Annotated in this window: 57 protein-coding genes and 3 tRNA genes (2 of these 60 running past the window's edge); 38 read left to right on the plus strand and 22 right to left on the minus strand. The window is 64.0% G+C overall.

Annotated elements, in window-relative coordinates:
* The 11 genes from nuoH to Q7J44_RS02530 all read left to right on the plus strand — a co-directional run.
* On the plus strand, positions 1-627 hold the 3' portion of the coding sequence (gene nuoH, locus Q7J44_RS02480) for an NADH-quinone oxidoreductase subunit NuoH (RefSeq protein ID WP_304876665.1). It extends 411 nt beyond the left edge of the window; only the last 627 of its 1038 coding nucleotides appear in the window; its start codon lies beyond the left edge, outside the window; the stop codon is at positions 625-627.
* A 2-nt stretch (positions 628-629) separates the two neighbouring features.
* Positions 630-1124, plus strand: a complete 495-nt coding sequence (gene nuoI, locus Q7J44_RS02485) for an NADH-quinone oxidoreductase subunit NuoI (protein WP_118151180.1) — start codon at positions 630-632, stop codon at positions 1122-1124.
* Positions 1125-1129: 5 nt separating this feature from the next.
* Positions 1130-1540, plus strand: a complete 411-nt coding sequence (locus Q7J44_RS02490; protein ID WP_304876668.1) for a carboxymuconolactone decarboxylase family protein — start codon at positions 1130-1132, stop codon at positions 1538-1540.
* Complete coding sequence (locus tag Q7J44_RS02495) at positions 1537-2151, plus strand: NADH-quinone oxidoreductase subunit J (RefSeq protein ID WP_304876670.1); 615 nt, start codon at positions 1537-1539, stop codon at positions 2149-2151. Before Q7J44_RS02490 ends, Q7J44_RS02495 begins: the two co-directional genes overlap by 4 nt.
* 83 nt (positions 2152-2234) lie before the next feature.
* Positions 2235-2540 (plus strand): NADH-quinone oxidoreductase subunit NuoK, encoded by a 306-nt coding sequence (gene nuoK, locus Q7J44_RS02500; protein WP_103333769.1) that lies wholly within the window; start codon positions 2235-2237, stop codon positions 2538-2540.
* A 4-nt stretch (positions 2541-2544) separates the two neighbouring features.
* Complete coding sequence (gene nuoL / locus Q7J44_RS02505; RefSeq protein ID WP_304876673.1) at positions 2545-4743, plus strand: NADH-quinone oxidoreductase subunit L; 2199 nt, start codon at positions 2545-2547, stop codon at positions 4741-4743.
* A gap of 18 nt (positions 4744-4761) precedes the next feature.
* Positions 4762-6300, plus strand: a complete 1539-nt coding sequence (locus tag Q7J44_RS02510; RefSeq protein WP_304876675.1) for an NADH-quinone oxidoreductase subunit M — start codon at positions 4762-4764, stop codon at positions 6298-6300.
* A gap of 13 nt (positions 6301-6313) precedes the next feature.
* Positions 6314-7750 carry an NADH-quinone oxidoreductase subunit NuoN gene (nuoN, locus tag Q7J44_RS02515; protein ID WP_304876677.1) on the plus strand — a complete coding sequence of 479 codons (1437 nt, stop codon included), beginning with the start codon at positions 6314-6316 and terminating at the stop codon, positions 7748-7750.
* A gap of 1 nt (position 7751) precedes the next feature.
* On the plus strand, positions 7752-8510 hold the full coding sequence (locus Q7J44_RS02520; RefSeq protein WP_304876679.1) for a biotin--[acetyl-CoA-carboxylase] ligase: 759 nt from the start codon (positions 7752-7754) through the stop codon (positions 8508-8510).
* Positions 8511-8613: 103 nt separating this feature from the next.
* Positions 8614-9393 carry a type III pantothenate kinase gene (locus Q7J44_RS02525; RefSeq protein WP_304876680.1) on the plus strand — a complete coding sequence of 260 codons (780 nt, stop codon included), beginning with the start codon at positions 8614-8616 and terminating at the stop codon, positions 9391-9393.
* The gene (locus tag Q7J44_RS02530) at positions 9384-11060 is read left to right on the plus strand and encodes a ribonuclease J (protein ID WP_304876682.1); all 1677 of its coding nucleotides are present in this window, start codon (positions 9384-9386) and stop codon (positions 11058-11060) included. The genes Q7J44_RS02525 and Q7J44_RS02530 overlap by 10 nt, the downstream gene beginning before the upstream one ends.
* 101 nt (positions 11061-11161) lie before the next feature.
* Here the strand turns inward: Q7J44_RS02530 and Q7J44_RS02535 are convergent, their stop codons facing one another.
* Positions 11162-12802, minus strand: coding sequence for a DEAD/DEAH box helicase (locus tag Q7J44_RS02535; RefSeq protein ID WP_304876684.1), 1641 nt, complete (start codon positions 12800-12802; stop codon positions 11162-11164).
* Positions 12803-13064: 262 nt separating this feature from the next.
* On the opposite strand from Q7J44_RS02535, the gene Q7J44_RS02540 reads away from it, so the two are divergent.
* Positions 13065-13901: a transglutaminase family protein gene (locus tag Q7J44_RS02540; protein WP_304876686.1), complete on the plus strand. Its 837-nt coding sequence runs from the start codon at positions 13065-13067 to the stop codon at positions 13899-13901.
* Positions 13902-13934: 33 nt separating this feature from the next.
* Here Q7J44_RS02540 and Q7J44_RS02545 read toward each other — a convergent pair whose 3' ends face one another.
* Together Q7J44_RS02545 and Q7J44_RS02550 are read right to left on the minus strand one after the other, a co-directional pair.
* Positions 13935-15533 (minus strand): peptide chain release factor 3, encoded by a 1599-nt coding sequence (locus tag Q7J44_RS02545; protein ID WP_304876688.1) that lies wholly within the window; start codon positions 15531-15533, stop codon positions 13935-13937.
* A 59-nt stretch (positions 15534-15592) separates the two neighbouring features.
* Positions 15593-16612, minus strand: coding sequence for a Hint domain-containing protein (locus Q7J44_RS02550; protein ID WP_304876690.1), 1020 nt, complete (start codon positions 16610-16612; stop codon positions 15593-15595).
* 131 nt (positions 16613-16743) lie between these two features.
* On the opposite strand from Q7J44_RS02550, the gene Q7J44_RS02555 reads away from it, so the two are divergent.
* Both Q7J44_RS02555 and Q7J44_RS02560 read left to right on the plus strand, forming a co-directional pair.
* Positions 16744-17523 (plus strand): SDR family oxidoreductase, encoded by a 780-nt coding sequence (locus Q7J44_RS02555; RefSeq protein WP_304876692.1) that lies wholly within the window; start codon positions 16744-16746, stop codon positions 17521-17523.
* Positions 17524-17714: 191 nt separating this feature from the next.
* Complete coding sequence (locus Q7J44_RS02560) at positions 17715-18812, plus strand: ABC transporter ATP-binding protein (protein ID WP_304876694.1); 1098 nt, start codon at positions 17715-17717, stop codon at positions 18810-18812.
* A gap of 6 nt (positions 18813-18818) precedes the next feature.
* Here the strand turns inward: Q7J44_RS02560 and Q7J44_RS02565 are convergent, their stop codons facing one another.
* Positions 18819-19493: a YafY family protein gene (locus Q7J44_RS02565; RefSeq protein WP_304876696.1), complete on the minus strand. Its 675-nt coding sequence runs from the start codon at positions 19491-19493 to the stop codon at positions 18819-18821.
* Between the two features lie 189 nt (positions 19494-19682).
* On the opposite strand from Q7J44_RS02565, the gene tatA reads away from it, so the two are divergent.
* Genes tatA through Q7J44_RS02585 form a run of 4 tightly spaced genes read left to right on the plus strand, consistent with a single transcriptional unit; the run spans position 19683 to position 22316 of the window.
* The gene (gene tatA / locus Q7J44_RS02570; RefSeq protein WP_304876698.1) at positions 19683-19898 is read left to right on the plus strand and encodes a twin-arginine translocase TatA/TatE family subunit; all 216 of its coding nucleotides are present in this window, start codon (positions 19683-19685) and stop codon (positions 19896-19898) included.
* 53 nt (positions 19899-19951) lie between these two features.
* Positions 19952-20566, plus strand: a complete 615-nt coding sequence (gene tatB, locus Q7J44_RS02575; RefSeq protein ID WP_304876700.1) for a Sec-independent protein translocase protein TatB — start codon at positions 19952-19954, stop codon at positions 20564-20566.
* On the plus strand, positions 20563-21480 hold the full coding sequence (locus tag Q7J44_RS02580) for a twin-arginine translocase subunit TatC (protein ID WP_304876702.1): 918 nt from the start codon (positions 20563-20565) through the stop codon (positions 21478-21480). The genes tatB and Q7J44_RS02580 overlap by 4 nt, the downstream gene beginning before the upstream one ends.
* Positions 21477-22316, plus strand: coding sequence for an ATP-binding protein (locus Q7J44_RS02585; protein ID WP_304876704.1), 840 nt, complete (start codon positions 21477-21479; stop codon positions 22314-22316). The genes Q7J44_RS02580 and Q7J44_RS02585 overlap by 4 nt, the downstream gene beginning before the upstream one ends.
* Positions 22317-22523: 207 nt before the next feature.
* On the opposite strand, the gene Q7J44_RS02590 is transcribed toward Q7J44_RS02585, so the two are convergent.
* The 3 genes from Q7J44_RS02590 to surE are packed head-to-tail and all read right to left on the minus strand — an operon-like array spanning position 22524 to position 25211.
* The gene (locus Q7J44_RS02590) at positions 22524-23714 is read right to left on the minus strand and encodes a peptidoglycan DD-metalloendopeptidase family protein (RefSeq protein ID WP_370692941.1); all 1191 of its coding nucleotides are present in this window, start codon (positions 23712-23714) and stop codon (positions 22524-22526) included.
* A 52-nt stretch (positions 23715-23766) separates the two neighbouring features.
* Entirely contained in the window at positions 23767-24426 is a 660-nt protein-coding gene (locus Q7J44_RS02595; RefSeq protein ID WP_304876891.1) for a protein-L-isoaspartate(D-aspartate) O-methyltransferase, read from the minus strand.
* Positions 24426-25211, minus strand: coding sequence for a 5'/3'-nucleotidase SurE (surE, locus tag Q7J44_RS02600; RefSeq protein WP_304876706.1), 786 nt, complete (start codon positions 25209-25211; stop codon positions 24426-24428). Before surE ends, Q7J44_RS02595 begins: the two co-directional genes overlap by 1 nt.
* A 121-nt stretch (positions 25212-25332) precedes the next feature.
* Here surE and Q7J44_RS02605 point away from each other — a divergent pair, with 121 nt between their 5' ends.
* The 5 genes from Q7J44_RS02605 to Q7J44_RS02625 all read left to right on the plus strand — a co-directional run bounded on the left by Q7J44_RS02605 (position 25333) and on the right by Q7J44_RS02625 (position 28887).
* On the plus strand, positions 25333-26484 hold the full coding sequence (locus tag Q7J44_RS02605; protein WP_304876708.1) for an amidohydrolase: 1152 nt from the start codon (positions 25333-25335) through the stop codon (positions 26482-26484).
* 87 nt (positions 26485-26571) lie between these two features.
* Positions 26572-27510 (plus strand): pirin family protein, encoded by a 939-nt coding sequence (locus Q7J44_RS02610; RefSeq protein ID WP_304876710.1) that lies wholly within the window; start codon positions 26572-26574, stop codon positions 27508-27510.
* Positions 27511-27619: 109 nt separating this feature from the next.
* Positions 27620-27696, plus strand: a tRNA-Asp gene (locus Q7J44_RS02615).
* Positions 27697-27904: 208 nt separating this feature from the next.
* Positions 27905-27981: transfer RNA gene (locus Q7J44_RS02620), tRNA-Asp, on the plus strand.
* Positions 27982-28095: 114 nt separating this feature from the next.
* Entirely contained in the window at positions 28096-28887 is a 792-nt protein-coding gene (locus Q7J44_RS02625; RefSeq protein ID WP_304876712.1) for a DUF3445 domain-containing protein, read from the plus strand.
* Between the two features lie 88 nt (positions 28888-28975).
* On the opposite strand, the gene glnA is transcribed toward Q7J44_RS02625, so the two are convergent.
* Together glnA and Q7J44_RS02635 are read right to left on the minus strand one after the other, a co-directional pair.
* Positions 28976-30385, minus strand: a complete 1410-nt coding sequence (gene glnA, locus Q7J44_RS02630) for a type I glutamate--ammonia ligase (protein ID WP_304876714.1) — start codon at positions 30383-30385, stop codon at positions 28976-28978.
* 67 nt (positions 30386-30452) lie between these two features.
* Positions 30453-30791, minus strand: a complete 339-nt coding sequence (locus tag Q7J44_RS02635) for a P-II family nitrogen regulator (RefSeq protein WP_304876893.1) — start codon at positions 30789-30791, stop codon at positions 30453-30455.
* A 182-nt stretch (positions 30792-30973) separates the two neighbouring features.
* Here Q7J44_RS02635 and Q7J44_RS02640 point away from each other — a divergent pair, with 182 nt between their 5' ends.
* Positions 30974-32650, plus strand: a complete 1677-nt coding sequence (locus Q7J44_RS02640) for an NAD(P)H-hydrate epimerase (RefSeq protein WP_304876716.1) — start codon at positions 30974-30976, stop codon at positions 32648-32650.
* Between the two features lie 50 nt (positions 32651-32700).
* Here the strand turns inward: Q7J44_RS02640 and Q7J44_RS02645 are convergent, their stop codons facing one another.
* Positions 32701-33186 carry a Hint domain-containing protein gene (locus Q7J44_RS02645; protein WP_304876717.1) on the minus strand — a complete coding sequence of 162 codons (486 nt, stop codon included), beginning with the start codon at positions 33184-33186 and terminating at the stop codon, positions 32701-32703.
* A 232-nt stretch (positions 33187-33418) separates the two neighbouring features.
* Here Q7J44_RS02645 and Q7J44_RS02650 point away from each other — a divergent pair.
* The 3 genes from Q7J44_RS02650 to Q7J44_RS02660 all read left to right on the plus strand — a co-directional run bounded on the left by Q7J44_RS02650 (position 33419) and on the right by Q7J44_RS02660 (position 35822).
* Positions 33419-33503 (plus strand) — tRNA-Leu (locus Q7J44_RS02650).
* A 166-nt stretch (positions 33504-33669) separates the two neighbouring features.
* Positions 33670-35004, plus strand: coding sequence for a trigger factor (gene tig, locus Q7J44_RS02655; RefSeq protein WP_304876719.1), 1335 nt, complete (start codon positions 33670-33672; stop codon positions 35002-35004).
* Positions 35005-35075: 71 nt separating this feature from the next.
* Positions 35076-35822: a hypothetical protein gene (locus tag Q7J44_RS02660; protein WP_304876721.1), complete on the plus strand. Its 747-nt coding sequence runs from the start codon at positions 35076-35078 to the stop codon at positions 35820-35822.
* A gap of 9 nt (positions 35823-35831) precedes the next feature.
* Here Q7J44_RS02660 and Q7J44_RS02665 read toward each other — a convergent pair whose 3' ends face one another.
* The 6 genes from Q7J44_RS02665 to rpsF all read right to left on the minus strand — a co-directional run bounded on the left by Q7J44_RS02665 (position 35832) and on the right by rpsF (position 39305).
* The gene (locus Q7J44_RS02665; protein WP_304876723.1) at positions 35832-36419 is read right to left on the minus strand and encodes a CHAP domain-containing protein; all 588 of its coding nucleotides are present in this window, start codon (positions 36417-36419) and stop codon (positions 35832-35834) included.
* 113 nt (positions 36420-36532) lie between these two features.
* Positions 36533-37480 carry a DMT family transporter gene (locus tag Q7J44_RS02670; RefSeq protein WP_304876725.1) on the minus strand — a complete coding sequence of 316 codons (948 nt, stop codon included), beginning with the start codon at positions 37478-37480 and terminating at the stop codon, positions 36533-36535.
* An 83-nt stretch (positions 37481-37563) separates the two neighbouring features.
* Positions 37564-37845, minus strand: coding sequence for a hypothetical protein (locus Q7J44_RS02675; RefSeq protein WP_304876727.1), 282 nt, complete (start codon positions 37843-37845; stop codon positions 37564-37566).
* A gap of 144 nt (positions 37846-37989) precedes the next feature.
* Positions 37990-38559 carry a 50S ribosomal protein L9 gene (gene rplI, locus Q7J44_RS02680; RefSeq protein WP_304876729.1) on the minus strand — a complete coding sequence of 190 codons (570 nt, stop codon included), beginning with the start codon at positions 38557-38559 and terminating at the stop codon, positions 37990-37992.
* Positions 38560-38571: 12 nt separating this feature from the next.
* Positions 38572-38799, minus strand: a complete 228-nt coding sequence (rpsR, locus tag Q7J44_RS02685; protein ID WP_100198517.1) for a 30S ribosomal protein S18 — start codon at positions 38797-38799, stop codon at positions 38572-38574.
* A 29-nt stretch (positions 38800-38828) separates the two neighbouring features.
* On the minus strand, positions 38829-39305 hold the full coding sequence (rpsF, locus tag Q7J44_RS02690; RefSeq protein ID WP_304876731.1) for a 30S ribosomal protein S6: 477 nt from the start codon (positions 39303-39305) through the stop codon (positions 38829-38831).
* A 297-nt stretch (positions 39306-39602) separates the two neighbouring features.
* Here rpsF and Q7J44_RS02695 point away from each other — a divergent pair, with 297 nt between their 5' ends.
* Positions 39603-40178 carry a YceI family protein gene (locus Q7J44_RS02695; RefSeq protein ID WP_304876733.1) on the plus strand — a complete coding sequence of 192 codons (576 nt, stop codon included), beginning with the start codon at positions 39603-39605 and terminating at the stop codon, positions 40176-40178.
* Positions 40179-40245: 67 nt separating this feature from the next.
* Here the strand turns inward: Q7J44_RS02695 and Q7J44_RS02700 are convergent, their stop codons facing one another.
* Positions 40246-41439, minus strand: coding sequence for a cytochrome b/b6 domain-containing protein (locus Q7J44_RS02700; protein WP_304876735.1), 1194 nt, complete (start codon positions 41437-41439; stop codon positions 40246-40248).
* A gap of 155 nt (positions 41440-41594) precedes the next feature.
* Between Q7J44_RS02700 and fabD the strand changes: the two genes are divergently transcribed.
* From fabD to Q7J44_RS02715, 3 genes are all read left to right on the plus strand, one after another.
* Positions 41595-42524 carry an ACP S-malonyltransferase gene (gene fabD / locus Q7J44_RS02705; protein WP_304876737.1) on the plus strand — a complete coding sequence of 310 codons (930 nt, stop codon included), beginning with the start codon at positions 41595-41597 and terminating at the stop codon, positions 42522-42524.
* Between the two features lie 84 nt (positions 42525-42608).
* Positions 42609-43346 (plus strand): 3-oxoacyl-[acyl-carrier-protein] reductase, encoded by a 738-nt coding sequence (gene fabG / locus Q7J44_RS02710; protein ID WP_370692942.1) that lies wholly within the window; start codon positions 42609-42611, stop codon positions 43344-43346.
* A gap of 185 nt (positions 43347-43531) precedes the next feature.
* On the plus strand, positions 43532-43765 hold the full coding sequence (locus Q7J44_RS02715; protein WP_013067402.1) for an acyl carrier protein: 234 nt from the start codon (positions 43532-43534) through the stop codon (positions 43763-43765).
* A gap of 174 nt (positions 43766-43939) precedes the next feature.
* Here the strand turns inward: Q7J44_RS02715 and ssb are convergent, their stop codons facing one another.
* Positions 43940-44479, minus strand: coding sequence for a single-stranded DNA-binding protein (ssb, locus tag Q7J44_RS02720; RefSeq protein ID WP_304876739.1), 540 nt, complete (start codon positions 44477-44479; stop codon positions 43940-43942).
* A gap of 256 nt (positions 44480-44735) precedes the next feature.
* Here ssb and Q7J44_RS02725 point away from each other — a divergent pair, with 256 nt between their 5' ends.
* Entirely contained in the window at positions 44736-45347 is a 612-nt protein-coding gene (locus Q7J44_RS02725; protein WP_304876740.1) for a lytic transglycosylase domain-containing protein, read from the plus strand.
* Between the two features lie 54 nt (positions 45348-45401).
* On the opposite strand, the gene Q7J44_RS02730 is transcribed toward Q7J44_RS02725, so the two are convergent.
* Positions 45402-46388, minus strand: coding sequence for an aldo/keto reductase (locus tag Q7J44_RS02730; protein ID WP_304876741.1), 987 nt, complete (start codon positions 46386-46388; stop codon positions 45402-45404).
* 114 nt (positions 46389-46502) lie between these two features.
* Between Q7J44_RS02730 and ccmA the strand changes: the two genes are divergently transcribed.
* Genes ccmA through Q7J44_RS02755 form a run of 5 tightly spaced genes read left to right on the plus strand, consistent with a single transcriptional unit; the run spans position 46503 to position 49274 of the window.
* Positions 46503-47126, plus strand: a complete 624-nt coding sequence (gene ccmA / locus Q7J44_RS02735) for a heme ABC exporter ATP-binding protein CcmA (RefSeq protein WP_304876742.1) — start codon at positions 46503-46505, stop codon at positions 47124-47126.
* Positions 47123-47779, plus strand: a complete 657-nt coding sequence (gene ccmB / locus Q7J44_RS02740; protein WP_304876743.1) for a heme exporter protein CcmB — start codon at positions 47123-47125, stop codon at positions 47777-47779. Before ccmA ends, ccmB begins: the two co-directional genes overlap by 4 nt.
* A gap of 55 nt (positions 47780-47834) precedes the next feature.
* Positions 47835-48566, plus strand: a complete 732-nt coding sequence (locus Q7J44_RS02745; RefSeq protein ID WP_304876745.1) for a heme ABC transporter permease — start codon at positions 47835-47837, stop codon at positions 48564-48566.
* A complete protein-coding gene (gene ccmD / locus Q7J44_RS02750; protein WP_304876747.1) occupies positions 48563-48736 on the plus strand; it encodes a heme exporter protein CcmD in 174 nt (57 codons plus the stop codon). The genes Q7J44_RS02745 and ccmD overlap by 4 nt, the downstream gene beginning before the upstream one ends.
* Positions 48729-49274 carry a DsbE family thiol:disulfide interchange protein gene (locus tag Q7J44_RS02755; RefSeq protein ID WP_304876749.1) on the plus strand — a complete coding sequence of 182 codons (546 nt, stop codon included), beginning with the start codon at positions 48729-48731 and terminating at the stop codon, positions 49272-49274. The genes ccmD and Q7J44_RS02755 overlap by 8 nt, the downstream gene beginning before the upstream one ends.
* Positions 49275-49587: 313 nt before the next feature.
* On the opposite strand, the gene acnA is transcribed toward Q7J44_RS02755, so the two are convergent.
* Positions 49588-52362, minus strand: a complete 2775-nt coding sequence (acnA, locus tag Q7J44_RS02760; RefSeq protein ID WP_304876751.1) for an aconitate hydratase AcnA — start codon at positions 52360-52362, stop codon at positions 49588-49590.
* A 241-nt stretch (positions 52363-52603) separates the two neighbouring features.
* Between acnA and Q7J44_RS02765 the strand changes: the two genes are divergently transcribed.
* Positions 52604-53308 carry a DUF1223 domain-containing protein gene (locus tag Q7J44_RS02765; RefSeq protein WP_370692943.1) on the plus strand — a complete coding sequence of 235 codons (705 nt, stop codon included), beginning with the start codon at positions 52604-52606 and terminating at the stop codon, positions 53306-53308.
* Between the two features lie 3 nt (positions 53309-53311).
* Here the strand turns inward: Q7J44_RS02765 and Q7J44_RS02770 are convergent, their stop codons facing one another.
* Positions 53312-54193 carry a lysophospholipid acyltransferase family protein gene (locus tag Q7J44_RS02770; protein WP_304876755.1) on the minus strand — a complete coding sequence of 294 codons (882 nt, stop codon included), beginning with the start codon at positions 54191-54193 and terminating at the stop codon, positions 53312-53314.
* A 10-nt stretch (positions 54194-54203) separates the two neighbouring features.
* Positions 54204-54798 carry the 3' portion of a DMT family transporter gene (locus Q7J44_RS02775; RefSeq protein ID WP_304876757.1) on the minus strand. 305 nt of this gene lie beyond the right edge of the window, so only the last 595 of its 900 coding nucleotides appear in the window; the start codon falls outside the window, past its right edge — the gene reads right to left on this strand; it ends in the stop codon at positions 54204-54206.

Here is a 54798-nt window from a genome sequence, read left to right on the forward strand (position 1 = left end):
TCAAACTCCAAATACCCGTTCCTGGGGTCGTTGCGGTCTGCCGCGCAGATGATTTCCTATGAGGTGTCGCTGGGTCTGATCATCATCGGGATCATCATTTCCACCGGCTCGATGAACTTTTCGGCGATTGTCGCGGCGCAGGACGGGGCTTATGGCCTGTTCTCGTGGTACTGGCTGCCGCATCTGCCGATGGTGGTTCTGTTCTTCATCAGCGCACTGGCCGAAACCAACCGCCCGCCGTTCGATCTGCCCGAGGCGGAATCGGAACTGGTGGCCGGGTTCATGGTGGAATATTCCTCGACCCCCTACTTGTTGTTCATGGCCGGGGAATACATCGCCATCTTCCTGATGTGCGCGCTGATGAGCCTGCTGTTCTTCGGTGGCTGGCTGTCGCCCATTCCGGGGCTGCCTGACGGCTTCTTCTGGATGTTCATCAAGATGGCGTTCTTCTTCTTCCTGTTCGCCATGGTGAAAGCCATCGTGCCACGCTATCGCTACGACCAGCTGATGCGGATCGGCTGGAAAGTGTTCCTGCCGCTCAGCCTGGGCTGGGTTGTGCTGGTGGCATTTCTTGCGAAATTCGAAGTATTGGGCGGTGCCTGGGCCCGCTGGACGATTGGGGGCTGAGGATGGCAAACATCGACTGGAACCGCGCGACCCGGTATTTCCTGTTGCAGGATTTCCTCAAAGGGTTCGCCCTTGGGATGAAATACTTCTTCGCGCCGAAAAGCACGCTGAACTATCCGCATGAAAAGGGGCCGCTGTCGCCCCGGTTCCGTGGTGAACACGCGCTGCGCCGCTATCCGAATGGCGAAGAACGCTGCATCGCCTGCAAGCTGTGTGAAGCGATCTGCCCGGCGCAGGCCATCACCATCGATGCCGAACCGCGTGAAGACGGCAGCCGCCGGACCACGCGCTATGACATCGACATGACCAAATGCATCTATTGCGGCTTCTGTCAGGAAGCCTGCCCGGTGGATGCCATTGTCGAAGGTCCGAACTTTGAATTCAGCACCGAAACCCGCGAGGAGCTGTTCTACGACAAGGAAAAGCTGCTTGATAACGGCGCGCGTTGGGAGGCGGAGATTGCCCGCAATCTCGAACTCGACGCGCCCTACAGGTGATGGCCATGAATGACGCCTACACAAAGATGCTGCAGCAGATGATGGAGCAGGGCCAGAAGATGGCAAGCGCCTTCATGCCGGGGATGGAGACCATCGACCCCAAGGCCTTTGAAAAGCTGTTCCCGGCGATGCCAAAGGACCTGCTGGAAATGTGGTTTGGCAAGACCTTCAACCCCGAAGGTCTGGACGCCCGCACCCGGTTTCTGGTGACCATTGCCGCGCAGACCGTGCTGGGCCCGCTGGGCGAGCCGCAGCTGCGGGTGACGATCAAGAACGGGCTGGCCGCCGGGGCCACCCGGCGTGAGGTCGCGGAAGTGATCTGGCAGATGAGCATGTTCGGCGGGCTGCCCGCCACGCAAAAGGCACTGGAAATTGCCCAGAGCGTCTTTGCCGAGACGGAGGAGTCCGAGAAATGACCGTTGCGGATTATGCCTTTTACGCCTTTGCCATCGTTGTGGTGGCGGCGGGGCTGATGGTGACCATCAGCCGCAACCCGGTGCATTCGGTTCTGTGGCTGATTCTGGCCTTTCTGTCCTCGGCCGGGTTGTTCGTGCTGCTGGGGGCCGAGTTTGTGGCGATGCTGCTGATCATCGTCTATGTGGGTGCTGTCGCGGTGCTGTTCCTGTTCGTGGTGATGATGCTCGACATCGATTTTGCCGCGCTAAAGGGCGAGATTGCCCGCTACATGCCGCTGGGTCTGCTGATCGGCGTGGTCTTGTTGATGCAGCTGTCCTTGGGCATCGGGGCCTGGGTTCAGGCCGAAGGTGCCTTGGGCCTGCGTCAGGCCGTGACCCCTGCGATGGATCAGGTGGAAAACACCCGCGCGCTGGGGCTGCTGATTTATGACAAGTATCTGCTGCTGTTCCAGTTGTCGGGTCTGATCCTGCTGGTCGCGATGATCGGGGCGATCCTGCTGACCCTGCGCCACCGCAAGGATGTGAAGCGCCAGAACGTGCTGCATCAGATGTGGCGTGATCCGGCAGTGGCGATGGAGCTGAAAGACGTGAAACCGGGGCAGGGGCTCTGAGGGTTCAGGCACAAGGGTAGGGCGGGGTTAACCCCGCCTTTGCGACAAAGACAAACGGGGCAAACACCCGGAGGGACTAGGATATGGTTGGTCTGGAACATTACCTGACAGTCGCGGCGGCACTGTTCGTCATCGGCATTTTCGGCATCTTCCTCAACCGGAAGAATGTGATCGTCATCCTGATGTCGATTGAATTGATGCTGCTGGCGGTGAACATCAACATGGTCGCGTTTTCAAGCCATCTGGGCGATCTGGTGGGGCAGGTGTTCACCATGTTCATCCTGACCGTGGCGGCGGCAGAGGCGGCGATTGGCCTTGCCATTCTGGTGGTGTTCTTCCGCAACCGTGGAACGATCGACGTCGAAGACGTCAACGTGATGAAAGGCTGACCCCATGGCAACGATCATCCTTCTTGCGCCGCTGGTCGGCGCGCTGATCTGCGGCTTTGGCTGGCGCATCATCGGCGAACGGGCCGGGCAGATCATCACCACCGCACTGGTGTTTCTGGCGGCGTTTCTGTCCTGGATCATCTTTCTGACCTTCGACGGCGAGATGTACCGCGTGGTGCTGCTGCGCTGGATCGAAAGCGGCAGCCTTGGCAGCGAATGGGCGATCCGCATCGACCGGCTGACGGCGATCATGCTGGTGGTGGTGAATTCGGTTTCGGCTTTGGTGCACCTCTATTCCTTTGGCTACATGGCGCATGACGACAACTGGACCGACCGGGAGCATTACCGGGCGCGGTTCTTTGCATACCTGTCGTTCTTTACCTTTGCCATGCTGATGCTGGTCACCTCTGACAACCTTGTGCAGATGTTCTTTGGCTGGGAAGGGGTGGGCGTCGCGTCTTACCTGCTGATCGGGTTCTACTACAAAAAGCCCTCCGCCAATGCCGCCGCCATCAAGGCCTTTGTGGTCAACCGGGTGGGCGATTTCGGCTTTGCCCTTGGCATCATGGCGCTGTTTTTCCTGACCGACTCGATCCGGTTTGACGAGGTGTTTGCCGCAGCCCCCGCGCTGGCCGAGACCAATATCCGCTTCCTGTGGACCGACTGGAATGCCGCCAACCTGATCGGGGTCTTGTTGTTCATCGGCGCGATGGGGAAATCGGCGCAGCTTGGCCTGCACACCTGGCTGCCTGACGCGATGGAAGGCCCGACCCCGGTGTCGGCGCTGATCCATGCGGCAACGATGGTGACGGCGGGGGTGTTTCTGGTCTGCCGCATGTCGCCGCTGTATGAATATGCGCCGTCGGCAATGGTGATGATCACGGTTCTGGGCGCTGCGACCGCCTTTGTCGCGGCGACCATTGGGCTGGTGCAGAACGACATCAAGCGCGTGATCGCCTATTCGACGATGTCGCAGCTGGGCTACATGTTCGTGGCCGCCGGGGTGGGGGTGTATTCGGTGGCGATGTTCCACCTGTTCACCCACGCTTTCTTCAAGGCGATGCTGTTTCTGGGGGCGGGGTCGGTGATCCATGCCACCCATCATGAACAGGATATGCGCAACTACGGCGGCTTGCGCAAAAAGATCCCCTATACCTTCTGGGCGATGCTGATCGGCACGCTGGCGATTACCGGCGTCGGCATCCCGCTGACTCATATCGGCTTTGCCGGCTTCCTGTCCAAGGATGCGGTGATTGAATCGGCCTTTGTCGGCAATCAGGGCGCGTTCTGGTTGCTGGTGGTCGCGGCGGGGATGACCAGTTTCTATTCCTGGCGCCTGATGTTCCTGACGTTTTTCGGCACCAACCGGGCCGGAACCGTGGGGCACGGCCATGGCCACGGCCATGACGACCACCATCATGAGCCGCACGAAAGCCCGATGGTCATGCTGATCCCGCTGGGGGTACTGGCGCTTGGGTCGGTCTTTGCGGGGATGATCTGGTACAGTGTGTTCTTTGGCGATGAGACCAAGGTGCGCAACTGGTTCGGCATGGAGGCCGCACATCACCAGACGGAAGAGCACGCCGCTGCCCCGGTCACGGGCGCTGCCGCCCCGGCCCCGGCAGACGGCGCTGTGGTTGCGACCGAGGCTGCACCGGCAGAAGCTGCTCCGGCAGAAGGCGCTGCGGTTGCGACAGAAACCGCCCCCGCCGACGTCGCCCCGGCAGAGGCCGCGCATATTGCCGCCGTGGCACCGAAAGGGGCCATCTTCATCGGACCGGACAACACGGTGCTGCACGATGCGCATTATGTGCCGGTCTGGGTCAAGGTCAGCCCGTTTGTCGCCATGGTGCTGGGCTTTGCGCTGTCCTGGCTGTTCTACATCAAAAACCCGTCGCTGCCCGGTCGTCTGGCGGCCAACCAGCGGCCGCTCTACCTGTTCCTGCTGAACAAATGGTACTTTGACGAACTGTATGACTGGACCATCGTGCGCCCGGCCAAATGGCTGGGGGGCTTCCTTTGGAAAAAGGGCGATGGTGCGGTGATTGACGGGACGATCAACGGCGTGGCGATGGGGCTGATCCCCATGCTGACCCGCCTCGCCGGTCGGGCGCAGTCCGGCTATGTGTTTCACTATGCCTTCGCCATGGTGCTCGGGGTTGTTGCCCTGATCACCTGGCTCACGCTGTCTGGCGCGCAGTAAGGGGGCGAAAGAGAACTTATGGACAACCTGCTTTCCATCATCACCTTCATCCCCGCGGTGGCCGCCATCATCATGGCGCTGTTCCTGCGCGGCGATGATCTTGCCGCCCAGAACAACGCCAAATGGCTGGCGCTGCTGGCCACGGCGGCCACCTTTCTGGTGTCGCTGTTCCTTCTCGCCGGGTTCGAACCGGCCAATACAAACATGCAGTTCGTCGAGGAATATGACTGGATTCTTGGCCTGCAATATAAAATGGGCGTCGATGGCATCTCTGTGCTGTTCGTGATGCTGACCACCTTCCTGATGCCGATCACCATCGCGTCGTGCTGGAACGTCGAGGTCCGCGTCAAGGAATACATGATCGCGTTTCTGATGCTGGAAACTCTGATGCTGGGCGTGTTCTGCGCGCTGGATCTGGTGCTGTTCTACCTGTTCTTCGAGGCCGGTCTGATCCCGATGTTCCTGATCATCGGGATCTGGGGCGGCAAGGAACGGATTTATGCCGCGTTCAAGTTCTTCCTCTATACCTTCCTCGGCTCGGTTCTGATGCTGGTGGCGATGATCGCGATGTATTGGGATGCGGGCACCACCGATATCCCGACACTGCTGACCCACAGCTTCACGTCTGACACCTTCAGCCTGTTCGGCATCCCCGTCATCGGCGGGTTGCAGACCATGCTGTTTCTGGCGTTCTTTGCCAGTTTCGCGGTGAAAATGCCGATGTGGCCGGTGCACACCTGGTTGCCCGATGCCCACGTGCAGGCCCCGACCGCCGGATCGGTGGTGCTGGCGGCGATCCTTTTGAAAATGGGCGGCTATGGCTTCCTGCGGTTCTCCTTGCCGATGTTTCCGGTGGGGTCGGATGTGATGGCCCCGCTGGTGCTGTGGATGTCGGCGATTGCCATCGTTTACACGTCCCTGGTGGCGCTGGCGCAGTCGGACATGAAAAAGCTGATCGCCTATTCGTCGGTGGCGCATATGGGCTATGTGACGATGGGGATCTTTGCCGCCAACCAGCAGGGCATTGATGGTGCGATTTTCCAGATGATCAGCCACGGCTTCATCTCGGGCGCGCTGTTTCTTTGCGTCGGCGTGATCTATGACCGGATGCACACCCGCGAGATTGACGCCTATGGCGGTCTGGTCAACAAGATGCCGGCCTATGCGATGATCTTCATGTTCTTCACCATGGCGAATGTCGGCCTGCCGGGCACCTCTGGTTTTGTCGGCGAATTCCTCGTGTTGGTCGGGATCTTTCAGGTCAACACCTGGGTTGCCGCCGTTGCCACCTCTGGCGTGATCCTGTCGGCGGCCTATGCGCTGTGGCTCTATCGCCGCGTGGTGATGGGCGAGCTGATCAAAGAGGCGCTCCGCTCGATCACCGACATGACCCGCCGCGAAAAGGCGATCTTTGCGCCGCTGGTGGTCATGACCCTGCTTCTGGGCATCTACCCGGCGCTGGTCACCGATATCATCGGCCCCAGCGTCACCGCCCTTGTGACCGATTATCAGGCCGCGATCCCCGCTTCGGGTGCATCGCAGCTTGCGCAGCATTGAAGGAGCGGGACGCATGACCGCAGTCGATTTCAACACGATCCTGCCAGAGTTCATTCTGGCGGCCTTCGCGCTTGGCGCGCTGATGTTCGGGGCTTACGGCGGCAAGGACAAGACCGCCGCCACGCTGGTCTGGGCCACATCCGGCCTGTTCATCGCGCTGGCGCTGTTCATCGGCTTTGGCACCACGGGCGAGCGGATCGCCTTTGGCGGCTTGTTCACCGATGACCCGTTCGGCCGCTTTGCCAAGGTGATCATCCTTGTCTCTGCCGCCTGCGTGATGCTGATGGCGCAGGACTACATGCAGCGCCGGGATCTCTTGCGGTTTGAATTCCCGATCCTTGTGACGCTGGCCGTCATCGGCATGATGGTGATGGTTTCGGCAGGCGATCTGATGACGCTGTACATGGGGCTGGAGCTGCAGTCGCTGTCGCTTTACGTCGTGGCCGCGATGCGGCGTGACAGCACCAAATCGTCCGAAGCCGGGCTGAAGTACTTCGTGCTTGGCGCGCTGTCCTCGGGCATGTTCCTGTATGGGGCCTCGCTGGCCTATGGCTTTGCCGGCACGACGCAATTCGCGGGCATCCTGTCCACGCTTGGGGGCGATACCCCTGCGGGCCTGACCATCGGTCTGGTGTTCATGCTGGCGGCCCTCGCCTTCAAGGTCTCGGCGGCACCCTTCCACATGTGGACGCCCGACGTGTATGAAGGCTCGCCCACCCCGATCACCGCATTTTTCGCCACCGCGCCCAAGGTCGCGGCGATGGCGCTGATCGCGCGGCTGGTGCATGACGCCTTTGGCGGCATTCCCGGCGAATGGTCGCAGGTGCTGGCGGCGCTGGCCGTGGTGTCGATGTTCCTCGGTGGCATTGCTGCCATCGGGCAGCGCGATATCAAGCGCCTGATGGCCTATTCCTCGATCGCTCACATGGGCTATGCGCTGGTTGGTCTGGCGGCGGGAACGGCTGCCGGGGTGCAGGCGATGCTGATCTACATGGCGATCTATGTCACCATGAACGTCGGCACCTTCGCCTTTATCCTGTCGATGGAACGCGATGGCCGCCCGATCACCGATATCCAGTCGCTGAACATGTTCTCGAAAAAGGAACCGCTCAAGGCGCTTGCGCTCTTGGTGCTGATGTTCAGCCTTGCGGGTGTGCCGCCGATGCTGGGCTTTTTCGGCAAGTTCTACGTGCTGAAGGCGGCAGTGGATGCAGGCATGGTCTGGCTGGCGATAGCGGGTGCGGTGGCCTCGGTCATCGGGGCGTTCTATTACCTGCGGATTGTGTTCTACATCTATTTCGGCAAAGAGGGCGAACCGGCAGACAGCGTCATGGCGCCGGTGCAATGGGTGATGATGATCGGCGTGGCGGCGATCATGGTTCTGGGCATCGTCAACCTGTTTGGGCTTGAGCCTGTCGCGGCGCTCGCCGCCGAAGCCCTCGTCCGGTAAGATGACCGGTAAGCACTGGCCTGCCGGCACCGGGCGCATCCTCCTGCCAGAGGTTGACAGCACCAATGCCGAAGGCTTCCGAAGGGCCCCGCAGCTTGCGGGGCCCGCATGGATAGTGGCGGCTACCCAGACCGCCGGACGGGGCCGCCGTGCCCGGCCCTGGTCCAGCCCGCGCGGCAACCTCTACGCCACCCATGTGATGCACAGCGCCGATGCGCCGCAATCCCTTGCCCTGCGCAGTTTTGTCGCTGCCCTTGCCCTCTATGATGCGCTGACCGCCGTGACCGGCACGCCGCAGGCGCTTGCGCTGAAATGGCCCAATGATGTGCTGCTGTCGGGCGGCAAGGTGGCAGGCATTCTGCTCGAATGCCAAGGCGCGAGGGGGCAGGGTGGTCAGACCCTCGCGATCGGCATCGGCGTCAACCTGATCGGCCACCCGGCACTGGCTGAGGTGGAGCCGGGTGCCACCCCCCCGGTTTCGGTCCTGCACGCATCCGGCCAGCGCATCACGCCCGAAGCCTTCCTCGACCAGCTCGCCCCCGCCTTCGCGCGGTGGGAGGCCACCTTCACCGCCCAAGGCTTCGCCCCGGTCCGCGCGGCCTGGCTGGCCTGCGCCGCCCGTCTGGGCGAACCGATCCGGGCGCGCACAGGCACCGACGTGCACCACGGCATCTTCGACAGCATTGACGCCGCCGGAAACCTGATCCTGCGCACCCCGCAGACCACGCTTGCCATCCCCGCCGCCGAAGTGTTCTTCTGACAGCGCGCGCCTTCATCTTGACTAAAATACTCCACGGGGGTCCGGGGGTGTGAAACCCCCGGTCCTGCCGCCTTTGCAAGACCAAACGCCCGGAACCACGCCCATGCTTCTCGCCATTGACTGCGGCAATACCAACACAGTGTTCTCCGTCTGGGATGGCACACAGTTCATCGCGACCTGGCGCATCGCGACCGATCACACCCGCACGGCGGATGAGTATTTCGTCTGGTTGTCGTCACTGATGGTCATGACCAAAACCGAAGCCACCATCACCGAGGCGATCATCTCCTCGACCGTGCCGCGCGTGGTGTTCAACCTGCGGGTGCTGTGTGACCGTTATTTCGGGTGCCGTCCGCTGGTGGTGGGCAAGCCTGAATGCCGCCTGCCGGTGCCGCCGCGTGTCGATCAGGGCACCACAGTCGGCCCCGACCGGCTGGTCAACACCGCAGGTGCGCATGACCGGCATGGCGGCGATCTGATCGTGGTCGATTTCGGCACCGCGACGACCTTTGATGTGGTCGATACCGATGGGGCTTACGTCGGCGGTGTCATCGCGCCCGGCGTGAACCTCAGCCTTGAGGCGCTGCATATGGCCGCCGCCGCCCTGCCGCATATTGACGTGGCCAAACCGGCCAAAGCCATTGGCACGAATACGGTGGCCTGTATGCAATCCGGGGTGTATTGGGGGTATATCGGGCTGGTCGAAGGCATCGTGCGTGAAGTGCGCCGCGAACGCGACCGTCCCACCAAAGTTATCGCGACCGGGGGGCTTGCCTCCTTGTTCGCACAAGGCACCGATTTATTTCACATGATCGAGGATGATCTGACCATGCATGGCCTCGTCCTGATCCACGACTACAACAAGGAAACTGCATGTCTGTGAACCGTCTGATCTATCTTCCCCTCGGTGGCGCGGGTGAGATCGGGATGAACTGCTATGTCTATGGTTATGGCCCGGAAGGGCGCGAGCGTCTGATCGTTGTCGATCTTGGGGTCACCTTCCCCGATATGGATGGCAGCCCCGGTGTCGATCTGATCATGGCCGATATCTCCTGGCTTGAGGCGCGGGCCGACCGGGTCGACGGCATCTTCATCACCCACGCGCATGAAGACCACATCGGCGCACTCGGGTTGTTGTGGCCCAAGCTGAAATCCAAGGTCTATGCCCGCCGCTTCACCGCGACCATCGGCCGGCTGAAGCTGGATGAAATGGGCCTGCCGCTGGACATTATCACCACGGTCCAGCCGCGCCCCGCCGTGGTTCAGGCCGGCCCGTTCGAGGTTCAGTTCGTCCCGGTCAGCCATTCGATCCCCGAGGCGAGTGCGCTGGTGATCGACACGCCCGCCGGCCGCATCTTCCACTCCGCCGATTTCAAGATCGACCACAATCCGGTGGTGGGCGAACCCTGGGATGATGAAGCGATCAAGGCCATCGCCGAAGAGCGCCCGATCAAGGCGCTGATGTGCGATTCCACCAATGTGTTTTCCACCCATCCGGGCCGGTCGGAATCGACCCTTGGCACCGCGCTGCGCGAGCTGATCTCGTCGCGCGGCGGCATGGTGGTGGCGACAACCTTCGGGTCGAACGTCGCCCGGCTGAAAACGCTTGCCGAAGCGGCCCGCGCGTCGGACCGCTCGATCTGCGTGCTGGGCCGGTCGATGCGGCGGATGCTGTCGGCGTCGGAGGAAACCGGCGTGCTGACCGGCTTTCCGCGTCTGGTCTCGCCGGAAGAGGCGCTGGACATTCCGCGTGGCAACCTGATGCTGCTGGTCACCGGCAGCCAGGGCGAACGCCGCGCCGCGTCGGCCCAGCTGAGCCGTGGCAAGTATCTGGGATTGCAGATGAAAGAGGGGGATACCTTCCTGTTTTCGTCCAAGGTCATTCCCGGCAATGAACGCGGCGTGCTCAAGATCATGAACGCGTTTTCAGAGATGGGCGTCGATGTGGTCGATGACTCGGACGGTCTGTATCACGTTTCGGGCCACGCCAACCGCCCCGATCTGGAACATGTGCACCGCCTGCTGTTGCCCGACATGTTGATCCCGATGCATGGCGAACACCGCCACCTGCGCGAGCATGTCAAGATCGCGACCGCATCGGGGATCGCTGCGGAAGTCGCCACCAATGGCATGATGATGGACCTGACCGGCGAAACGCCCAAGGTCGTCGAATACATCGAGACCGGCCGGATCTATCTGGATGGCAATGTGCTGATCGGCGCGATGGATGGCGTGGTGCGCGACCGTATCCGCATGGCGCTGAACGGTCACGCGATGGTCACCGTCATTCTGGACGAATCGGACGAACCGCTGGGTGAGGCCTGGGTCGAATTGTCGGGCCTGCCCGCTGTTGGCCGCGGAGAGCGCAATCTGGCCGAAACGCTGGAGACCGATCTGTCGGCCTATCTCGAAACCGCCGGTGCCAAGGTTCTGCGCGACGACAACAAGCTGGATGAAGCGCTGCGCCGGATCGTGCGTCAGGTGTCGATGGAAGAAATCGGCAAAAAGCCGGAAGTGACGGTCGTGGTCAGCCGGTTGCAGGCCGAATAGGCCCGCACCGCCCGGCACTGCAAAGGAAAAGGCCCTGCATCGCTGCAGGGCCTTTGGCATTGGGGGATCTGATTTTTCGCAGAAAAATCGTGCGGGCACACTCAGCCATCGGTGCCGGTGGCTGGCTCATCTTCGGTATCATCCGCCGTAACAGCGGTGATCTTGAAGCTGCGCAGGATGAAATCGGGCACATGATCGCCCATGCCCACCACCGAATGATCGCGGCGGTCACGCCCGCCATCGCGACGGTCGTCACGACGATCATCGCGGCGGTCACGTGAGGGCGGCGCATCATCCCGGCGGTCGCTGCGGCGATCTTCGCGCGGCGGCGCGTCACTGCGACGCTCTTCCCGCGCGGGGGCGTCATCGCGACGGTCCGACCGGCGCTCTTCACGGCGCGGGGTCGCCGGGGCCGGGGCTTCGGCCACCACGTCGACGATCACGGGTTGCGCAATCGGCTCCATGCTGGCGGGGGTGGCGGTCTCATCCCGCTTGGGCTTGCGGTTGCGGTCACGGTCGCGCGATTTGCCGCGCGGCTCGCCACGCGATTCGCGCGGTTTGTCCGAGGACGATTCGTCGAGGCCCGTCAGCGCCCCTTCGGGCACCACGCCACGCGGGATCGGCAGTTTGACCAGCGATTCGATGGCCGACAGGTATTTGTCGTCATTCGGCACCGCAATCGTATAGGCCTTGCCCAGACGCCCGGCCCGGCCTGTGCGGCCGATGCGGTGGACGTAATCTTCCGGGTGCGAGGGCACGTCGAAGTTGAACACATGGCTGACGGCCGGAATGTCCAGACCCCGCGCCGCAACATCAGACGCCACCAGCAGGTGCAACGACCCGTCGCGGAAGGCATCCAGCGTTTTCATCCGCTGCGACTGTTCCAGATCGCCGTGAATGGGCGCGGCGTTGAAACCATGCGCTTTCAGCGACTTGGCCACCACATCCACATCCATCTTGCGGTTGCAGAAGATGATCGCGTTGGTGCAGCTCTCGCCTTCGCCCTTGATCAGGCTGCGCAACACGGCGCGCTTTTCGGTAAAGCTGCGGTCGCGGCGGGTGGGGGTGAACTGGATCAGCGCCTGTTCGATGGTGGTCGAGGCCGAATTCTGCCGTTCCACCTGCACCCGGGCCGGGTTGGTCAGGAAGGTGTTGGTGATCCGTTCAATTTCAGGTGCCATGGTGGCACTGAAGAACAGGGTCTGGCGGCTGAACGGGGTCAGCTGGAAAATGCGTTCGATATCAGGGATAAAGCCCATATCCAGCATCCGGTCGGCTTCATCCACCACCATGATTTCCACGCCTGTCAGCAGCAGCTTGCCACGCTCGAAATGGTCGAGCAACCGGCCCGGCGTGGCGATCAGCACATCGACGCCACGGTCGATCAGCTTATCCTGTTCACCAAACGACACGCCGCCGATCAAGAGCGCCTTGGTCAGCTTGGTGTGCTTGGCATAGGTGTCGAAGTTTTCCGCCACCTGGGCTGCCAACTCGCGCGTCGGGCACAGCACCAGCGAACGCGGCATCCGCGCGCGGGCGCGGCCACGGCCAAGCCGGGTGATCATCGGCAGCGTAAAGCTGGCGGTTTTCCCGGTGCCGGTCTGGGCAATGCCCAACACGTCGCGCCCTTCAAGCGCGAAGGGGATCGCCTGTTCCTGAATGGGGGTGGGGGTTTCATAGCCGGTGTCGATAACGGCTTGCAGAACGCGCGGGTCAAGCGCGAGGTCGGAGAATTTCAGCATCAGCGTCCTTTGGATGTGGGATCGGCCCACAAAACATGAAAAGGGACGCATGCAATCCGGCGCCCCGGCAATGGCCCGCCGTATACGAGCTTGTCACCGCTTATCGCAATTCGCGCCAAACGTCAATGTGGCGGTTTTTAAGGCACCTGACGCAACCAAATCCCTGCCAAAGCGTTAAAGCCTTACGCGCGACTAGGGTCGGTCGTACCCGCATGCTACGTTGATCCGCGCCATGGGCGCAATGCCGATTGAAAGGGCCTTTATGCTGATCCGTTATGGTTATGATTTCACCCTGTTGTGCGCGCAGGAGACTCCGGTCGTCACCATGGTCAGCGCCCGCACCGAGCGGAAAGGCGACATGCTGCGCCCCGAAGTGCATACCCGCTTTCCTGATGTGCCGGAAGAAATCTACACCGACAGTTTCGGCAATATCTGCCGCCGCTTCAATGCGCCCGCCGGTGAGATCCGGTTGCAGGGCGAAGGCCTGATGCGCGACAGCGGCGATCTGGACCCGGTGACCCCCGATGCGCAGGAACATCCGGTTTCCGATCTGCCGGATGAGGCGCTGATGTATCTTTTGTCCTCGCGCTATTGCGAAGTGGACCGGATGAGCCAGCTCGCCTGGGACATGTTCGGCCATCTGGCCCCGGGCTGGGGCAAGGTGCAGGCGATCTGCGATTATGTGCACGGCCATATCCGCTTCAATTATCAGGACGCCCGCAACACCCGCAGCGCCTATGACGCCTGGCAGGAAGGCCGCGGCGTCTGCCGCGATTTCGCGCATCTGGCCATTACGCTGTGCCGTTGCATGAACATTCCGGCGCGCTATGTGAACGGTCAGCTTGGGGATTTCGGCATCCCCTTCACCACCGACCCGATGGATTATGCCGCGTGGATGGAGGTGTATCTGGGCGGGGCCTGGCACACCTTTGATCCGCGCAACAACAAGCGCCGGATCGGCCGCATCGTCATCGCCTACGGGCGCGATGCCGTGGATGTGCCGATGATCACCTCGTTCGGGCCGCATTCGCTGCAATCGTTCCGGGTGATCACCGATGAGGTGGATGAGGACGGCAAGGTCATCAAGGCCCCCCGCTAGCGGCCACGGCGGGGGCGCAGTCGCCCCCGCAGGTTACACCATCATTTCCTTGGTCGCGGTCAGCCGCAGCTCCGGGTAATCGCGCACCACGCGGTCGATGTCCCATTGCAGCCGGGTCAGGAACACCACGTCGCCATCGTGATCGGTGGCCATGTGCTGTTTGTTGATGTTGGTCATCCGTTCAACCTCGGCCTTCGGACCCTGCACCCAGCGGGCGGAGGAAAACTGGCTGCCCTCAAACCGCACGGGCAGCGAGTATTCCGCCTCGATCCGGCTGGCCAGTACGTCGAATTGCAAGGCACCGACCACGCCGACGATGAAGCCTGACCCGATCATCGGCTTGAACACCTTGGCGGCACCCTCTTCGGCGAATTGCATCAGCGCCTTTTCCAGGTGCTTGGCTTTCATCGGATCGCCCGCGCGCACGCCTTGCAGCAGTTCGGGCGCAAAAGACGGGATGCCGGTAAAGCGCAGCGCCTCGCCTTCGGTCAGTGCATCGCCGATGCGCAGCTGGCCGTGGTTCGGGATGCCGATGATGTCGCCGGCCCAAGCCTCTTCGGCCAGTTCACGGTCGGCCGCGAGGAACATCACCGGGTTGGCGATGGCCATCTGTTTCTTGCTGCGCACATGGGTCAGCTTCATGCCACGCTCAAAATGGCCGGAGGCGAGGCGCACAAAGGCCACGCGGTCGCGGTGCTTGGGGTCCATGTTGGCCTGCACCTTGAACACCACGCCGGTGACGGCGGACTCCTCGGGCGCAACCTTGCGGGTGGCGGTCGGTTGCGGCTGCGGTTCCGGCCCGAATTTTCCGATGCCGTCCATCAGCTCTTTCACGCCAAAGGAATTGATCGCCGATCCGAACCAGATCGGCGTCATCGACCCGTTCAGCAGCGCCTCGCGGTCAAAGGCGGGCAGCAGGGCCTTGGCCATCTCCAGCTCTTCGCGCAGCTTTGCAAGCGCTTCGGCGGGCACGTGCTGCGCCAGCAGCGGGTCGTCCAAGCCATTGATCTGAATGGTTTCCGCCACCCGGTTGCGGTCGGCGCGGTCCATCAGTTCCAGCCGGTCGTTCAGAATATCATAGCAGCCCAGAAAGTCGCGCCCCGACCCGATGGGCCAGCTGGCGGGGGACACGTCAATCGCCAGATTTTCCTGAATCTCGTCGATGATCTCAAACGTGTCGCGCGCTTCCCGGTCCATCTTGTTGCAAAAGGTCAGGATCGGCAGATCGCGCAACCGGCAGACCTCAAACAGCTTGCGGGTCTGGCTTTCCACGCCCTTGGCCCCATCGATCACCATCACGGCGGCATCGACAGCGGTCAGCGTGCGGTAGGTGTCTTCGGAGAAATCCGAGTGGCCGGGAGTGTCGACCAGATTGAAACGGAATTCGCGGAAATCGAACGACATCGCGGAGGCGGAAACCGAAATCCCGCGTTCCTGCTCCATCTTGATGAAGTCAGACCGTGTGCGCCGCGCCTCACCCTTGGCGCGGACCTGTCCGGCCATCTGGATGGCGCCGCCGAACAGCAGGAATTTCTCGGTCAGCGTGGTTTTGCCGGCATCGGGGTGGGCGATGATGGCGAATGTGCGCCTGCGGGCGATCTCGGGCGGAAGGGAGGGGCGATTGTTCAACATGGGCCAGCGTTTATCGCAAAGCGGATCGCCCGTCCATTGCCTGCGAGGGCAGGGGGTGCCTACTTGTCCTCGCCCCCCCGGCGGCGCGGGGAATAGAGCGCCGCACGCCCCACCTCATCCAGAAACTGTCGGCTGGCTTCGGTGCCGAAATGCTGCACCTGTGCCAGGCCGGGGAAACGCGCCTTTACATCCTCGGCCATGCCTTCGGGCAGGCGCGACAGGGTGGCATCATTGACCATCAGGCTTTCAGCCGGGACACCTTCGGCATAGATGATCTCGTGCTGATCAAACACCAGCGAGTAGTAATCGACAAAGCCGCCCGCGCGCTGAAACACCCGTTCATCATCGACCAGATGCCGGGCCTGCACCAGAAGCTCCGAGGTTTGCAGCCCCGCCCGCCGCTGGCGCTGATAGAGGAAAATGCGGTGATGCGGGCTGACGATCAGATCGCCCGCATTGCCAAGCGTGCCCGAGGTGATCACCACCGGCGCAAAGGCCCCCTGCGCCCGCAGCGTGGCCTTGCCCAACCAGCGCAAGGGCTGCGGGCCATGGTCGCGGGTCAGCACCTTGTCACCGGCGCACAAAGCCTCAATCGGTTGCTGGCGGCCATCGGCAAGGGTGATCATGGTGCCGCGCGCAAAGGACACGCAGAGCAGGTCAGCCAGCCGCGCCGCCTGCGGAGCCGCGTCGATGGCGACCAGCGTGTAATCGGCGGCGGCAGACATCGGCGACATCGGCAGCACCACAGCGGCCCCGCTGTCCAGTCGCATCAGCAAAAGGTCGATCCTGTCGCCATCGGGGGCGATCAGGGTATAGCGCGCCTCCAGCAGCACCCCTTCGCCGGGCTGGCCGATCTGGCTGCCGGGGGCGACGCGTTGGCCGCCTGTCGCATGTGACAGGATCAACCGCAGCGGCTGTGCCTCGGATTCGAGCGCGTAGATATCGCCTTCACACACGTCTTGCGGCCCGGCCAGACCGTCGCCACTGTTCACCCCGTGAATCACATAGACGCAATCAGAGGCAAACACCTGACAGGCATGGCCGGGAAGCGGGGATGCGGGCGGGGAATCGGGGGTCATGCGTGATCTGTCCGTTGTGCCGTTCGGTGGCTGCCCCCACAGGCCACGGCCCTTGGCTTAACGTGATGCCCCCCTTGCGTCAACGCGTCACCGGCTGTTAGGCAATGGGGGAACATGCAAAGGGGGCGGATATGGATCTGGGGATCAAGGGCAAACGGGCGCTGGTCTGTGCAGGGTCAAAGGGTCTGGGGCGTGGCTGCGCCGAGGCTTTGGCCGCCGCCGGGGTCGATCTGATCTTGAACGCGCGCGGGGCTGAGGCGCTGGAGGCGACGGCGGCTGCGATCCGCGACGCCTACGGCGTCAGTGTCGTGACCGTTGCCGCCGATATCACCAGCGACGCGGGCCGCGCGCAGGTGCTGGCGGCGGCGGGGGCGGTTGATATTCTGGTCACCAACGCAGGAGGCCCGCCGCCGGGTGTGTGGAGCGACTGGACCCGGGATGATTTCATCAAGGCGCTGGACGCCAATATGCTGACTCCGATTGCGCTGATGACAGCCCTGTTGCCGGGGATGATCGAGGCGGGCTGGGGCAGGGTGATCAACATCACCAGCCAGTCGGTCAAGGCCCCGATTTCGCAACTGGGCCTGTCGAATGCCGCCCGCACCGGGCTGACCGGCTATGTCGCGGGCACCGCGCGGCAGGTCGCCCCGCAGGGGGTGACGATCAACAACCTGCTGCCGGGCATCCATGACACCGACCGCGCGGCGGCACTGGATGGCGGCGTGATGAAGGCCGAAGGGATTTCGGCGGATGAGGCGCGGGCGCGGCGCGCGGCCACCATTCCGGCGCGCCGCTATGGCACCGCTGCCGAATTTGGCGCGGCTTGTGCGTTTTTGTGCTCGGTTCACGCAGGCTTCATCGTCGGGCAGAACATCCTGCTGGACGGTGGCGCCACCAATGCCACGATCTGAGCTTGGGGGCGGGCCTGATCTGAAGGAGCGCGCAAGCGCGCGCGGTTTTTATCTCGTCGCGCGGCTGCGCCGCGTCTCCTCGGCGAAGGGCCTCCGGCGGGGATATTTAGAAACAGGTGATTGGCAGGGGCGGGACTTGTCTGAGGGCAGGCGGGCTGTTAGGGGAAGTTGACGGAAACGCTAGGATACCCATGCAGCCCCCAGAGTCCCGCTTGACTGAGCCCCGCCTTGTTGTGGATCACCTCAGCCGGTCTTTTGCGGGCCGGGCGGTGGTGGATCAGGTCAGCCTAGAGGTGGCCGCCGGGCAGGTGACCTGTCTTCTGGGCCCGTCGGGTTGCGGCAAATCCACCACGCTGCGGATGATTGCCGGGGTCGACCGGGTGGACGCCGGGCGCATCCTGATTGACGGGGCAGAGGTGGCGGGGCCGGGGCGGCATGTGCCGCCCGAGCATCGGTCTGTCGGGCTGATGTTTCAAGATTTCGCGCTGTTCCCGCATCTGACGGTGAATGATAATATTGCCTTTGGCCTGAAAGGCGACCGCGCCGCGCGACAGCGCCGGGTGGATGAATTGCTGGAGCGGGTAAATCTGAGCGGCTTTGGCAAAAAGCATCCGCATGAACTGTCGGGCGGCGAGCAGCAGCGGGTGGCCCTCGCGCGTGCCCTTGCGCCGCGCCCCCGCGTCATGCTGATGGATGAGCCGTTTTCCGGGCTCGACAACCGGTTGCGCGACGGCATCCGCGACACCACGCTGGACATTCTGAAGGATGAGGGCACCGCCGTGGTGCTGGTGACGCATGAGCCGGATGAGGCGATGCGGATGGCCGATGAGATTGCGCTGATGCGCGGCGGGCGGATCATGCAAAGCGGCGCGCCCTATAACATCTACAACACTCCGGTGGACAAGGCGGCGGCGGCGTTTTTCAGCGATATCAATGTGATCCGTGGTATCTCGCGCGGGGCGCTGACCGAAACGCCGTTCGGGGCGTTTCTGACGCCGGGTCAGGCGGATGGCGCGGCGGTGGATATCGTGATCCGGCCGCAGCATCTGAAGATCGACTTTGACCGCGCCGGGCGCGGCCCCAATCCGACCCCGCTGGAAGGCACGCCCGCCAGCGGCACCGTGATCCGCGCCCGCTATCTGGGCCGCGAAAGTCTGGTGGAATTCCGCATGGCCTTTGACGGATCGACCCTGACGGCAAGTGTACCCGGGGTGTTTCTGCCCAAACCCGGCACACTTCTGTGGCTGATGATCCGGCGCGACCGCTGTTTCGTGTTTCCGGCGAAATAGCGCGCGTCAACCGTCTGCCATCAGCCTGCGGTAATCGGCAAGGCTGCGGCCCGGCGCATCGGCAAAGATCTCTCCGGTTTCGGCAAGCGCCATGATCCGGTCGACGCGAAAGCTGCGAAAGCCATTGCGCTGGTCGCACCATGCCGCCAGCGACCACACCCGCCCGGTCAGATCCAGCGCCAGTGGGCGGATGTCGCGATGGGTTTCGCGCCCCTGCGGGTCAATATAGGTCAGCGTCAGGCGCTGCCGCGCCTTGATGGCGCGGCGCAGCAGGGGCACATGCGCAGGGGCGCGGTTGGCCTCTTTGCCGGTGAACATGAACAGATCGTCATCCTCCGCCTCGGGCGGGGCGGGGGTGACGCTGGCGATCTTGGTGGCCAGCATCCGTGCGGCCCGCGCCAGTGCCGGATCGGCCCCGTCCGCCACCATCCGCACCCCGGCGCGCAAGGCATCCAGTTCGGCTCCGGTCAGGATCATCGGCGGCAGGGTGATAGGGGCGCGCAGGATGTAGCCCACGCCACGTTCGCCCTCGACCGGCAGGCCGGAGGCCATCAGCGTTGCCATGTCGCGCCAGATCGTGCGCACCGAGACGCCTAAGCTTTCCGCCATCTCGCCCGCGCGGTGCAGCCGTCCGTCGCGCAGAATCTGGATCAGGTCGAACAGGCGGTCGGTGCGGCGCATGGCGGGTTCCTCGCGTGGAAGCTTGGGGAAGACTTGGGGGGGAGGCAACTGACATATAGCTGTCAGGTATCTGCAGGCAAAGCCCCCTGTGGCCATGCGTTTCGGGCTAGGAACATGCGCGGCGCAAGAGTAGTGAGGATACAGGCGACAGCGGGCGACATGCCGCACCGCGCAGCAGGAGGATTTGACATGCTGAACAACATCGGCCTTCCCGGCCTTCTTCTTATCGCGGTGGTGGTGCTGGTCCTGTTCGGGCGCGGCAAGATCTCGTCCTTGATGGGTGAGGTCGGCAAGGGCATCACCGCCTTCAAGAAAGGTGTGAAGGACAGCTCGGAAGAGATTGAAAACGCATCGACAACGCCGGTGCGCGACGTGACGCCAGAGGCGGAAAAAGACAAGGTCTGAACCAACCGTCCGGCCAAAGCGGACCGGTCTGACCCAAAAGGAAGCCTTGCGCCATGTTAGACCTCGGCATGTCCGAACTGCTTGTCATCGGGATCGTTGCGCTGATCGTGATCGGCCCAAAGGATCTTCCCGGGCTGTTCCGCAGTCTTGGCCAGTTCACCGGCAAGATGCGCGGCATGGCCCGCGAATTTTCGCGCGCGATGGAAGCGGCGGCGGATGAATCCGGGGTCAAGGATGTGGCGCGCGATCTGAAATCCGCCACCTCGGCCAAGTCGATGGGGCTGGAGGCGGTGAAGGATGCGGCCTCGAAATTCGAAAAATGGGACCCGCTGAAGAATGCCGCCCGCCCGTCTGTGGTGACCCCGAAACCCGATCTGCAACCCGATCCGCAGGCAGCCCCACCGGCCACTGCTGCCCCGGCCCCGGCCATGGGGCCAGAGACCCAAGCGCTGGTGGCAGCCAAGGCAGAGCGCCATGCCATCGTGCAGGAGGCGACGGAAAAGCTGAAGAAGGCCGCAAAGCCTGCACCTGACAAGCCCGCACCTGCAAAGCCAGTGGTTGCCAAGCAAGTGGTTGCCAAGCCGGCATCTGCCACGCCCGCCCCGGCCAAAAAGCCCCGTGCGCCGCGCAAACCGAAATCTGATCAGACCCCCAAGGCCGCAGGATGACAAAGTCAGACGAGATCGACGACAGCGCGGCCCCCCTGATCGAGCATCTGGCCGAACTGCGCAACCGCCTGATCTGGGCGGTGTCCGCCTTCATCGTGGCGATGGTCCTGTGCTTTCTGGTGGCCGAGCCGATCCTGAGCTTCCTGCTGCGCCCGATCGAAGAGGCGATGCGGGCCTTGGGCAACCCCAACCCGATCATGCAGTATACCGCCCCGCAGGAGTATTTCTTTACCCTGATCCACATTTCGGTGGTGGCGGGGCTGGCGCTGTCTTTCCCGGTCATCGCCTATCAGCTTTGGCGCTTTGTGGCGCCGGGTCTGTACCGCAATGAAAAGAACGCGTTCCTGCCGTTCCTGATCGCCTCGCCGGTGTTGTTCATTCTTGGGGCGCTGTTTTCGCATTACATCGTGACGCCGCTGGCGATGAGCTTCTTTCTGGGCTTTGCCGATGCCACCTCGGTGGTGTCGGTGCTGCTGCCGGCGGTGTCAGATGCCCCGATTGCCGGCGCGCCGGTGGCCACCCCGCTGACCGAAGCGGTGCGAAGCCAGGGCATCGACATCGTGTTTCAGGGCAAGGTCAATGAAACGCTGGATATTTCGCTGAAGCTGATCATCGCCTTTGGTCTGTGCTTTCAGTTGCCGGTGCTGCTGACCCTGATGGGCAAGGCCGGGCTGGTGTCTGCCGCCGGTCTGGCCAGCACGCGCAAATATGCGGTGGTGATGATCCTGCTGACGGCCGCACTGGTGACGCCACCCGATATCATGAGCCAGCTGATCCTGTTTCTGGCCGTCTATCCGCTCTACGAGGTGTCGATCTTCCTGATCCGCCGGATCGAGAAAAAGCGTGAGGCCGAGCTGCGCGCCCAAGGGCTGTGGGAAGACCCCGAGGCGGAAGAGGAAGACCACAAGGCATGACGACCGATACGCTCTCCCGCATCGCCGCCGCGTTGGAGCGGCTGGCCCCGGCCCCGCAGCCCGCCCCGGATTTCACCGCCGCCGATGCCTTTGCATGGCATACCGATCCCGACCGGCTGGAGCCGGTGGCGCGGGTGGCCCGGGTCGATCTGTCACTGCTGATCGGGGTGAACCGCGCCCGCGACACGCTGCTGGAGAACACCCGCCATTTCGCGCGCGGCCTGCCCGCCAATAACGCGCTGTTGTGGGGCGCGCGCGGCATGGGGAAATCCTCGCTGGTCAAGGCGATCCATGCGACGGTGCGGGCCGAAGGGCTGCCGTTGAAAATCGTCGAACTCGCGCGCGAGGATCTGCCTTCGGTGCAGCGTCTGCTGGTGCTGCTGCGCGGATCTGACGCGCGCTTTATCCTGTTCTGCGACGACCTGTCGTTCAGCCATGATGACCAGCATTACAAATCGCTCAAAGCCGTGCTGGATGGTGGCATCGAGGGCCGGCCGGAAAACGTGCTGCTTTATGCCACTTCGAACCGCCGCCACCTGATGCCGCGCGACATGATCGAAAACGAACGCTCCACCGCGATTTCTCCGTCCGAGGCGGTAGAGGAAAAGGTCTCGCTGTCTGACCGCTTTGGCCTCTGGCTCGGGTTTCATCCCTGCTCTCAGGACGAGTACCTCGACATGATCCGGGGCTATTGCGCGGCTTACGGCGTCACCACCCCGGAAGACCGGCTACGGGCCGAGGCCATCGAATGGCAGGCCACGCGTGGCGCACGGTCTGGCCGGGTGGCGTGGCAGTTCTTCTGCGACCTCGCCGCGCGCGAAGGCGTCCGGTTGTAGCTGAAATGAGCGCCTCCGGCGCAAGCTTTTTTGTCGCTGCGCGGGACGTACGCCCGCTTGCTCCGCTGCGGGGGCGCTGCCCCCGGCGGGCCGCAGGCCCGCGCCCCCGGGATATTTTTCAACAGATGAAAAGCAGCCCATTCTCCTGAATTTCATCTGTTCTTAAATATCCCCGCCGGAGGCATCCGACGGGGACCACAGGCGCATCTATTGCAGGAAAGCCACCGGATCGGTGCTGTCCACCCCGCGCCGCACTTCGAAATGCAGGAACGACGGTGTCCCGGCACGGACCTTGGCGATGTTCTGGCCCTGGCTGACGGTATCGCCCTTTTTCACGGTGATCGCATCCACCCCGGCATAGACCGTCAGCAGATTGTCGGCATGGCGCACCACGATGATCGGAGTTTGCGCGGTGTCGGTAGTGATCGCGGCCACTGTGCCAGCGGCGGCGGCCTTCACAGGGGTTCCAGCGGCGGCCGAGATGTCGATGCCATCATTGCGTCCCTTGGCATAGGGCCGGATGATCGACCCCTGCACCGGCATCAGCATCTTGGCCGAAGTGCTGCGCTGCGTGCCAAGCGCGGGCGAGGCGGGGGTGTCTTTGGGCTTGGCAGCCGCCGGGGCGGTCTGTTCGGCGGGCAGGGGCCGGGTGGCAGAGGGCGGTGTCGGCGTGGCCGAACCTGCCCCGGGCGCGGCGACAGCCTGCGTGGTGGCAGGTGGCGCTGCCGATGCGACCGGGATGATCAGATACTGGCCTTCGCGCACGTCCAGGTTCGGGCCCAGCCCGTTCCATTCCCCCAGCGCCTTGGCCGAGATGTTGTAGCTGCGCGCGATGGAAAACGCGGTCTCGCCGCGCCGGACCTGATGGCGTACCGGCTCGCCGCCGCTGCTGGGGCGGGTGGTGGCCGGTGGTGTGGGCGTGCCGACCCGGTCGAGCGCGGTGGTGGCGATGCTCGACACATCGACCGGCGAGGTGGCGGCCCCAAAGCCCCCGCTCTGAACCGGGCCCGCATCGGCGATGCGGCGGGGCAGGGCCACGACTTCACCGTCGCGCAGCAGGTCGGTCGGCATCACCGCGTTGTAGCGCGCCAGCTCATCCGCGCCGATGCCGACCCGTGCCGCGACGGACGCCACCGTATCGCCGCGCCGGGCCACCGCGACCTGATAGCCGGGGTAAGAGATCACGCCGCGCGCGTCGGGCGCAGGCCGCCGTTCGGTCGCACTCAGGGCGGCATCGGCGGTGGTCAGCACCCCGGGGCCGTTGCGCAGATCCCAGTCCAGCCCCTCCATCGGGTTGCCGCCGTTTGTGGGCATGCAGGCAGACAGGGCGGCAAGCGCGCTTCCTGCCCACAGAATACGCAGACGGGGGGCCGTCGGGGCCGGGAAAATGCGGGTCATGCTCTGCCTCATTTGCTTGTCGGACGGTGTTCCCCGCCCCTTGTTACGCCGCTTATTCTGCACCAAGACCTTCGATCAGCGGCACGAAACGCACCGGGCGCAGTTCTTCATAGTCATAGCCGCTGATGCCACGGGTGACCTTGATCAGACTTTGCACGGTATCGGACTGGCCGACCGGCAGCACCATGATACCCCCAACCTTGAGCTGCGCCAAGAGGGGGCCGGGCGGGTCTTCGGCGGCGGCGGTCACGATTATGCGGTCAAACGGGGCCTGATCGGGCAAACCATGGCTGCCATCGGCGGTAAAGGCGGTGATATTGATCAGCCCGAGGCTTTGGAACACGCCCTGCGCCTCACGCACCAGACGGCGGTGGCGGTCCACCGTATAGATCCGCCGCGCCAGATGCGCCAGAATCGCGGCCTGATAGCCCGATCCGGTGCCGATCTCCAGCACGGTATCGCGCGGCTGTACGTTCAGCGCCTGCGTCATCAGCCCCACCACCGAAGGCTGGCTGATGGTCTGGCCGCAGGCGATCGGCAGCGGCATGTCATCATAGGCGCGGTCGGCGAAATGGCCGCGCACGAACAGGCCACGGTCGACCCGTTCCATCGCGGTCAGCACGCGGGCGTCGGTCACGCCTCTTGATCGCAGTCCAAACAAAAAGCGCATCTTGCGTTCGGCGTCCGATTCTTCCGGGCCGCCGTGTCCCATCATGCCAGTTGCGCTTCCAGCCGCGCCAGCAGGTCATGCGCGGTCAGATCCGCGCGCATCGGCGTGACGGATATCCAGCCGTCAAGGTTCACTGCCGCATCGGTGCCGGGCAGGGTGGCGGTATGCTGCGGACCGCCCTTGATCCACAGATAGCGCCGCCCGGTGGGCGAGATCTGCGGCTCACACGAAAACGCGGTGTCGCGGCGAAAGCCGATGGCGGCGACCTTGGTGCCCTGCACCGATGCGGCCGCGCAGGGCGGGAAATTCACATTGTAGAACACGCGGAAATCATCCTGCGTCCAGATGCCCTTTTCCAGCAGCTTGCGCACGATCCCAGCCCCATGCACCACCGCCGCCTGAAACGGCGTGTCCAGATCTTCGGTGCCGCGCCCCATGTATTGCGACAGGGCAATCGCCGGAATGCCCTGCAACGCCGCCTCCATCGCCCCGCCGATGGTGCCGGAATAGAGCGTGTTTTCCGCTGCGTTGTTGCCCCGGTTCACCCCCGACAGCACCAGATCGGGCCTGGCCCCATCGAGCACATCGTAAATCGCCGCCAGCACGCAATCGGCCGGGCTGCCTTCGGCCGCATAGCGCCGGTCAGACAGTTTTGCGATCATCATCGGGTGCGAATAGCTGATGCAATGACCCACACCTGACTGCTCAAACGCCGGGGCGACGGTCCAGACCTCGCCCTCCGGCCCGGCAATCTCTTGCGCAATCGCACTCAGCACTGCCAGCCCAGGAGCGTTGATGCCGTCGTCATTTGTGATCAGAATGCGCATGAAAACCGTCCTTTCCCCCTGCTTAGACGGTCCATGCACAACCGGCAAGCACAAGAGCCTGCTTTGCTTGACTTCCCGCGCGCAGCACTGTCGGCTGGGCGCAAAAAGGAAAGGCCACGCCATGACGCTGACTGAACAGGACATCACCACCCTGATCCGGTTCCGCCACGATCTGCACCGCCACCCCGAGGTGTCGGGGGATGAGGTGCAGACCGCAGCGCGGGTGCAGGCCGCGCTTGCCGCCCTTGGGCCGGATGAGATGGTGACCGCTTTGGGCGGGCATGGGGTTGCTGCGGTGTTTCAGGGGGCCGCACCCGGCCCGACGGTGATGATCCGCGCCGAACTGGATGCGCTGCCGATCCGGCAGAACTCCGCCGCGGCGCATCGCTCGCTGGCGGAGGGCGTCGCGCATCTGTGCGGGCACGATGGGCATATGGCGATTCTGCTGGGGGTGGCACAGGGGCTGGCGCAGCAAAGGCCCGCCACGGGCCGCGCCGTGCTGATGTTCCAACCGGCGGAGGAGGACGGCTCGGGCGCCGCTGCCGTTCTGGCAGACCCTGCCTTTGCCCCCCTGCGGCCCGACTGGGCATTCGCGCTGCACAATATGCCGGGTCTGCCGCTGGGGCAGGCGCGGGTGTCGGCGGGGCCCGCCAACTGCGCCTCTTGCGGGTTGCGCCTGCACCTTGCGGGCCGCACCGCCCATGCCGCCACGCCCGATACCGGGCTTTCCCCCGCGCCTGCGCTGTATGACCTGATCCCCGCGCTGGTGGCGCTTGGTCCGGGCGGCGCGCTTGCCTCCGGTTTCCGGCTGGTCACGCTGACCCACGCAAGGCTTGGTGCGCCCACCTTCGGCATCGCCCCCGGAGAGGGCGAGCTGTGGGTCACCCTGCGCAGCCTTGATGATGCCGATATGACCGACCTGAAAGCGCAGGCGCAGGATCTGGCCGAGCGGTTGGCGGCGCAGCACGGGTTGCAGCTTGACCTGTCCTGGCACGATGATTTCGCCGCCTGCCACAACGACCCGCAGGCGGTGGCGCAGATAGAGGCTGCGCTGACCGCTGCCGCCATCCCCTTCGGCCCCACCGAAGGCCCGATGCGCGCGTCCGAGGACTTTGGCCGTTTTGCCGGCAGCGGTGCGCGCACCGCGATGTTTCTGCTGGGGTCGGGGCCGGACTGCGCGGCGCTGCACGATCCCGGCTATGATTTTCCCGACACGCTGATCGCGCCGGGCATTTCTGCATTTTCGACCATTCTGCGGCGCATTCTGGGGTAAGCGGTGCAAATCCGCACAATTTCCGCGCGACGATAGACGATGACGCAAGGCCATATCGGTTCTACTTTAAGCACAAAGGAGAACACCATGAGCTGGAACCCCGTGCTTGACCCGTCCATCCCGATCGGCGACGCCGTGGATGCGATTGAAACCGTGATTGTCCCGCGCGCCCGTGATCTGGGCGGGTTCGAGGTACGCCGCGCGCTGCCCTCGGCCCAGCGGCAGATGGTGGGGCCGTTCATCTTTTTCGATCAGATGGGCCCGGCAGAATTCCTGACCGGCAAGGGCATCGACGTGCGCCCGCATCCGCATATCGGCCTTGGCACCGTCACCTATCTGCTGCGCGGCAAGATGCACCACCGTGACAGCCTTGGCACCGATCTGTGGATCGAGCCGGGGGCGGTGAACTGGATGCTGGCGGGGCAGGGGATCACCCATTCCGAACGGCAGGATGGCGCGATCCGCGATACCCCGCATGATCTGTTCGGTCTGCAGACCTGGCTCGCGCTGCCAAAGGCGATGGAGGATGATCCGGCGGCCTTTGTCCATGCGGGCAAGTCCGAACTGCCGGTGCTGGAAGGTGAGGGCAAGCAGCTGCGGCTGATCCTCGGCGCGGCCTACGGCGCGCAGGCCCCGGTCCCGACGGGGATAGAGGTGTTCTATGCCGATGCCGACCTGGCCCCCGGGGCGGCGATTCCGCTGCCCGATGATCATGAGGATCGCGGCGTCTATATCCTGTCGGGTGAGGTATCGGTGGGCGGGCAAAGCTTTGACACCGGGCGCATGCTGGTGTTTCGCCCCGGCGACAAGGTCTCGGTCAGGGCCGGGGACCGCGGCGCGCGGGTGATGCTGCTGGGCGGGGCCACGATGGACGGACCGCGGCATATCTGGTGGAACTTCGTGGCCTCGTCCAAGGACCGCATTGACGCCGCAAAGGAAGCCTGGCGCGCGGGGGATTGGGCGCATGGCCGCTTCCGGCTGCCGCCTGCGGATAACGGGGAATTCATCCCGGCCCCTGACCATTGAGGGGGGCGAAAAAAGCGTGACTTTCGCTCCGGTCCCGCTTGACGCCCCCTGCGCATGCCCCTAAAAGCCCCTCTACGGCGCGCGGGAAACCACGGGTCGGACGGAATGTGCGGTTGTAGCTCAGTTGGTTAGAGTACCGGCCTGTCACGCCGGGGGTCGCGGGTTCGAGCCCCGTCAACCGCGCCATTCCCGCCTTGAAAAGGCCCCTGCGACAGCAGGGGCCTTTTGGGTTTCAGGAGGGTGCTTCCCCCTGTGCCGCAGCTTTTCCAATGAATGAAATCAACGGCTTGGCATTTCTGAATGAGGGATTTGTCAAGAGTTTGACCCCGGCCCGCCCCCGCCCCACATTCGGGCTTGACGCCCCCTGCCTGCGGCTATATCAGCCTCCCATCGCGCGGTTGTAGCTCAGTTGGTTAGAGTACCGGCCTGTCACGCCGGGGGTCGCGGGTTCGAGCCCCGTCAACCGCGCCACTTTCTTTTTCTTTTGTGTTGGATAACGTCTGTACCTGATGGGTGCGGGCGTTTTTTCTGTGACGTGGGGGCGGCGGGTGATCTGTCATTTCGGATGGGAAGCAAGGGCCGGGAATGCGTGAGGTTTTGCAATCTTCCCTGCCCTTTGCGCCTTGGGCCGATGCGCGGACGCGGCGGTTGCCGGGGATTTTGCCGCTGGATATGGCCGATTGGCTGCGGGTGGATGACGCTTTTGCCGGGCAGATGGCGTCGCGCGATGCGCTGATCGCAGAGCGGCAGGCCGAGGTGGTGGGGCAGGTGAGCCTTGCCGCGCAGGCCATTGAAGAGCTGTATGAATTTGTGCTGAAACGCCTGCCTGCGGGGTTTGAGCCTGTGGGTAATGCAGTTCTGCGCCCGGATGGGGTGACCGTGGCGCTGGACCCCGCACGCCCGTTGCAGACCTTGGGGCGGCTGGTGCAGGAAGACCTGTGCCTGATGCAGCCGGATGGCGCGGGGCAGCATATGTTGTCAGCGGCGATCTTGTGCTTTCCAGCGGGCTGGATGCTTGCCGAAAAGCTGGGGCGGCCGTTGCTGCGGATGCATCAGCCGGTGCCCAGCTATACCGGGGATATGGCCCGGCGGGTGCAGCGGTTGATGGATGCGGTGCGGGTCGACGCGCCGCTGTGGCGCGCCAATGCGCATCATTCCCGCGCGCCGCTGTTCAACCCGCTACGCGAGGATGCCCCGAAAGACACCGCCCAGCAGGGCGCGATGCCCTATATCCGGTCGGAACGGCAATGCCTGATCCGGCTGCCGGTCAGCCGGGCGGTGCTGTTTTCGATCCACACCTATGTGGTGCGGCTGGAAGATCTGACGGCAGAGCAGGCGGCGGCCCTGGCAGAGCATCCCATTCACCGGGTGCTTTGAGACGTTGCATCAGCTTTGTTTGACAAGCGTTTGATCTGAATGAAAAAAGCCGCCCCGAGGGGCGACCTTTCCAGTCAGTCTGATCCGATCAGCAGGAGTAGTACATCGCGTATTCAATCGGGTGCGGCGTATGCTCGTAGGCATAGACCTCTTCCCATTTCAGCGCCATGTATCCTTCCAGCTGGTCGCGGGTGAACACGTCACCGACGATCAGGAAGTCCATGTCTTTTTCCAGCTCTTCCAGCGCCTCGCGCAAGCTGCCGCAGACCGTCGGGATCGCGGCCAGTTCTTCGGGCGGCAGATCGTACAGGTCTTTGTCGGACGCCGGGCCCGGATCGATCTTGTTGTTGATGCCGTCAAGACCGGCCATCAGCAGAGCGGCAAACGCCAGATAGGGGTTGGCTGCCGGATCGGGGAAGCGGGCCTCAACCCGTTTGGCTTTCGGCGATTCCGTCCACGGAATACGGACGCAGCCCGAGCGGTTGCGGGCCGAATACGCGCGCAGAACCGGCGCTTCAAAGCCCGGGATCAGGCGCTTGTAGCTGTTGGTGGCCGGGTTGGTCAGGGCGTTGAGCGCCTTGGCGTGTTTCAGGATACCGCCGATGAAATACAGCGCCTCCTGGCTCAGGTCGGCGTATTTGTCGCCTGCAAACAGGGGCTTGCCATCTTTCCAGATCGACATGTTCACGTGCATGCCCGAGCCGTTGTCACCCTTCATCGGTTTTGGCATGAAGGTCACGGTCTTGCCGTAAGCCGCCGCCACGTTGTGGATGACGTATTTGTATTTCTGGATGTTGTCAGCCTGCTCGGTCAGACCGCCAAAGATCATCCCCAGCTCGTGCTGGCAGGTTGCAACCTCGTGGTGGTGCTTGTCGACCTTGATGCCCATGCGCTTCATGGTGGACAGCATTTCGCCACGGATGTCCTGCGCCTCATCCACCGGGTTCACCGGGAAATAGCCGCCCTTATGGGCTGCGCGGTGGGCGAGGTTGCCGCCTTCCATTTCGGTGTCGGTGTTCCAGGCTGCGGCTTCGGCGTCGATCTGGAACGACACTTTTTGCGGCGACACGGAATAGCGCACATCGTCGAACAGGAAGAATTCAGCCTCTGGCCCACAATAGAACGTGTCGCCGATACCGGAGGATTTCAGGTAGGCTTCGGCCTTCAGAGCGGTGCCGCGCGGGTCGCGGGAATAGGGCTCGCCGGTATCGGGTTCGACCACGGTGCAATGCACGCACATGGTTTTTTCCGCGTAGAACGGGTCGATATAGACCGAGGTCGCATCGGGGATCAGTTTCATGTCGGACTGGTCGATGGATTTCCAGCCGGCGATGGAGGACCCGTCGAACATGAAGCCTTCTTCAAAGAAGTCTTCGTCCACCAGATCGTTCACCAGCGTCACGTGCTGGAGCTTGCCTTTGACGTCGGTGAAGCGGATGTCGACATATTCGACCTCTTCATCCTTCATCAGTTTCAGAGCTTTCTGAATAGCGCTCATCATGCTGCCTTTCGGTTTTTGGGTGTTACAGTGCAGGCCGGGTGGGCCTGATGTTCAGAAAATGGCGTCAAACCGCGTCGTCGCCGGTTTCGCCGGTGCGGATGCGGATCGCCTGTTCGATGGAGCTGACGAAAATCTTGCCGTCGCCGATCTTGTCGGTGCGGGCGGCGGCGATGATGGCGGCCACGGCCTGATCGACCATGTCATCGGTCAGGATCACCTCGATCTTCACCTTGGGCAGGAAATCCACCACGTATTCGGCACCGCGATACAGCTCTGTATGGCCCTTCTGGCGGCCGAAGCCTTTGACTTCGGTGACGGAAAGGCCCTGAATGCCCGCCTCTTGCAAGGCTTCCTTGACCTCATCGAGCTTGAAAGGCTTGATGATCGCCTCGATCTTCTTCATGGCCGACTCCCCCGCGTCTTCGTCGCACTTCGTGTTCATGACTGACTGACCATTTCCTGCGGGCGGGGACAATTGACTAAGGTTTAAGCGATGTGGGGAAGCGGTGGATTCTCTGGGCTGTGATTAATTTTTGTGCGTTAAGGGTTAATAATGGGCAGTTTGAGAACGGTTTGGGCGGGGATATGGTGGAACTTCTGACATCTGCACAAATGCGCGCCGTTGAAGCGGCGGCGATTGCATCGGGCGCGGTCGCCGGGCTGGAGCTGATGGAGCGCGCGGGGGCAGGCGTGGTGGCGGCGGTGATGGCGGAATGGCCGGAGCTGGTGCAGGGGGCCAGCCCCGGGGCGCTGCCCCGGACCCCGGAGTATTTTAATCAAGATGAAGGCAGGCAGCGCAGGGCCGTGGTGCTGTGCGGGCCGGGGAACAATGGCGGCGACGGGTTTGTGGTGGCGCGGCTGTTGGTGGAATTGGGCTGGGCGGTGGAGGTGTATTTTCATGGTGAGGCTGCGCGGCTGCCGCCGGATGCGCGGGTGAATTGCGAGCGCTGGTGCGGGATGGGGGAGGTCGTGGCGCTGACGATGGCACAGATTGCGCGGCGGGCGGGGCCGGTCGATCTGGTGGTGGATGCGGTGTTCGGCACCGGGTTGACCCGCCCGGTGGAGGGGGAGTTGGCGCAGGTTCTGGCTACGGTCTGGCCGGGCGTGGCGCGCGTGGTGGCGGTCGATGTGCCGACGGGGCTTTGTGCCGACAGTGGCCGGGTGATCGGGGTGCCGTCAGCGGCTGTGCGGGCGGATCTGACGGTGAGTTTTCACCGGGCGAAGGTCGGGCATTACCTTGCGGACGGGCCGGGGCTGGCGGGCAGGCTGGTGGTTGCGGATATCGGGCTGGGCGGGCGCGGGGACTCTTGTTCGGTCGGGCTGGTGGGCTGTGACCCTGCGGCTTTGCGCAAAGGGGGTGGGCATAAGTATGCCTATGGCCATGCGCTGGTGCTGTCGGGTCAGGCGGGCCATGGCGGCGCAGGGCGGCTGGCGGCGCGGGGCGCGTTGCGGATCGGGGCGGGGGTGGTGACGGTTGCCTGCCCGCCGGGTGCGGTGGCCGAACATGCGGCACGGCTGGAGGCTGTGATGCTGCGGGAGGTGGCGGATGCGGCGACACTGGCGGCGGTGCTGGAGGATGGGCGGATCAGCAGCTTGTGTCTGGGGCCGGGGATGGGGTTGGATGCGCGGGCGGCGGGGTTGGTTGGGGTGGCTTTGGCGGGTGGCGCAGCGTGGCGGGGAGACCCCCGCCCCACGGAGGGGCCGGCAAGCGCGGGCGAGGGCAAGGAGGTAGGGCGGGGGTCTCCCCGCCGTAAGCTGGTTTTGGATGCAGATGCGCTGACCTTGATTGCGCGCGATCCGGCATTGTTTGCGGCGCTGCATGAGAACTGTGTGCTGACGCCGCATGCGGGCGAATTTGCGCGGTTGTTTCCGGATATTGCGGCAAAGTTGGCCGCGTCTGCCAGCAAAGGCCCTGCCTGCTCCAAGGTCGACGCGACGCGCGAGGCGGCAAAGCGGGCGGGCTGCACGGTGTTGTTCAAGGGGCCGGACACGGTGATTGCGGACCCCGACGGGCGCTGTGCCATCAGTGCGGCGGTCTATGATCGCGCCGCACCCTGGCTGGCGACGGCCGGGGCGGGGGATGTGCTGGCGGGGTTTATCTGTGGGCTGCTGGCGCGGGGCTTCGCGCCGTTTGAGGCGGCCTGCACCGGGGCCTGGCTGCATGTGGAGTGTGCGCGCAGCTTTGGGCCGGGGCTGATTGCCGAAGATCTGCCGGAGGAATTGCCGAAGGTGCTGCGGGCTTTGGGCGTGCAGGCCGCATGACAAAGGCCGCCAAACGGCGGCCTGTCATCCGGTTCATCTAAAAGCGCAGGTCAGGTGCCGGGGATGGCGGCGTCGCAGCACAGTTCCAGTCCGGCGGCAAAGATGACCTGTGGATCAGCAAAGCGCAGGGTAACCAGCCGGGCCTCGGCCACGGTCTCGGCGCGGATATAGTCGCCGTCGACCAGCCGGTCGGCGCGCATGACGGCCTGATCCACCCCGGTCAGCGCGCGTGCACGCCAGTCGCGGATCAACATGGGCTGGCGGGGGGCGACGATCACATCGGCCTCGGGCCGGTCTTTGCCCAGCACCCCGGCGGAAATGCGGATGACCTGCGCCTGCTGGATGACGGCGATTTCAACCCCCGTGACCGTGCGGGCACCGGCGCGGGTGATCACCCGGTCACCGGGGGCGATGAATTCCACCGGTAGGGCACCGGACAGGGTCAGGACAACCGTGCCAGCCGCGATGCCACACACCGGCATCTCGGTGCTGGCGTCAACCGTGCCTGCGCTTGGGCCAAGGGATAGCTCTGCCATCATGATCTCCGCTGCCAACATGTCACTGCCTCATGTTTTTTTGTCTCTGAATATGGCAAGATCAGGGCGGCGGCGAGGCAATCGGACGTGCGGCGTTAACAATTGTTAACTTCCGTGGCCGGAATGATGCGCTTTGGCGGCACAACCGGGCCATGTGGCGCGCTTTTGCCCTCGCCACCCGGACCACGCTTTGCTAGAAGGCACGCGCGCAGCAGGGGGTCCTGCTGCCGATGCGGGTGTGGCGAAATTGGCAGACGCACCAGATTTAGGTTCTGGCGCCGCAAGGCGTGGGGGTTCAAGTCCCTCCACCCGCACCATCGCCCCTGTTTGCCAGCCCTGCAGATCAGGCGGATTTTACCCGGAATGCCGAAGATTCGGGCGCTGAGCCGCCATTCGGGCTTGCAAGCAGCCGCCCGGATTAATATGGGAGGCGGGAAAGTTTGACTGCCGCCCTTCTGGCGGCCCAACCGATATGGGGAAAATATGCAAGTCACCGAGACCCTGAACGAAGGGCTGAAGCGCGGCTATACGATCACCGTGACCGCTGCCGAACTGGAAGCCAAGGTTCAGGAAAAACTGGTCGAGGCGCAGCCCGAGATCGAGATGAAGGGTTTCCGCAAAGGCAAGGTGCCGATGGCGATCCTGCGCAAGCAGTTTGGCCCACGCCTGATGGGCGACGCGATGCAGGACGCCATTGACGGCGCGATGAAGGGCCACTTTGAGGCGACCGGCGACCGTCCGGCGCTGCAGCCTGACGTCAAGATGCAGGGCGGCGACGAATGGGCCGAGGGTAAGGATGTTGTGGTCGAGATGACCTATGACTGCCTGCCGCCGATCCCGGAACTGGATGCGACCAAGATCACGCTGGACCGTCTGGTGGTGAAGGCCGATGACGCGTCAGTTGATGAGGCGCTGAAGAACCTGGCCGCGACCGCGCAGTCGTTTGACGACCGCAAGAAGGGCGCGAAAGCCAAGGACGGCGACCAGATCACCATCGACTTCAAAGGCTCGGTCGACGGCGACTATTTTGAAGGCGGCACGGCAGAGGATTATCCGCTGGTGCTGGGTTCGAACTCCTTCATCCCGGGGTTTGAGGCGCAGCTGGTCGGTGCCAAGGTCGGGGACGAGCTGAAGGTCGACGTGACCTTCCCGGCCGAATACGGTGCGGCCCATCTGGCAGGCAAGGCTGCGGTGTTTGAATGCACCGTGAAAGCTGTCAAAGAGCCGAAAGCCGCCGAGCTGGATGACGAACTGGCCAAGAAATACGGGGCCGAGGATCTGGACGGTCTGAAAACGCAGATCGCCGAGCGTCTGGGCGTGGAATATCAGGGCGCAAGCCGGGCCATCCTGAAGCGGTCTTTGCTGGATCAGCTGGACGGGCTGGTCAAGTTCGACCTGCCGGCGGCGCTGGTTGAGGCGGAAGCCAACCAGATCGCGCATCAGCTGTGGCATGAAGAGCACCCCGAAGAGCAGGGCCACAACCACGACACCATCGAGCCGACCGACGAGCACAAATCGCTGGCCGAGCGCCGGGTGCGTCTGGGCCTGTTGCTGGCCGAAATCGGTCGCAAGGCCGAGATCACCGTGACCGACGCCGAGATGACGCAAGCCGTGCTGAACGCCGCCCGCCAGTACCCCGGGCAGGAGCGCCAGTTCTTCGAATTCGTGCAGAAGAACCCGCAGATGCAACAGCAACTGCGCGCGCCTTTGTTCGAGGACAAGGTTGTCGACCACATCGTGGCGCAGGCAACTGTGACCGACAAGGACGTCAGCAAGGACGATCTGCAAAAGGCGATCGACGCGCTGGACGAGATCTGAGACGTATTTGTGGCGAAACATCGGGGCCGCGCCGGAAGGTGCGGCCCTTTTGCATCTCAAAGGGGATGACGATGCCGAACTTTCTGCCCGATCTGCCCGAGACCCTCATTCACGAGGCGCTGTCGCGTGCGCCCGGCAATGAGCTGCGGTCCGGCAAGTTTGACGGGGCGGAATCGTCCTCCGCGCTGATCGCCAATGCCTTTGGCTGGTTTCTGGAACGTCCCGGCACCTTGCCGCCCTTGCCCGGCGTGCCTGCGGGCGCGGTCGAGGCGGTGGATCTGGCGGCAGAGATGCGCTTTCCCTGGTCAGGCGGGCGGCATCCGTGGCTGGATGTGGCCATCGTGACCCATACCACGCTGGTGGGGGTGGCGGCGCGGCGGTATGAGCCGTTCCGCCCCGCCAAGCAGACCGGCTTTGCCGATGTCTATGACCGGCCGGTCTGGGGGCCGAACATGGCGCGCTATACGGCACTGGCGTTGCAGCTGATTGAGGGCACGGCGGACTATCGCAGCCTGAACGCGGCGCAGCTGGTCAAGGATGCGTATGGCATCCGCACGCGGGCGTCCAAGCGGGCCTTGGGGGCGGTGCTGGTGTATCTCTATGCCGAACCGGCGGCGTGGGCTTCGGGCAAGCCGGTGGATGCGGCTGCCAAGGCGCGGCACCGGGCCGAGATTGCGCGCTTTGGTGCGGCGGTCGCGGGGGATGATGTGGTGTTCGTGCCGCTGCGCTGGGGCGATTTGCTCAGGCAATGGGCGCAGGTGCCGGCGCTGAGCGCGCATGTGGCGGCGCTGCGCGCGCGGTTCGGCGATCTGGGCTGAGGCTGGCGGTCAGCTTTTGCTGACACCGGCCGCAACCGGCTGCGGGCCGATCTTGCGCGGGTAGACAAAGCCGTGCACCGGGCGGGCATCGCCCAGCACGCCGGGCGTGCCTTCGACCTGAATCCGTGACCAGTCATTGTTGGCTGACACATCATAGACCGGCATCTTCAGCGAGACCTTGTTGCGCGTCCAGTTGGCGTGGTCGATCAGCACCTCGCGGTCGGACACGACCTCGGACACCACGGCGACATGGCCCAGACGGCTGCTGGAATGCGGGGCGAAGACCATGACGGCCCCGGCTTCCGGCTCATTCCCGCGCGAATAGACACCCTTTGCGGCGGTCCACCAGGTGCCGGCATTGCCTGTCAGCTCAACACCTGACGCGGTGCGGGCAAAGGGCACGCACCAGACGCGGGCCCCCTTGGCCTGCTTTTCCCTGACCTCGGCAATGGCTTTGGCCTGCAGTTCCGGGTTCAGCGTGGCGGGGGCAGAGGCCCCCATCGACGACTTGGTAATGGCGTCGCCGCAAGCGGTCAGCAGCACAAGGCTGGCACAAAGGAACGTGGTACGGGCAAAGCCGTGCATAAGCCGTGTCATCGTCACTGTGAACCATCCCCAAGGTGCGTTGCCCGGAGTTGTAACGCATGTTTCAGCGGGTGAAAGACCCTGTGATCGGCGGTGGCGAAAACCCGCCGGTGGGCGGCGGGGGTTCAGATTTTATGGGAACTGTGTCGCGTAACCCGTTCGCGCCACAGCACAAACAGCCCCGCCGCCACGATGATGGCAATGCCGGTCCAGGCCAAGGCATCGGGCCATTCGGCAAAGAAGGCCCAGCCCCAGAGGATTCCCCACAGCATGGCGCTGTATTCGAACGGGGTGACGGCATTGGCATCGGCGATGCGGTAGGCCTGCGTCAGCAGCGTCAGCCCAAGGGCGGCGATCACCCCGCAGCCCGCCATCAGCGTCGCATCCAGCGGGGTGGGCCAGACCCAGGCGCGCATCAGGAACGCCAGCGACGGGTGCAGATCGGGCGCGGTGGTGCCGCCAAACCCAAGCGCCATGGCGGTTGCGATCACCAGAAACACCAGATTGCCCCAGAACGCCATCGCAGGCGCACTTTCGGTCTGCCCCAGCTTGCGGGCGAAGATCATCGACAACCCGTAGCACAGGCCCGACAGCACCGGCAGCAAAGCCGCAATCTCGAACACCCCCGCGCCGGGGCGCAGGATGATCAGCACGCCGCCAAAACCGGCCAGCACTGCCGACAGGCGCCGCCAGCCGACGGTTTCGCCCAGCATCGGCACCGACAGCAGGGTGATGAACAGCGGGGCCGAGAAATACAGCGCCACCGCACTGGCCAGCGGCAGGGCGGGCAGCGCAAGGTAATAGGCGGCATAGGCCACAAACATCACCAGCCCGCGCCCGATCATCGCGCGGGTGCCCGGGGTGAACAGCGTGCGCACCCCCCCGTCAAAAGCGGCGAGCAGCAGCAGCAGCGGCAAGGCGGTCAGACTGCGGAACACCATGGCCTGCGACAGCGGATAGCTGCCCGACAACAGCTTGAGGATCAGATCCTGCACCGAAAACAGCCCCAGACCGGCGCAAAGGCACAGGATGCCAAGGCTGGAGTCGTGGCGCGGGCTGGGAAGGGCTGTCATCTTGCGGGCCTGATCTGGTCTGCGCAGACCTGAGCACAGGGTGGCCGCGCGCGCGCCCCCGGCACCGACATGGCGGTGTCGGATTAGTCGGCTGCGGGCGGCTTGATGAAGCGGGCCCCCTTGGGCCGGTTTTGTGGCGCAAGGCTGATGCGGGGGGCGATGGGGGCGGCGGATGTGTCCGCCTCGTCCGGCACGGTGGCCAGTGTCTGTTCCAGCTGGCGGGTGGCCGGGCCATCGGGGATGGGCTGCAGGCTGTCTGTGCCGGTGGCCATGGCAAGGTTGCGGCCAGAGACGTGCTGCTGCACGCCCAGAAACACCGCCGTGCAGATCAGGCACAGGCCGAGGAGGAGCAGAATCTTGGGCATGGCGGGTTCCGTCTGCTGGGGACCGCATTTTGTGGCGCGGCAATGTGGCAGCGGTTTGGCGGCAGGGCGACATCCACGAAAAAAGCCGCGCAGACGGATCTGCGCGGCCTGTGGTCCGGCGGGCCGGACCTGATTTGGAAAGCCTCAGTCTTCCTGAGCAGCGCCGCCCAGATCGTCGAACAGTTCGGCGATCTCGAAATCGGCAGCGGCTTCGGCTTCGGCAGCCAGATCCTGGATCGACTTGCCCGAGGCCTGCAGTTCGGCTTCTTCTGCCGAGCGGGCCACATTCATGTTGATCCGCACCGAGACTTCGGGGTGCAGAACCACCGAAACCGAGTGGATGCCAAGGTCTTTGATCGGCTTGTCCAGCACGACCTGACCACGTTCGACGGTAAAGCCGCCGGCCGTTGCCACTTCGGCGGCGTCACGGGTGGTGACGGAACCGTAAAGCGCGCCCGAATCGGATGCCGAACGGATGATGATGAAGGTCTGACCGTCGAGCGATGCTGCGACGGATTCGGCCTCTTTCTTGGTTTCAAGGTTCTGCGCTTCCAGCTGGGCCTTTTTGGCCTCGAAGGATTTGATGTTGCCATCATTGGCGCGCAGCGCCTTGCCCTGCGGCAGCAGGAAGTTGCGGGCGTAGCCGTCCTTGACGTTGACGACTTCACCCATCTGGCCCAGCTTGGCCACGCGCTGAAGAAGGATCACTTGCATGTCTGGTGCTCCTTATTTCACAGCATAGGGCAGCAGGGCGAGGAAGCGGGCGCGCTTGATCGCACGGGCCAGCTCACGCTGCTTGATGGCCGAAACGGCGGTGATGCGCGATGGCACGATCTTGCCGCGTTCCGAGATGTAGCGCTGCAGCAGACGGGTGTCTTTGTAGTCGATCGCCGGTGCATTGTCGCCCGAGAAGGGGCAAACCTTGCGGCGGCGGAAAAATGGTTTGTTCGCCATGGTTTATGGTCCTTTCCTGAGACTGGGGATCAACGACGCGGGCCGCGGTCTGCGCCGCGGTCGCCACCGAAGCCACCGCTGCGCTCACCGCCGCGGTCGCCACCGAAACCACCCCGGTCAGGACGGTCGCCGCCACCGAAGGCCGGACGGTCGCGGCGTTCGCCACGGTCGCCGTCACGGTCATCACGCTTTTGCATCTGCACCGACGGGCCTTCGCCGTGCGCATCGACCTTGATGGTCAGCACGCGCATCACGTCATCATGCAGGCGCATCAGCCGTTCCATTTCCTGCACGGCGGCCGGGGGCGCATCCGATTTCAGAAAGGCGTAATGGCCCTTGCGGTTCTTGTTGATCTTGTAGGCCATCGTCTTGACGCCCCAGTATTCCGATTCAACGACTTTGCCGCCATTGTCGGAAAGAACTGCGGTGAAATGTTCGACAAGGCCTTCAGCCTGCGTGTTGGAAAGATCCTGACGCGCAATAAAGACATGCTCATACAGTGGCATGTATCGTCCTTTTCGTCTCGGGCGGCTTCAAAGACCATCGGCATTTGGCCTTTCCGCGGCCGGGTCACGAGAGGCATCGCCATTTAAAGGGATGCGGAAAGGATGGTGCGTTATACAGATCGCCCCTGCGGATGCAAGCGCAGAGAGGGCGCGCTGTTTCTGTGCGCCACACGCAGCTGTTATGTGCGTTTTCGCACAATTTTTGTTCGCGTTCGGCGAATTGTGCAGGTGCAGCACGTAGGGCAGGGTCTTTGCCATACTGCGGGCCATGGTGGCCTGCCTGTCCGGAGAGATTTGATGACCCGTTTTGCCCCGCTTGCCCTGATTGCCGCGCTTGCCGCCGCCCCCGCCTTTGCCGAGGCCGAGAAATACACGGTTGACGCCAGCCACGCCCAGATCGTGTTCAGCTACAACCACCTTGGGTTTTCCACTGGCTACGGCATGTTTTCCGGCTATGAGGGCGAGATCATGTTTGATCAGGCCGAGCCTGCCGCGTCTTCGGTGACCGTGTCTTTCCCGGTGCGCTCGATGCTGACCGGCTGGGAAGCCCGGTTTGAGCATTTCATGTCGGCGGACTTCTTTGACGCCGCCGAGGATGAAATGGTCAGCTTTGCCTCGACCGGGATTGAAGTCACCGGCGAGACGACCGCGCTGATCACCGGCGATCTGACGCTGAACGGCGTGACCAAGCCGGTGGTGCTGGATGCGGTGCTCAATCAGGCCGGCGATCACCCGATGGAGGGCAAGCCATGGGCCGGGTTCTCTGCCACCACCACGCTGCTGCGGTCGGATTTCAACCTTGGTGCATTCGCACCGTTCATCAGCGATGAAGTGCAGGTTCAGATCTCGCTGGAGGCGATGAAGGCCGACTAAGCCTTTTGGTTCAGGGAATGGAAAAGGCCGCCGGAGCGATCCGGCGGCCTTTTTCTTTGTGCCGGGCTTACTGCCGGGTGGCGGTCAGGGCCACATCGACGGTGACACCAAAGCCGACCGAGGCCTCATCGGTATAGGTGGCCCCCATCCCGAAATCGCGGCGGTCGAGGGTGGTTTGGCCGGTCATTGTGGCGGTGTTGCCGTTGATATCAAGGGTGAAGGGCAGGGTGACGGGCACCTCTGCACCGCGCAGGGTAAGGGTGCCGCTGGCCTGATAGCCAGAGGCGGCGGGCAGGATATCGGCGATGAAGACGGCCTGCGGAAAAGCGGTCACGTCGAAGAAATCGGCAGATCTGGCCTGCTGGGTTACGGAGCCGAGGGTCAGCGACCCGGTGTCGATGCTGACGGTGACGCTGCCCTGCGTGCCGTTGGTGGCCGCCTCATCAAAGGTGATGTCGGCGGTCCATGCCGCAAAGCTGCCGCTGACCTGCTGGCCCATCTGGGTGACGCTGATGCCCAGCGTGCCGTCGCTGACCTGCCAGTTTCCGGCGGCGGGGGCGGGTTGGGCAGCGGTAAGGCTCTGCGTCACCGGCTCGCCCCGCGGCAGGGCGGCGACGGCGGCACCGAGGCCGAACAGCGCGACCGCCGCCATCACTGGCAGCGCAGAGCGCCGTGCCGGAACCGGCAAAGCAGGCGCGTTGATGCCGCGCGTCATCCGGCGCAGCGTGTCGTCGCGGTCGATGACATGATGTTTGAGTGCGCCCGCGATGTGCAGCAGGATCGAGGCGATCATCAGCTTGGTGAACACCCAATGCGCGGCCCCTGCGGTGGCCGCGACCGCTTCGGATTGCGGCACAAACGGCAGGCTCTGGCCAAAGGGCCACCAGATCGGCGCAAAGCCGGTGACGGCGGCGTGATGCACCCAGCCGGTCAGCGGTACGGCGACGAGAGAGATATAGAGCATCCAGTGCACCAGCCGGGCCAGCCAAAGCTCCAACCGCCGTTCGGGATGCAGCGGCACCGGGTGGGTTTCAAAAAGCGTCCAGAGGATGCGGCCAAGCGCCACGAAAAACACCACAACGCCAAGGGTTTTGTGCACTGAGAACACCTGCGCCTTGAGCGCCAGTTGCTGCGCGGTGTCATAGGGCAGGCGGTTGGCGACCAGCCCCAGCGGAATGGCGATCAGGATCAGCGCGGCGGTGGCCCAGTGGAACAGGCGCGCGATGCGCCCGTAAGAGCGCTGCGAATTGCGGGCGGACATGGGGGACTTCTCCGGGTTATGGTCTGGCGGCAGGGTAGCGGTTTTCACCCATAAGCGCAGTCTGTGCCGCTGCACAGGCCCTGTGCAAACGGCGCGGTGATTGCGCTGGCGGCAGGGGCGCGGTATCTGGGGGCAGACATCAGACGGGAGGCACTATGGGCCGCGCATTCGTATTTCCGGGTCAGGGGGCCCAAACCATCGGCATGGGCCGCGCCCTCGCCGAAGCCTATCCGGCAGCAAAGGCCGTGTTTGACGAGGTGGATGACGCTTTGGGCGAGGCCCTGTCAACGCTGATCTGGGAGGGCGACATCGCCGATCTGACCCTGACGCAGAATGCGCAGCCCGCGCTGATGGCGACATCGATCGCCGCGTTGCGCGCGATGGAGGCCGAAGGCTTTGGCATGGCGCAGGCCGATTTCGTGGCGGGGCATTCGTTGGGCGAGTATTCGGCGCTGTGTGCCGCCGGGGCCCTGACCCTGTCGGACACCGCGCGGCTGCTGCGTATCCGGGGCGCTGCCATGCAAGAGGCGGTGCCGGTCGGTGTCGGCGCGATGGCAGCGATTCTGGGCCTGGATTTCGAGACCGTGGTGCATATCGCGGCTGAAGCGGCAGGGGATGAGGTGTGTCAGGCCGCCAATGACAATGATCCGGCGCAGGTGGTGATTTCCGGCCACAAGGACGCGGTGGACCGTGCCATGGTGCTGGCGAAAGAGCGCGGCGCCAAGCGCGCCCTGCTGCTGCCGGTCTCGGCCCCGTTTCATTGCGCGCTGATGGCCCCCGCCGCCCATGTGATGGCCGAGGCGTTCGCGGCGGTGGTGATCAGCAAACCCGTCTGCCCGGTGGTGGTGAACGTGCGTGCCGAAGCGATAGAGGAACCCGACCGCTTTCGCGACCTCTTGATCGCGCAGGTGACGGGTGCCGTGCGCTGGCGCGAGAGCATGCAGTGGATGGAACGCGCCGGAGTGACAGAGTTCTGGGAGATCGGGGCCGGCAAGGCGCTGTCGGGCATGATCAAGCGGATCGTGCCGGGGGCAGAGGTGCGGGCGATTGGTGTGCCTGCGGACGTGCTGGCGCTGAAAGGCTGAAGGTTGTGCCCGGGGCTGACCCCGGGGGCTGTCTGCCCCCGGACCCCCGAGGATATTTTTGAACAGATAAAAAGGGGTAGGGTCATGTTTGATCTGACCGGGAAAAAGGCACTGGTAACGGGTGCGTCGGGCGGGATAGGCGCAGAGATTGCGCGGGTTCTGCATGGCGCGGGGGCGACTGTCGCGCTGTCGGGCACGCGGGTGGACCCGCTGGAGGCGCTTGCGGCGGAACTGGGCGAGCGGGCGCATGTGCTGGCCTGCAACCTGTCGGAGGTGGCCGAGGTCGAAGGGCTGGTCAAGCGCGCAGGCGAGGCGATGGGATCGGTCGATGTGCTGGTCAACAACGCCGGGATCACCCGCGACGGGCTGATGATGCGGATGTCGGATGACGACTGGCAGTCGGTGATCGACGTCAACATGACCGCGACCTTCCGGCTGTGCCGGGCGGCGGTGCGCGGCATGATGAAGGCGCGCTGGGGGCGCATTGTGAACATCAGCTCGGTCGTCGGCACCACCGGCAATGCGGGGCAGGTGAACTATGCCGCCTCCAAGGCCGGGATGGTGGGGATGTCGAAATCGCTGGCGGCAGAGGTGGCCAGCCGGGGAATCACGGTGAACTGTGTGGCGCCGGGGTTCATCGAGACCGCGATGACCGAAAAGCTGAATGATACGCAGCGCGGGGCGATTCTGGCCGGTGTGCCGGCCGGGCGCATGGGCACAGCGCCCGAAATTGCGGCGGCCGTGCTGTATCTTGCCTCTGCAGAGGCCGGATATGTGACCGGCGCTGTCTTGCATGTGAATGGCGGGATGGCCATGATATGACGTGCCCGGGCACCACGCCGGGCACGCTTTCGTGAAAGCGTTTGCCTAAGCGTGCTGCCCTTGCTATAGGCGCGCTGGAAATCACTGGCGGTGCCGGTGTCGTCGCCCCGTTGCGATGGAATCGCCCCGCAAGGGGTAAGGACAAGAGACGGGAAATCCTCCCGCTGGATATAAGAGGAAGTGACATGAGCGACATCGCTGACCGCGTGAAGAAGATCGTCGTTGAGCATCTGGGCGTCGAAGAGGACAAGGTCACCGAGACCGCCTCTTTCATCGACGATCTGGGCGCGGACTCGCTCGACACTGTCGAACTGGTCATGGCGTTTGAGGAAGAATTCGGGATCGAAATCCCCGATGACGCCGCCGAGACCATCCAGACCTTTGGCGATGCTGTGAAATTCATCACCGAAGCGGCCTGATCTTCGGATCACGGCACCTGCTTACGGAACGGGCACCCCTTTGGGGGTGCCTTTTTCGTCTGGGGGGGCGGTGGTTGACGGGCTGGCGTTGGCAACGGATCAGCCCGCGGGACGCGCATGAAAAAGGCCCCGTGTCCGTCTGGACCGGGGCCTTTTGCTGCGCTGACCGTCCGATCAGAACGGGATTTCGTCGTCGAGGTCAGAGCGCCCGCCAGAGGGTGCGCGGTCGCCGCCGCGCGACCCGCCACCCGAGCTGCCACCCGCCCCACCACCGGACGGCGCGCTGCCGTAATCGTCATAGCCGCCACGGTCATCATAGCCGCCTTGCGCGCCGCCGCCACCGCCCGTGCCGCCGCCTTCACCACGGCCGCCCAGCAGGGTCAGCTCTCCGCGGAACTGGCGCAGCACGATTTCGGTGGTGTAGCGGTCGGCACCCGACTGGTCCTGCCATTTGCGGGTTTCCAGCTGGCCTTCGATATAAACGGTCGAGCCTTTGCGCAGATACTGTTCGGCAATCTTGGCAAGGTTTTCGTTGAAGATCGCGACCGAATGCCATTCGGTGCGCTCTTTACGCTCACCCGTCTGCTTGTCGCGCCAGTTTTCCGATGTGGCGATGCGCAGGTTCACCACCTTGCCGCCATTGGCAAAGCTGCGCACCTCGGGGTCGCGGCCCAGATTGCCGACGATGATGACCTTGTTGACCGAGCCTGCCATGGAATCCCTCCGCTATGGGTCTGCCCCGGCGCTGTGCCGGGGCTTTGATCGACCGGAGCATCCCCGGTCTTGGTTAAGGAAAAATCTATAGCGACCGGAGGGCGGCGCTGCAATGCGGGGGCGGGGTTTGCGCGGCAAAACCCGGCAGCAAAAAACCGCCGATCAGGGTTTGCGCGCCATCGCCCGCATCTGGGCACTGGAACGGGGCGGGAAAATCCCTATAGTCGCCGGGTCTGAGGCAACCCGGAATGAACTCATGAAGCTGAACGCGACCGCCCTGTCTGCCGCCCTGGTCCTTGCCCTGTCTGGCCTGGCCCCCGCTGTGGCGCAGGCCGAACCGCTGAGCCTTTCGGGATCGTCGAAGAACCGGGCCTCACTGTTCAGCTCGCAGACAAAACTGCTCGATGGCCGGTTGGCCAAGCAATATGAGGCGTCGGTACGGCTGACGCCGAAGGGCAAGGCCGGGGCGGCAGAGGCAACCACCGCACCCCGCTATGCCGGGCGGTACAAGGGCGAATATCTGGCGGTGGCCCGCACGATGGCAAGCAAACACGGGATTCCCGAAGACCTGTTCCTGCGGCTGGTGCAGCAGGAATCGGGCTGGAACCCCGGTGCGGTGTCGCACAAGGGGGCCACGGGTCTGGCGCAGCTGATGCCGGGGACGGCGCAGAAACTGGGGGTAGATATCCATGATCCGCACCAGAATCTTGAGGGCGGGGCGCGATATCTGAAGATGATGTATCAGAAATTCGGCAGCTGGCGGCTGGCGCTTGCCGCCTATAACGCCGGGCCGGGGGCGGTGGAAAAGCACAATGGCATTCCGCCCTTCCCTGAGACGGTGAATTATGTGAAGGCGATTCTGGGCTGAACGGGCCGTATCGCGGGTCTGGGGGCGGCGCAGCGGATGCGCCGCCCTTTTGCATTACCACAGATGCGCGACGTGGGGGGCGATCAGGCGGTCATAGACCGCGCGCGCGGCCTGCATCTGGTTGTCGGTCAGCGCGGGCAGGTTGGCGGCGGCCGCATTGGCCTGCGCCTGTGCCGGGGTTCTGGCCCCCGGTATCACCACGGTGACCGCCCGCTCCATCATGATCCAGCGCAGGGCAAAGGCGGCCATCGGGGTGCCTTGCGGCACCAAGGGGCGCAAAGCCTCCACCGCTTCCAGCGCCACGTCGAAGGGCACGCCGCTGAAGGTCTCGCCCTTGTCGAACGCCTCGCCGTTGCGGTTGAAGGCGCGGTGGTCGTCGGCGGCGAACTGGCTGTCCGCAGTCATCTTGCCGGTCAAGAGGCCAGAGGCCAGCGGCACACGGGCGATGACGGCGACATTCTTCGCGCGGGCCTCGGCAAAGAACGCCTCTGCCGGTTTCATGCGGAACAGGTTGTAGATGATCTGCACCGAGACCACGCCGGGGTGCTGAATGGCGGTGCGGGCTTCCTCGACCGTTTCGACCGAGACGCCGTAATTGGCGATCTTGCCCTTGGCCTTGATGCCATCGAGCGCCGCGAACATGTCCGGGTTGGAATAGACTGGCGTTGGCGGGCAGTGCAGTTGCACCAGATCGAGGCAGTCGAGCTTCAGGTTTTTCAGGCTGCGGTCGATGAACGCCTCAATCGCGGGGCCGGTGTAGCCTTGCGCCGTGTGCGGGTTCAGGCGGCGACCGGCCTTGGTGGCGACAAAGGGGCGGTCGCCGCCGCGTTCGGCCAGCACCTCGGCGATGATCTGTTCGCTGCGCCCGTCGCCATAGACATCGGCGGTGTCGATAAAGGTCATCCCGGCATCAAGCGCGGCGTTCAGGGTGGCTTTTGCATCCTCCCACGTCACCTCACCCCAGGTGCCGCCGATGGCCCAGGCGCCAAATCCGATCGGGGTGGTGTTGCGGCCGGTGCGGCCAAAGGGGTGGGTCTGCATGGTATCCTCCGCTGTGTTTGCGCCAAGCTATGCGTGCGGGCACCGGAATGCCATGGTGCCGCAGGCGGTCACGGGGTCTTTTCGCGCGTGATGGCTTGGGATAGGGCTGGAGCCATGGACCTTGTGGTGGACAATCTGGCGGTGGCGCGCGGCGGGCTGACGGTGCTGGAGGGCGTGAGCTTTTCGGTGGCACCCGGTCAGGCGCTGATTTTGCGCGGGCCGAACGGGGTGGGCAAGACCACGCTGCTGCGCACGCTGGCCGGATTGCAGCCAAGCGTGGCGGGCACGGTGAGTGCGCCGCCCGAAAGCCTGACCTACGCCGCCCATGCCGACGGGCTGAAAGCGGTGCTGAGCGTGGAGGAAAACCTGCAGTTCTGGGCCGCGATCCACGGTGTTGGCGGGGTTCAGGACGCGATGGCGCAGATGAACCTGTGGGACTTGCGCGCGCGCCGGGCGGCCAACCTGTCAGCCGGGCAAAAGCGGCGGCTGGGGCTGGCGCGGCTGCTGGTGACGGGGCGGGCGATCTGGGTGCTGGACGAGCCGACGGTCTCGCTCGACGTGGCGAGCGTCGCGCTGTTTGCAGGGGTGGTGCGGGGGCATCTGGGCGGCGGCGGCATGGTGCTGATTGCCACCCATATCGATCTGGGGCTGACCGAGGCTGCGGTGCTGGACCTCGGGCCGTTCAAGGCCAGGGCTCCGGTCGTGACCGGCGGCGGCTTTGACGAGGCGTTTACATGACCGCCCTGCTGATCCGCGATCTGCGGCTGGCGTTCCGCGCCGGGGGCGGCTTTGGGCTGGGGCTGGCGTTTTTCCTGCTGGTGGCGGTGCTGGTGCCATTGGGCGTGGGGCCGGAACCGGCAACTCTGGCGAAAATTGCGCCCGGAATCTTGTGGGTGGGCGCGTTGCTGGCGTGCCTGCTCTCGCTTGACCGGATCTTTGCGCTGGATTTCGAGGATGGGTCGCTGGACCTGCTGGCCACCTCTCCGATTCCACTGGAAGGGGTGGTGGCCATCAAGGCGCTGGCGCATTGGCTGGTGACCGGCCTGCCGCTGACGCTCTGCGCGCCGGTGCTGGGGGTGTTGTTGAACCTGGCCGAACCGGGCTATCTGTGGCTGGTGGTCAGCTTAGCTGCGGGCACGCCGGCGCTGTCGGTGATCGGGGCCTTTGGTGCGGCGCTGACGGTGGGGATCAAACGCGGTGGCTTGCTGCTGTCGCTGCTGGTGCTGCCGCTGTATGTGCCGACGCTGATCTTTGGCGCGGAAGTGGTAAAGCGCGGGGCGACCGGGGCCGGGGCGCAGGTGCCGCTGCTGCTGCTGGCAGGGATCACCGCAGGCGCGGTGGCGCTGCTGCCGTTTGCGGCTGCGGCGGCGCTGCGCGTCAATCTGCGCTGATGTTTTGACAGGAGTGTGACTTGAGACGCTATACAAGAGAGGGTAGGGCAGGCTGATGTCGCTCTGGGAATATGCCAATCCGAAACGGTTCATGCAGGTATCGCGCCGGGTTTTGCCCGTGGCGGTCGGGCTTGCCGTGGTCGGTCTGCTGGTCGGGCTGATCTGGGGGTTTTTCTTTACGCCGGATGATTTCCGTCAAGGATCGACCGTGAAGATCATCTTCCTGCATGTGCCGACCGCGATGATGGCAATCAATGCCTGGGTGATGATGCTGGTGGCCAGCCTGATCTGGCTGATCCGGCGCCATCATGTCAGCGCATTGGCGGCCAAGGCGGCGGCCCCGGTCGGGCTGACCTTTACCGTGATCGCGCTGGTGACCGGCGCGCTGTGGGGCCAGCCGATGTGGGGCACCTGGTGGGCCTGGGACCCGCGGCTGACCGCGTTTCTGATCCTGGCGCTGTTCTACCTTGGCTATATCGCGCTGTGGCAGGCGGTGGATGACCCCGACACTGCCGCCGATCTGACGGCGGTGCTGTGCATGGTGGGGTCGGTGTTTGCCCTGCTGTCGCGCTATGCGGTGAAGTTCTGGAATCAGGGGCTGCATCAGGATTCGACGATCCTGAAGGTGGGCGAGACCGACCCGATCGATGTCGCCTATTATGTGCCGCTGGTGGTGAGCATTGTGGGCTTTGTGCTGCTGTTCGTGGCGCTGGTGCTGATCCGCACCCGGACCGAGATTCGCGCGCGCCGCCTGTCGGCGCTGCTGGCACGGGAGCGGTTGGCATGATCCCCGATCTGGGCCGCTATGCGGTGGCGGTTTTGTCGTCCTATGGCGTGTCGCTGCTGTTGCTGGCGGCGCTGGTGGCGCTGACCCTCTGGCAGGGGCGGCGGGTCAAGCGGCAGCTGGATGAGGTCGAGGCGCGGCAGGCGAAAGGACAGGGGAAAACCGATGGCTAGATGGTTGATGGCCTTGCCGCCGCTGATCTTTGCCGGGCTGGCCGGGGCGTTTTACGTGGGGATGATCCAGAAAAACCCCAATGACATGCCGACCGCGTTTCAGGATCGCGCCGCCCCGGTGGTGCCTGCGACCGGGCTGGCGGGTGTGGCACTGCTGACCGATGCCGATCTGCGCACGGGCCAGGTGACGGTGGTGAATTTCTTTGCCACCTGGTGCCCGCCCTGCCGGGCCGAGCATCCGGTGCTGCTGCAGATGGCGGCCGATGGGGTGCGGGTGGCGGGCATCAACATCATGGACAATGACGCCAAGGCGATTGCCTATCTGGCCGAGGACGGCAACCCGTTTTTTGCCGTCGCCACCGACCCGCAGGGCCGCAACCGGGTGGAATGGGGTGTGACCGCCCCGCCCGAGACGTTCATCCTGCGCGGCGATGGCACGGTGGCGATGCGCTTTATCGGGCCGCTGATCGGCACGGATTACGAAAACCGCTTCGTGCCCGCGTTGGCCGAAGCCCTGGCGGCGCAAGCGGCGGGCTGAGGCCCGCCGCTTACTCCAACAGCATCAGGCCCAGAAGGGCAAACACCATCAGCTCCCCCCACGGCAGACGCCCGGCACTGCCGGACAGTCGATCCTTGGGCGCGTGACGTGGCGCGATCGGGGGGGAGCGGGAGGGCATGGTCAGAAACTCGCACAACTCGTTACAAAACAACTAAAGGTTGCCGGAAGAGTCTGAACAAGAAGTTAAAGAAACCGTTCAAAGGTTAGTATTTGCTGCACTGCGACAAAAATGCCCGGACCATGCGGTCCGGGCATTTCAATCTGTATGGCAGGCGGCTTAAGCCGGCCCTGATCAGGCCTTTGCCAGATCGCGCAGCACGTAGTGCAGCACGCCACCGTGTTCGACGTATTCAATCTCGATCTCGGTGTCGATGCGGCACTTGATCTGGATGGTTTTCTCGGTGCCATCGGCATATTTGATCGTGCAGGGCACCAGGCTCAGCGGTTTCAGATCGCCGTCGAGGCCGTGGATGCTGACAACCTCATCGCCGGTCAGGTTCAGCGATTTGCGGGTCATCCCTTCGGTGAATTCGAACGGGATCACGCCCATGCCGACGAGGTTGGAGCGGTGGATACGCTCGAATGATTCCGCGATCACCGCTTTCACACCCAACAGCGCCGTGCCCTTGGCCGCCCAGTCACGCGACGACCCTGCGCCGTATTCGATGCCGCCAAAGATCACCAGCGGGGTGCCGGCTTCCTGATAGGCCATCGAGGCATCGTAGATGCTGGTCTGTGCGCCATCGGGGCCCTTGGTGTAGCCGCCTTCAACCCCATCCAGCATCTCGTTCTTGATGCGGATGTTGGCGAAAGTGCCGCGCATCATCACCTCGTGGTTGCCGCGACGCGAGCCGTAGGAGTTGAACTCGGATTGCGGAACCTGACGCTCTGTCAGGTACTTACCAGCGGGGGTTGATCCTTTGAACGACCCGGCAGGCGAGATGTGGTCGGTGGTGATCATATCGCCCAACAGAGCCAGAACGCGGGCGCCGTCGATGTTCGAAATCACGCCCGGCGTTTTGGACATGCCTTTGAAATAGGGCGGGTTCTGGATGTAGGTCGATGAGGTCGGCCAGTCATAGGTTTCCGAATCGGTGACCTCGACCGCCTGCCACTTTTCATCGCCCTTGAAGACATCGGCGTATTTCTTCTGGAACGCCTCACGCGTGACGACCGCATGCACGATGTCGGCGATTTCCTTGTTGGTGGGCCAGATGTCTTTCAGATACACCGGCTTGCCGTCTTTGCTGGTGCCGAGCGGCTCAGAGGTCAGGTCGATGTTCATGTCCCCGGCCAGCGCATAGGCCACCACCAGCGGCGGTGAGGCCAGATAGTTCGCGCGCACGTCGGGGCTGATCCGGCCTTCAAAGTTGCGGTTGCCCGACAGGACGGACGTGGCGACCAGATCGCCTTCGTTGATCGCCTTGGAGATTTCGGGTGCCAGCGGGCCGGAGTTGCCGATGCAGGTGGTGCAGCCATAGCCGACAAGGTTGAAGCCAACCGCATCCAGATCTTCCTGCAAGCCAGCGGCGTTCAGGTATTCCGACACGACCTGCGATCCGGGGGCGAGCGAGGTTTTCACCCAAGGCTTGCGGTTCAGACCCAGCGCGCGGGCCTTGCGCGCCACCAGACCGGCACCGATCAGCACGTAAGGGTTGGAGGTGTTGGTGCAGGACGTGATCGAGGCGATCACGACCGAGCCATCGCGCAGGATGTAGTCCTGCCCGTCAACCTTGGCGGTCGACATGCCCAGATGATCGCCCGGAATGTCCTCCGCCGCCGGGGCAGGCGCGCCGCCTTCGGCGGTCATCTCGGCCTTTTCCATTTTGGGCACCGCAGGCGCCTTGCGCATACCGCGGATATATTCGCCGAACGCGGTCGAGGCAGAGGTCAGCGGCAGGTAATCCTGCGGGCGTTTCGGGCCGGAAATGGCCGGAACGATGGTGCCCATGTCGAGTTCCAGCGTGCTGGTGTAGATCGGGCTGTAATCCGGCCCGCGCCACATGCCGTTGGCCTTCGCATAGGCTTCGACCAGATCAATCCGCGATTCCTCACGCCCGGTCTGACGCAGATAGCGCAGGGTTTCGTCGTCGATCGGGAAGAAGCCGCAGGTGGCACCGTATTCGGGGGCCATGTTGGCAATGGTGGCACGGTCGGCCAGCGGCAGGCGGTCCAGCCCGTCGCCGTAGAATTCAACGAATTTGCTGACCACGCCGTGTTTGCGCAGCATCTGCACGACCTTGAGCACCAGATCGGTGGCGGTGGTGCCTTCCATCATCTGGCCGGTCAGCTTGAAGCCGACCACTTCGGGGATCAGCATGGAGACCGGCTGGCCCAGCATCGCGGCCTCGGCCTCGATCCCGCCCACGCCCCAGCCCAGAACGGCAAGGCCGTTGACCATGGTGGTATGCGAGTCGGTGCCGACCAGCGTATCGGGATAGGCAACCATGTTGCCGTGCTGGTCGGTGTCGGTCCAGACCGTTTGCGCCAGATATTCCAGGTTCACCTGATGGCAGATGCCGGTGCCCGGCGGCACCACGCGGAAGTTGTTGAACGCGTTCTGACCCCATTTCAGGAAGACATAGCGTTCCATATTGCGTTCGTATTCGCGGTCCACGTTGGCCTGAAACGCGCGCGGGGTGCCGAATTCGTCGATCATCACCGAATGGTCGATGACCAGATCGACTGGGTTCAGCGGGTTGATCTTTTGCGCATCGCCGCCCAGGCCAAGGATGCCGTCACGCATCGCCGCAAGGTCGACCACGGCGGGCACGCCGGTGAAATCCTGCATCAGCACGCGGGCGGGGCGATAGGCAATCTCTCGCGGGTTCTGGCCGCCCAGTTTGCCCCAGTCGGAAAACGCCTTGATGTCATCGACCGAGACGGTCTTGCCGTCCTCGAACCGCAGCATGTTTTCCAACACCACTTTCAGCGCGGCGGGAAGTTTCGAAAATTCACCCAAGCCCGCGGCTTCCGCTGCGGGGATCGAATAATAGCTGACGGTCTGGCCGCCTGCGGTCAGGGTCTTGCGGGTGTTCTGGCTGTCATGTCCGACGGTGACGGTCATTTTGGGCCTCTTGGCTATGGGATCGGGAATGGCTTAAGGTCGTGTCCGGCGGGTTGAGCCGGGGAATCGCTGGCTTTGTATACAATTGTATGCCAATAATCCAGTGCTCCTTTCAGTCAACTTAAGTGCATCTTGGCACGACAGAACGGTGATGGGAATTGATCTTGCCCTCGCAAAACCTTGATTGGCGGCGCGCAGGTCCTGTCTGTAGAACGAAAGGGCACATTTGGGGATGACAGACGTGACGATGCGGATTTTGGTCAGCGCGACTTTCGGGCTCTGGATGGGTATTGCCGGTGCCGCACAGGCGCAGACCTCGCCGGTTCTGGTCGAGCTTTATACGTCGCAGGGCTGTTCGTCCTGCCCCCCTGCCGATGAATTCATGGAGGAGCTGGTCAAAAGCCCCGATGTCATCGCGCTGTCTTTGCATGTGGATTACTGGGATTATATCGGCTGGCGCGATACTTTTGCCAGCCCGGCCTTTACCCAGCGGCAGAAAGCCTATGCCAAGGCCGTGCGCAGCCGGATGATTTATACGCCGCAGATGATCGTCGGGGGTCTCGACCGGGTAGAGGGCAATGATCCTGTGCAGGTGGCTGAAGCGATCCGCCGGCATCAGGCGCAGGTCAGCCCGGTGCGGCTGACGCTCACGCGCAATGGTGATCAGATCGTCATCCGCGCCGAGGCCGATCCGCCCCTGACCAAACCCGCCCGCATTCAGGTGATCCGCTATCTGCCCGAAGCCACTGTGGCCATCGGCCGGGGCGAGAATGAGGGGCGCGAAGTGACCTATACCAACATCGTCACCGACTGGCAGTCGGTGGCCGACTGGCCCGGCCTTGCCCCGTTCGAGATGACGGCAGAGGTGACGGGCACCGATCCGGTGGTGGTGGTGGTGCAGACCGTGGGCCCGGCAGATGTGCTGGCGACGGCGCAGGTCAAGTAGCGCTTACGGCTTCCAGCGCCGGTGAATCCAGAACCACTGCTCGGGGTATTGCCGGATCAGCCGTTCCAGATTGTCATTCAGCGCCTGCGTCATGATTTCCGGCGTGGAATGCGGGATCGGCGGATCGACGATGATCTGGAACGACAACCCGTCCGGCTGGCGGATCGCATAGGTCGGGATCAGCACCGCGTTGTATTTCAGCGCCATATCGGCAGCAGACAGCGCGGTCAGCGCCTCTTGCCCGAAAAAGGTCAGCTTGACACCCTTGTGCATGCGCTGATCGGGCAGGATGCCCAGCATGCCGCCGCCGCGCAGATGTTTCAGCATCTGCCCCATCCCCGCCCGCCCGCGTTCAAAGATCGGCTGGCCGATGGTGCCGATGGCCCGCACGTAATGCTCGTTGAACCACGGGTTCGACATCGGACGATAGAGCGCGCCAAGGCTGTAGCCGCGCGCGATGAGGGCGGCACGCACCGCATCGTAATTGCCGAAATGCCCGGTGGCGAGGATCACCGGCTGCTGCGCGTCATGCGCCGCCTGCAGGGCCGCGACACCATCGCCGGTCAGCGGCAATTGCGTGGTGCGGGCGATGAATTCGGCCCCCGAGTAGATTTCAATCACCGTGCGGCCGATGTTTTCCGGCACGCGGGCGACCATGCGGTCAATCTGGTCGGCGGGCAGATCGGGCAGGGTCAGCGCCAGATTGTCGCGAATACGCTGTGGCCAGCCGGCAAGCGGAGCTATGACCCGCGCCATGACCCAGCCGCACAGCGGCACGCGCCAGCGGTAGGGCAGGGCCAGCAGCAGCCCGATCACCGCGCGGATGGCGCGGTCGGTCAGCCATTGGCCCCAGGTTCCATTCTTATGCGCGTTGGTGTCGGTCATCCGGTCCGTTTTACTGGCTTTTGGATGCGCCATGCACCCGGGTCTCGCGGTGCCAGACATAAAGACCCGCCGCCACGATCACAAGCGCACCGATGATGGTGGGCATATCCGGCACCTCGCCATACAGGATATAGCCCCATCCGGTGGCGAAAATCAGCCCGGCATAGGCAAAGGGCGCGACACTGCCCGCCTGTGCAATGGTGAATGACCGGATCAGGAACAGGTTGGCCATGGTACCAAGTGCCCCGATCAGCGCAAACAGCGGCCAGTCGGCCATCGGCACCGGGACCCAGACAAAGGGCAGCGTGACACTGGTGGCGGCCATGCCGAACAGCGCACCCAGGATAAGCGGCGTCCACGCGGTTTCCTGCGGGCCAAGGTGGCGGGTCAGCAGCGCGCTGACGGCATAGAACACCGCAGCCGCCAGCGGCAGCAGGGCGGCGGGGGTGAACACCGACAACCCGGGGCGGATGATGATCAACGCGCCGATCAGTGCCGCCACCACCCCCGCAATCCGGCGCGGGCCAAGCCGTTCGCCCAAAAACAGCGCAGCCCCCAGCGTGATCAGCACCGGGTTCAGATCCCCCAGCGCCGTCGCCTCGGCC

The organism is Pseudotabrizicola sp. (genome assembly GCF_030656345.1).
GTDB lineage: Bacteria > Pseudomonadota > Alphaproteobacteria > Rhodobacterales > Rhodobacteraceae > Pseudotabrizicola.

Coding starts and splice junctions, on each gene's coding strand:
- Q7J44_RS02700 (WP_304876735.1), bottom strand. CDS start 41,439: ATGTCCGCCCGCAATTCGCAGCGCTCTTACGGGCGCATCGCGCGCCTG.
- Q7J44_RS02525 (WP_304876680.1), top strand. CDS start 8,614: ATGCTTCTCGCCATTGACTGCGGCAATACCAACACAGTGTTCTCCGTC.
- Q7J44_RS02510 (WP_304876675.1), top strand. CDS start 4,762: ATGGACAACCTGCTTTCCATCATCACCTTCATCCCCGCGGTGGCCGCC.
- Q7J44_RS02535 (WP_304876684.1), bottom strand. CDS start 12,802: ATGCTGAAATTCTCCGACCTCGCGCTTGACCCGCGCGTTCTGCAAGCC.
- tatB (WP_304876700.1), top strand. CDS start 19,952: ATGTTAGACCTCGGCATGTCCGAACTGCTTGTCATCGGGATCGTTGCG.
- Q7J44_RS02625 (WP_304876712.1), top strand. CDS start 28,096: ATGCGTGAGGTTTTGCAATCTTCCCTGCCCTTTGCGCCTTGGGCCGAT.
- Q7J44_RS02495 (WP_304876670.1), top strand. CDS start 1,537: ATGACCGTTGCGGATTATGCCTTTTACGCCTTTGCCATCGTTGTGGTG.
- rpsR (WP_100198517.1), bottom strand. CDS start 38,799: ATGGCGAACAAACCATTTTTCCGCCGCCGCAAGGTTTGCCCCTTCTCG.
- Q7J44_RS02540 (WP_304876686.1), top strand. CDS start 13,065: ATGCTGATCCGTTATGGTTATGATTTCACCCTGTTGTGCGCGCAGGAG.
- glnA (WP_304876714.1), bottom strand. CDS start 30,385: ATGAGCGCTATTCAGAAAGCTCTGAAACTGATGAAGGATGAAGAGGTC.
- Q7J44_RS02565 (WP_304876696.1), bottom strand. CDS start 19,493: ATGCGCCGCACCGACCGCCTGTTCGACCTGATCCAGATTCTGCGCGAC.
- nuoK (WP_103333769.1), top strand. CDS start 2,235: ATGGTTGGTCTGGAACATTACCTGACAGTCGCGGCGGCACTGTTCGTC.
- Q7J44_RS02520 (WP_304876679.1), top strand. CDS start 7,752: ATGACCGGTAAGCACTGGCCTGCCGGCACCGGGCGCATCCTCCTGCCA.
- ccmA (WP_304876742.1), top strand. CDS start 46,503: ATGGACCTTGTGGTGGACAATCTGGCGGTGGCGCGCGGCGGGCTGACG.
- Q7J44_RS02595 (WP_304876891.1), bottom strand. CDS start 24,426: ATGGGACACGGCGGCCCGGAAGAATCGGACGCCGAACGCAAGATGCGC.
- Q7J44_RS02550 (WP_304876690.1), bottom strand. CDS start 16,612: ATGACCCCCGATTCCCCGCCCGCATCCCCGCTTCCCGGCCATGCCTGT.
- fabD (WP_304876737.1), top strand. CDS start 41,595: ATGGGCCGCGCATTCGTATTTCCGGGTCAGGGGGCCCAAACCATCGGC.
- Q7J44_RS02695 (WP_304876733.1), top strand. CDS start 39,603: ATGACCCGTTTTGCCCCGCTTGCCCTGATTGCCGCGCTTGCCGCCGCC.
- Q7J44_RS02670 (WP_304876725.1), bottom strand. CDS start 37,480: ATGACAGCCCTTCCCAGCCCGCGCCACGACTCCAGCCTTGGCATCCTG.
- nuoL (WP_304876673.1), top strand. CDS start 2,545: ATGGCAACGATCATCCTTCTTGCGCCGCTGGTCGGCGCGCTGATCTGC.
- Q7J44_RS02585 (WP_304876704.1), top strand. CDS start 21,477: ATGACGACCGATACGCTCTCCCGCATCGCCGCCGCGTTGGAGCGGCTG.
- Q7J44_RS02635 (WP_304876893.1), bottom strand. CDS start 30,791: ATGAAGAAGATCGAGGCGATCATCAAGCCTTTCAAGCTCGATGAGGTC.
- rpsF (WP_304876731.1), bottom strand. CDS start 39,305: ATGCCACTGTATGAGCATGTCTTTATTGCGCGTCAGGATCTTTCCAAC.
- tatA (WP_304876698.1), top strand. CDS start 19,683: ATGCTGAACAACATCGGCCTTCCCGGCCTTCTTCTTATCGCGGTGGTG.
- Q7J44_RS02590 (WP_370692941.1), bottom strand. CDS start 23,714: ATGACCCGCATTTTCCCGGCCCCGACGGCCCCCCGTCTGCGTATTCTG.
- Q7J44_RS02555 (WP_304876692.1), top strand. CDS start 16,744: ATGGATCTGGGGATCAAGGGCAAACGGGCGCTGGTCTGTGCAGGGTCA.
- Q7J44_RS02580 (WP_304876702.1), top strand. CDS start 20,563: ATGACAAAGTCAGACGAGATCGACGACAGCGCGGCCCCCCTGATCGAG.
- Q7J44_RS02560 (WP_304876694.1), top strand. CDS start 17,715: ATGCAGCCCCCAGAGTCCCGCTTGACTGAGCCCCGCCTTGTTGTGGAT.
- Q7J44_RS02730 (WP_304876741.1), bottom strand. CDS start 46,388: ATGCAGACCCACCCCTTTGGCCGCACCGGCCGCAACACCACCCCGATC.
- ccmD (WP_304876747.1), top strand. CDS start 48,563: ATGATCCCCGATCTGGGCCGCTATGCGGTGGCGGTTTTGTCGTCCTAT.
- Q7J44_RS02715 (WP_013067402.1), top strand. CDS start 43,532: ATGAGCGACATCGCTGACCGCGTGAAGAAGATCGTCGTTGAGCATCTG.
- Q7J44_RS02545 (WP_304876688.1), bottom strand. CDS start 15,533: ATGTTGAACAATCGCCCCTCCCTTCCGCCCGAGATCGCCCGCAGGCGC.
- Q7J44_RS02640 (WP_304876716.1), top strand. CDS start 30,974: ATGGTGGAACTTCTGACATCTGCACAAATGCGCGCCGTTGAAGCGGCG.
- Q7J44_RS02605 (WP_304876708.1), top strand. CDS start 25,333: ATGACGCTGACTGAACAGGACATCACCACCCTGATCCGGTTCCGCCAC.
- ccmB (WP_304876743.1), top strand. CDS start 47,123: ATGACCGCCCTGCTGATCCGCGATCTGCGGCTGGCGTTCCGCGCCGGG.
- fabG (WP_370692942.1), top strand. CDS start 42,609: ATGTTTGATCTGACCGGGAAAAAGGCACTGGTAACGGGTGCGTCGGGC.
- Q7J44_RS02530 (WP_304876682.1), top strand. CDS start 9,384: ATGTCTGTGAACCGTCTGATCTATCTTCCCCTCGGTGGCGCGGGTGAG.
- rplI (WP_304876729.1), bottom strand. CDS start 38,559: ATGCAAGTGATCCTTCTTCAGCGCGTGGCCAAGCTGGGCCAGATGGGT.
- Q7J44_RS02660 (WP_304876721.1), top strand. CDS start 35,076: ATGCCGAACTTTCTGCCCGATCTGCCCGAGACCCTCATTCACGAGGCG.
- Q7J44_RS02665 (WP_304876723.1), bottom strand. CDS start 36,419: ATGACACGGCTTATGCACGGCTTTGCCCGTACCACGTTCCTTTGTGCC.
- Q7J44_RS02770 (WP_304876755.1), bottom strand. CDS start 54,193: ATGACCGACACCAACGCGCATAAGAATGGAACCTGGGGCCAATGGCTG.
- Q7J44_RS02675 (WP_304876727.1), bottom strand. CDS start 37,845: ATGCCCAAGATTCTGCTCCTCCTCGGCCTGTGCCTGATCTGCACGGCG.
- Q7J44_RS02755 (WP_304876749.1), top strand. CDS start 48,729: ATGGCTAGATGGTTGATGGCCTTGCCGCCGCTGATCTTTGCCGGGCTG.
- nuoN (WP_304876677.1), top strand. CDS start 6,314: ATGACCGCAGTCGATTTCAACACGATCCTGCCAGAGTTCATTCTGGCG.
- Q7J44_RS02745 (WP_304876745.1), top strand. CDS start 47,835: ATGTCGCTCTGGGAATATGCCAATCCGAAACGGTTCATGCAGGTATCG.
- Q7J44_RS02610 (WP_304876710.1), top strand. CDS start 26,572: ATGAGCTGGAACCCCGTGCTTGACCCGTCCATCCCGATCGGCGACGCC.
- Q7J44_RS02490 (WP_304876668.1), top strand. CDS start 1,130: ATGAATGACGCCTACACAAAGATGCTGCAGCAGATGATGGAGCAGGGC.
- acnA (WP_304876751.1), bottom strand. CDS start 52,362: ATGACCGTCACCGTCGGACATGACAGCCAGAACACCCGCAAGACCCTG.
- ssb (WP_304876739.1), bottom strand. CDS start 44,479: ATGGCAGGCTCGGTCAACAAGGTCATCATCGTCGGCAATCTGGGCCGC.
- surE (WP_304876706.1), bottom strand. CDS start 25,211: ATGCGCATTCTGATCACAAATGACGACGGCATCAACGCTCCTGGGCTG.
- nuoI (WP_118151180.1), top strand. CDS start 630: ATGGCAAACATCGACTGGAACCGCGCGACCCGGTATTTCCTGTTGCAG.
- Q7J44_RS02725 (WP_304876740.1), top strand. CDS start 44,736: ATGAAGCTGAACGCGACCGCCCTGTCTGCCGCCCTGGTCCTTGCCCTG.
- tig (WP_304876719.1), top strand. CDS start 33,670: ATGCAAGTCACCGAGACCCTGAACGAAGGGCTGAAGCGCGGCTATACG.
- Q7J44_RS02645 (WP_304876717.1), bottom strand. CDS start 33,186: ATGGCAGAGCTATCCCTTGGCCCAAGCGCAGGCACGGTTGACGCCAGC.